Below are 57671 nucleotides of genomic sequence, written 5' to 3'. Positions count from 1 at the left end.
GGCCGGGCGCATAGGTGCCGGTGACCGTGCCCGTGATCTGGGGCGTCGCGTCGCCGTAGGTCTTGGTGGCGTCGGTCACCGCGACGGCGAGGCGGCGGCGCGCGATGGTCATCGCGCCGTCGATGACGGTCACGTCGTAGTTGTCATCGGGCGTGTAGGTCGGGCGGATCACATAGGTGCCGGCGTCCTGGGACGATGACGGAGAAGAGCCTGTGACGTCCATGCGAGTGGCCATCGGGGCAAGCGCGGCCGTCGCGGCCGCGGCGACCTCATCCGTCGGCGCGGCGACGGAGACCGTGAACGCGGGGTCGGTCGAGGCCGTGCCGTCGTAGGTCTTGCCCGTGGTAGAGCCGGAGATGCTCAGGGTCACGGGGACCGCGCTGATCGTGAACGCGCGCGACACCTGGCCCGTGAAGTTGCCCGTGCCCGTCGCGGTCACGCTCGCCTGCCCGGCGTTGACGTTGTCGCTCCAGGTCAGGTCGTAGTCGCGGCCCTCGTTGACCTGGTCGAAAACGAGGTCGCCCGTGTAGTCGACGAGAAGGGCGGGAGCGGGACGCTGCTCTTCTCCCGTGAAGCTCAATGGGGCGACCTCGGCGAGGCTGCCGCCCGAGATGTCGAAGGGCGCGACGCGGAAGGTGACGACGACGGGATCGCGCGAGCCGTCGTCCCACTCGTGGTTGTCGTCGAGCGTGGCCGTGACCTGGTAGGTGCCGGCCGTGGTCGCGTAGGCGGAACCGATCTCGGAGCCGTCGAGCCAGTACACGCCGCATCCCGTGGCGCCGTCGGGGGCCGCGGTGAGCGCGAGGTCGAAGCCCGTGGAGGCGGCGACGCCAACCTGCTCGGCGCCGTTGTAGACGAGCGTGCGCGCCTCGGGTCGCGCGATCTTGGCGCGGCCGATCTCGAAGTCGACGGACACCTCGCCGGCATAGCTGCCCTTGCCCCTCACGATGGCCCGCGCGACGCCGACGTTGACGTTGTCCGCGAAGCTGACCTCGTAGTCGGAGCCGAGCGCCAGCGTCGCGCCGGCATTCGTCACGACGACCGGCGGCGTGACGGGCTGGCCCGTGAAGCCCTGCTCGGCGATGGGCTGGACGTTGTCTGCGGTGAGCACGAGCTGCGTGACGGCGAAGGTCGCCGTGCCCTCGAGGCCCGCGTAGTCGTCGGTGCCCTCGAGCGTGGCGCGGACGCGATAGGTGCCCACCTCCGTCGGCGCGGCGTCGGACCAGTCGTCGCCCGTGAGCGGTGCGTAGGCGAAGCTGACGCTGGCGCCCGAGGAGGGCAGCGCGGGCGTGGCCTGGGGAGCGGGCGCGGTGCCGAAGCTCACAGAGGCGCACGAGGGCGGGGTCGCCCAGGAGTTGGATGCACGCTCGACGGTGGCGCGCACGATCTTCTCGGCCACCGAGCCGTCCTCCCACGTGACGTCATGGTCGGAGGCCGACAGGGAGGCCGTGACGTCGTAGGTGCCCGCATGGGTCGCGAGGGCGCCGCGGGAGGCATCCGTCGAGGCGCCGTCGGCCGAGCCCGTCACGGGAGCGATGGCAAGGTCGATGCCAGGGGCGGACGCGACGACGACCTGCGCGGACTCGTTGTAGGTGCGCGAGGTCGCGGTGGGGGTCGCCACGACCCAGGTCGCGACGGCCCGCGAGGCGGCGCTCCCCTGCACCACCACGTCTCCGGCGACGGAGGCTCCCGTGCCCTCGAGGCGCCAGCCCGCGAAGGTGTAGCCCGCGCGCTCGGGACGGCTGAGGGTCACGGACTCGCGGAAGGTGACGTCGGTGGCGCTCGCGTAGGTCCCGTCGCCGGCGGGGGCAAAGCCCGTCTGCGACCAGGTGCCGCCGTTGGGGTCGACCGTCATGGGGAACGCGCCGGCAGCGTAGGTCACCAGAAGCTCGTTGGCGCCGGTCGAGAGCGTGACGTTCGTGGCAGTCGTGCTCGCGTAGCCCGCGACGTCGGGAGGCGTCACCACGACGTCGGGCGAGCCGCTCGCCAGGCCGAGCGTGGCGCCAAAGGGCGCCGTGCCACCCGCGGGGTCGGCCACGGAGTTGCCGCTCGCGTCGACGAAGCGCGCCGTCCACGAGCAGGGCACGCGGTCGTAGTAGAGGTCGACGATGGTCGTGCCGTCCGCGCGGGCCGTGGACGTGTTCGCGTACGCCGGCGACTCCACGAACGACGAGACGAACGCAAGGCCCTCGGCGACAGGAGGAACGACGGAGATGGTGGAGCCCGCGTCGACCTCGCCGCTCTCGTAGCCGAGGCTGGGGTCCTCCACGTAGCTGGAGAGGTCGGTGCCGCCGGCCACGCTCTGGACGTATGCCTTGACCTTGAAGGTCGTGCGCTTGGGCGCGTACGTGAAGGACAGGGAGAGCGACATGTCGGAGACGCCGGGCGTCCCGAGGACGATCGTGCCCGCGTTGGCGTCGGAGGCGCTCGGGGTCCACGTGTAGGCATAGGTCGCGCCTCCGAGCTCGAAGCTCGAGGCAACGCGCGACAGCGTCGCGGTGTGGGCGGACTCGCCGGGCGCCGCGAGGTCGGTCGCCGTGACCGAGACGAGCTCGTAGCAGTCGTCGATGGGGGCGAAGGCGATGCGCTGCCCGCTCACGCTCGAGAGCCTCTCGGCCGAGGACGAGGGTGCGTCTGCCTTGGCCTCGGCACCGACGCCCACGAGGCCGTCGGTTGCCGTCGCGGACACGAACACGGTCTCGACCAGGCGCGCGGTGAAGGTGACGTCGCCGGTCACGCTCACGGAGGCGTAGTCGGCCGCCATGCCCGTGGACACGGAGCCGTCGGCGCACGTCATGCGATACGCCCAGCCAAGGAAGGTGTAGGCCCCGGTATCGACGGTGACGCCGGCAGGCACGGAACCCTCGAAGGCGACGCTCGCTCGACCGCCGGGGGCAGCCGTGCCGCCGTCGATGGTCGCGCCGTGGTCGGCCTCGAAGGTGGCCGCATAGGAGTTGCGCGTCCAACGGGCGAAGAGCCTGGCGCCCTCCGAGAGTCGACCGACGACGGTGGTGGCGTCGACCACGTTGCCCCACGGGGCGCCCTCGGCCTCGCCATAGGGATCCGAGGGCGTGGCGCCGTTGGCGTCGTAGTAGCCGGCGAAGGTGAAGCCCGCGAGCTCGGGCGCGGTGGCGGGAAGCGCCCACGCCTGGCCGAAGGCCTGGGTGACGGAGGTCGAGGAGGCGCCGCCGAAGCTGCCGCCGTTCGCGTCGAAGTCGACGTCATAGGCCTTGGCGACGACCGCGATCGTCGAGCGGGCCGTCCCCTCGTAGTTGCCCACGCCCGTGACGACGACGTCGTAGTTGCCCGTCGCCGTGACCTCGTCGAGCGAGGCGTTCCAGTCACGGCCCTGCTCCAGCACGCGCGGCGAGCCGCCGACGTCGAGCTGGACGCGGGCCACATTGACGCCCGAGCCCAGCGAAAGGGGCTGGCCCTCGAAATCGTAGCTCTTATCGGCGTGGTCAAGCTCCACGAGCGCGTCAGCGATGCTCATGGGAACGATCTTGAAGGCGCTCGAGGCGGCGCCGAGAAGATCGCCGTCCGCCGCGGTCGCGGTAACGCTCGCGGCGGCGACCACCTGGCCGGACGCGTCGCGCGTGACCTCGACGTTGTTTGCCCACGAGGCGGTGTAGGACGCCCGCGGTATCTCGTAGGTCCCGGCCTCGGTGACAAGCGAGAGCGAGGGGGCGGGCTCGGCCGCCGAACCACTGTAGGTCTGGTCGGGAATGGCCTGGAAGACGACGCTTGCGCCCTCTCCCGGGCTCGCGAGCGAGCGAGGCGCGATCTGGAAGGTGGCCTCCTGGGAGCCCGTGGTGTTGGCATAGGTGAAGTTTCCGCTCGGGATGGCCGTGACGCAGACCGTGGCCGTCCCCGCATGGACGTTGTCGCGCCACGTCAGCGAGTAGTCGGTTCCCTCGCGCAGCACGTAGAGCTGGCTCTCGGCATCGGTATAGGTGACCGAGGGGTGGGGGCGCTGCTCGAAGCCCGTGAAGGTGGCGCCATCCACGCTGATGTCGACGTCGTCGATGGAGAGTCGACGGACCTCGAACTCTATGACGCGGTCGGAGGTGGTGCCGTCGGCCCACATGGCACCCGTGGAGCGCGCGGCGTCCGAGAGCGTGGCGACGACGGCATAGGTGCCGGCGTCGGTCACGTAGGCCGCACCGGTGGCATCGACGCCATAGCCTGCCGTGGACGACGTCGATCCCGTGGGAGCGGGCGCACCGAGGGTGTAGCCAGGCGCGGCGGGGATGACCGTCTGCTGGTGGGAGCTGTAGGTGAGCTCAGCCGCCTGCGGGGCGGCCACGCGCCAGGTCGCCTTCACGCTCGCGTTGCCCGAGCCCATCGTGACCGTCGAGGAGCCCGAACCGTCCGCCACCGTCGTGGCGACGGCAGTGCCCTGGGCGTCCGTCACCTCCCACCCCGCGAACTCGTAGCCCTCGCGGGTGGGATCGGGAAGCGTCACGGTCGACCCAAAGTCGACGTCCGTGCGCGCGTAGGTTCCAGCCGTCGCACCTGGGACGAATCCCGCAGGAGCGGTCCAGGCGCCGTCGGCGCCGTTGAGGTCGACGTCGAGCTCATAGGCGTTGATACGCCACACGGCGTAGAGCGTGACCTCGTCCCCGTCGACGCGGGTGAGCCGGCTTACGGTGGCACCCGCCTCGAAGCCGGGATCCGGCTCCGTCTTGGTGTCCGAGAGCGACCAGCCCAGCAGCGTGTAGCCGTCACGATAGATGCCGTTCCTGCTCCACGTCGGAAGCTTGATCTCGGTCTTGAACTCATGCGACTCGGAGTTGTTGTAGCCGTACTCCTTCGAGTTGACCGAGCCTGCTCCCCCATTGTTGTTGAGCGTGAGGACGTAGGTGTTGGGCTTCCACTGCAGGTAGAGGTCGGTCGAGGAGCTTCCGGCCGGCTCGTTCGAGGCGGTGAGGGCCTGTCCGAACTCATAGGTCGTGCCCGACCCGTCTGGCTTGGTGTTCCAGGACAGCGCCTTGTAACCAGGGTTGTTCCAGAGCGGCGCCGAGATCGTGGCATACGACCCCGTCATCGCCTTGAGCGGCGAGCTCACAACAGAGGTGGCGTCGCCATCCTCCGAGTTGAGATGGTAGACGAAGTCGTAGGAGTTGTAGCGCGTGAGCGGACTCAGGTAGCCCTCGCGGCTGAGGGTCCTTGCCTTCGCATAGGTTCCGTTGACCTGGGCATTGCCCGCCTCGCCGGCATGCGAGGCAAAGGTCGAGGTGACCTGCGTTGATGGGCTGTAGTAGGTGCCCGTGAGGTTGGAGCAGCCCGTAAACGCATAGTAGCTACTGGAGCCGTATGCGATTGAGTTGGCGCACGCCGAGGCAGGAATCTGGGACGAGGTGTCGGAACAGAGAATCGTGCGCAGCTGCGAGCAGCCACCGAACATTCCCCTGGCATCAGTGATTGTCGAGAGGTCAAAGCCCGAGAGGTCGATCGTTTTGAGCTTTGAGGTACCCACGAACATGAGCCCAGCGTTCTCGACCGAACTGGCCACCACGCCGGTGAGGTTTAGCGAGGTGAGATTGGTGTTGGCCTCGAACATGCGATACATGTTGCGTACCGAGCTCATGTTGACGCCCGAGAGGTTGATGGAAGTGAGCGTCGGGTTGCTGCGGAACATGCACTCGGCCGTCGTGGCAGAGCTCATGTCGAGCGACGTGAGGTCGAGCGAATTCATGGCAGCCAGGGTGCCGAAGGCAAAGTCGAAGCTCTGCGTGTAGGAGGTGTTCAGGTAGGGCATGTTCTCGAACGTCGTGAGCTGTTGGAACTGGTTGAACCACAGTGCGATGCTGCGCGGCTGAACGTCCTTGAAAGTTGGGTCGAAGGTGATCTTCTTGACTCTGCCGATGATGGTTCTGGTATCGAAAAGCTTGTCGTTTCCCGATCCGCTCCCGGCCTGCTTCCACCAGGGAGCGGAGGTTGAGTTGCCGTTGTCCCAAGAGTCGATGCGCGAGGTGTTGCTGATGAAGTAGTCGACCTCCTGCCCGTTGTTCCGGACGCTGACGCCGCCGACGGTCGTCGCCTGGTCGCTCACGTAGCCGTCCCGCGCGATGATGTCGCGGTCGCTTGTGAGGCCCGCAAGCTTTGAGGCGTCGGCCGTGAAGGTCATGTGCGTGCACCAGCCATCCGCGTCCGGCTCGCTCAGGATGACGTAGTAGTCCTGGGCCCGCCCGTACTGGGCGTAGAGGGTCACGGGTCCGGCGCTCGAATTCAGGGTCGTGTCGGAAACGCGAATGCCGTCCACGGGCTTGGTATACCATCCCGCGAAGTAATAGTCGGAAGCGGGAGTGGGGTCGCTGGGAAGGATGTACTTGCTGCCGTAAGCCTCGCTACGCATGACCTGCGTGGACGACAGTGTCGTGAAGCCGCTGGTGGGCGTGATCGAGGCACCGCCATGCTCGACGTTGGCGTCGAATGTGATGTCGAAGCTCTTGGGACCCGCCCACACGGCATAGAGGGTAAGCTCGTCTCCGCTCACGTAGCTCAGCTGGCCGGCGCTCTCCCCCGGCAGCCATGTCGGCTCCGTCGCCGTAGGCGTGAGGGCCCAACCCGCAAGGTCATAGCCATCGCGCGAGAAGGCATTCCCCGGCATGGTCACCACGCCGTCCGCATAGGCAATCCCCGTCTGCGGGTCTGCCGAGCCGCGCCCCCCGTTTGCGTCGAAACGAACGTCGTAGGTGTTGGGCTCCCACATGAGATACAGGTCGAGGGTCGTGCTCGCAGCAGGCTCGTTGCCAGCCGTGAGCGACTCGTCGAAGGAGAGTGCGCTGCCAGAGCCATCTGGGGCCGTGTTCCAGCCAGTGGCGTGATAGCCCAGGCGCGACCAAAGCGCTCCCGCAACCGTTGCATAGCTTCCAACGGCAGACTTGAGCATGCATGACGTCGAAGTGCTCGTGTCAACCGCCGAGCCGTCGTTGATGTGATAGGTGATTTCGTAGGAGCAGTACTTGGTTGCCGGTGTGAGGTATCCGTCATTCTTGGTCGTGCACGCCTTGGAGTAGGTCTTTCCACGCTGGCTCGAGTCATAGGCGCGCTGGCCCACGACGGCGCCCGAGGCACTGTAGCATTTGCCCACGAGGCTCGTGCAGTTGTTGTACGTGTTGTCCGCACTCGTCGCCCCCCTCATGTCCGTGCCGTCGGCGCAGACGATCGTGGTGAGCTTCGTGCAGCCATTGAACATTGCCTTCGAGTTCTTTACGCCGGAGAGGTTGAAGCCCGAGAGGTCGAGGAAGGTGAGCCTCGGGCAGCTCTCGAACATCTCGCTCGTGTTCTCGGCCTTGGGGGCGACGACGCCACTCGTGTTGAGATGGGTCAGATTGGGACAATTGAAGAACATGAGGGAAAAGTCGATGACATTGGAGAGATTCCAGCCGGAGATGTCGATGCTCGTTGCCGCACTGTTCCAGAAGGCCCTCGTCATGACCCTGGCCGAAGACGTATCAAGGTTCGAGAAGTCGACGGTAGTCAAGGAGGGCGTGCGCGAGAATGCGAAGTCGAAGCGCTCGGCTCGTGATGAGTTGAGATACTCCACGTTCTCGAAGCCCGTGAGAGCATAGAACTGATTGAACCAGAGCCCAATGCTGCGTGGGGTGACATCCTTGAAGCTCGGGTCGAACGACACCGTGCGAATCTCGTTGCACATGGTAGTGGTGTAGTCAGTCGTCTTGCTACCCTGCTTCCACCATGGCGGCGAGGTGATGTTGCCATTGTCCCAGCTGTACAGGGCATCCGATCGACAGATGTAGTAGTCGACCTCTTGGACGTTCGCCTGGGTGACGGCTCCGTCACGACTGCGAATCTGCGCGTCGCTCACCAGTCCGGCCGTCATGGAGGCGTCGCCGCTGAAGACCATGCGGTCCTTGTGGCCGTCTCCGTCGGAGTCGTCGACGATGCAGTAGAAGTCCTGCGCCACGCCATACTGGGCATAGAGCGTCGTGTCCTCCGTGACGCGTACGACCGTCGATTCGCTCACGCGCTGGCCACCCTCGGGCTCGGTGTACCAGCCGCTGAAGTAGTGCGTGGAATCGGCAGCGGGCTGCTCTCCCGGAATGACATAGGTTGCGCCATAGGTCTGATTGACCTGACGAGACCATGCGCCGGCGCCGCCATGAGCCTGGTTGCCGTCGAACGTGACACGATAGGTGTTGACGTTCCACACGGCATAGAGCTTGACCTGGTCGCCGTCGATGAGCGAGATGTCACTCACCACCTGACCCGGCGTCCAGGCAGCCGTGGTCGCCGTCGGAGTGAGGGCCCATCCAGCCAGAGAGTATCCCGGGCGCGAGGTGGTGGAGGTGTCGGGCATCGTGAGCGAGTCGCCAAAGCCCGCATGGGCGGAGGCGGCCGTCGTGGTGCCACCGTTTCCGTCATAGCTCACGTCATAGGAGTTCTTCGACCACTGCTGATAGAGGTCGATGTTACCGGGAAGGTCAGCCTTGAGCCGCTCCCCCAGCGCATAGTCCTGCCCCGACCCGTCAGCGGCCGTGTTCCATTTGGTGACCGTATAGCCCGTCCGGGGCCAGATGGCGGAGGAGATCGTCGGATAGGACCCGCCGATGTCCTTGAGCAGGCAGCGCACCGTGCTCGTGAGATCCAGACCGTCGGCGTTGTAGTGGTAGGTGATCATGCGAGAACTGTTCTCGTCCGCTGCCGTGAGATAGCCTTCCTGAGACTTGGTGCGCACCTTGGCATAGGTCGCACCCGTATCACGCTTGGCGGCCCACGTCGTGGTAGAGCGGACGCCCGAGGCGTCCACGCCCAGGCCAACGAGCGCGCTCGTATTGTAGAAGGCGTTCGTGCAGTTGGCAGAGGCAAGCGTGGCCCCCTTGGGCGCAACGATGGTCTTAAGCTTGGAGCAGCCGTAGAACATGCTGTTGGCATTCGTGATCGTGGACATCTGCACGCTCGAGAGGTCGACGAACGAAAGGCTGGAGCAGCCGTAGAACATGCTTGAGGCGTCCCTCAACGAACGCATGGTCATGCCCGTCGTATTGAGCGAGCTCAGCGACGTGCATCCATAGAACATGCAGGTCGCGGTCGTGGCGGCACTCATGTTGACACCGCTCAGGTCAATGGAGGCGAGCTTGGGCGAGGCGCGGAACATGTGGCTCGTGTCGGTGGCGCCGCTCATGTCGAGCGGCGAGAGGTCGATGTTGGTCACGACCGGGAGGAACGAGAACGCAAACGAGAAGTTCTTGGTGTACGTCGTGTTCATGTACTCCATGTGCTCGAATGTCGTGAGCATCTTGAACTGGTCGAACCACAGGCCGATCGAGACCGGCTGCACGTTCTTGAAGCTCTGGTCGAAGCGGACGACCGTGATCTTGTTGATCATGGGCTTGGTGTCATCGTTTGTCTTGGAACCCTTCTGCTTCCACCAGGGCGGCGACGACAGGTTTCCGTTGTCCCACGAGTAGTTGTCCCCCGTGCTGCAGATGTAGTAGTCGATGTCCTGGACGTTGTCCGCCGTGATGGTGCCCACAGACTGGTTGGAGGTCCCCGTCGCCATCGCGGGGTCGGCCGTGAACGTCATGAGGTCACGCTCGCCATCTCCGTCCGTGTCCTCGACCACGACGTAGAAGGGCTCGATCTTGCCAAACTGCGCGTAGAGGGTCGCAGGCGGGTTCGCACCGACGACGTCACCCGCGTTGATGCGAACGCCGCCAGATTCCGCAGAGTACCAGCCGGCAAAGAAGTAGCCGGACTTGGTGGGGTCAGTCGTGGGCATCTTCCAGCCCGAACCCTCGGTCTGCGTGATGGTCGCGAAGGTGGCGGATCCGTTCTTGAAGGTGACGCTCTTGGTCGCAGCCTGCGGGCTCAACGTCGCGGCGGCACCCGAGCTCTGGACGACGGCGGCTCTGGCCACACACGGGACAAGGACGCCCGCGACGACGATGAGAATCACGGCTATCGCACGTGCAAGGCGATGGTGCGGCGCGCAGCTGTGCATGACGGTACTCCCCGGTTGCATGAAGCCACGTTGATGCATCGTTTGAGCTGCGTTGATGTCATTTACAGTTCATCAAGAACGTACCATAGAAAGAGCACGTCACGCAGGTCATATGTGGCAGGCGGCATGACAGACCATGCCAGTCGCACGCATGCCCGACCACGCGCCTCGCCCTCGCCATATGGGCGAGAAGAGCCTGCACCGCGACCCGAGACAGGGAGGGCCGGCACCCGAGGTGCCGGCCCTCCTTCATCGCATCGCCTGCGTTAGCTTTTCTGCGGCCGGTTACGCGGCTACCCCGCCGCCACCGCCATCCAGCCCACGCCCTCGAAGTGCCAGCCGTTCCTCACGAGCGCGTCGTTCTCGGCCTCGGAGGTCGTGAAGTTGTGGGTGCCGACGGTGGCGTAGGGGTTGTACTGCCGGAGCACCGGCACGTCGCCGCCGGAGTTCCAGCCCACGCCCTCGTAGTTCCAGCCCGCCGCCACGAGCGCGTCGCGCTCGCCGGGCGACGGCGTGTAGTGGTGGTCTCCGGCGTAGGGGTTGTAGAGGCGGTAGACGGGCTCTCCGCCCTCGATGGGCGCCCACCAGCCGACGCCCTCGTAGTTCCAGCCCACGCGGCTCAGGAACTCGCGCTCGCCGGGCGAGCTGGTGTAGAAGTGCTCGCCCGAGTAGGGGTTGTAGAGGCGGAACATCGGGATCGCGTCGGGCCTGTCGGGCACGACCTGGAAGGTGGCCTGCGCCGTGCCCGTCCAGTTGCCGATGCCGGAGATCGTGACCGTCGCCGTGCCTACGCCCACGTTGGACTCGTAGGCGGCCTCGTAGTCGACGCCGGCGGCGAGGGTGCGGCCGAGGGCCGTGACGTCGAGGGCGGGCTCGATCGGCTCGCCGGTCTCAACCTGGTCGGCGATGGGCGCGATGGTCGCCTGCGCGATGTCGGCCGGGGCGATGGCGTAGGTGACCTCGACGGGATCGGCCGGGTCGATCATGGGGTCCTCCCAGACGATGTTGCCGGGATCGAGGAGGCGGACGGTGGCCACGTGCTCGCCGGCGTCCGTGGCACGCTCGCCCTCGGCGACGCAGAGCGTGTCGTCGAGGACGACGCCGAGCTGCGCCTTGCCGTCGAAGGCGAGGCCCGCGAGGGCGGACGGGATGCGCGCCACGGCGGAGTCGATGGTCAGCGTGCCGTCCGCAAGCGTGACCTCGTAGCTGCCCTGGAGCCTCTCGCCGGTGGCGTGGATGACGTAGGTGCCCACGTCCTCGCCGGCGTCGCGCGTCAGCTCGTAGTCGACGGAGTCGGCACCGACGAGCCCGGTCACCGTGGCCGTAAGGACGGGGTCCTCCTGGCCAAAGACCTTCGACTTGTCGTCGGCGGCAACCGTGACGGCGGCACGATCGATGCGCACGGTCGCGTCCGTGGAGGTGCACGTCTTGTAGTTGGGGTTGGTGGCGCGGGCGCGGACGGCGACGTCGCCGTCGGTCGTCGCGGTGAAGGACGGGGCGTCCGTGGACCATGCACCCTCGCCCACCTGGTACTCGACCACGGTGAGGGCGGAGCTGCGGGCGTCGACACCGGTGACGTCGGCCGAGAGCGCGTGGGCGGCGCCGTCGTAGGTCCCCACGTAGCCGGCGAGGCCCACGGCCATGGAGTCGGCCTGGTCGACCGTGAACGGCTGGACGGACGTCGCCGTGCCGTCGTAGTTGCCGCGCCCGGTGGCCTGCACGTAGTAGGTGCCGGCGTCAACGACGTCGGTCGCGGGGTCGATCTTCTGGGCGCCGGCCGCGTCGGCGAAGAAGGCGAGCGTGTAGTCGGTGTCGGCCGAGAGCGGCGGCTGCGTGCCGATGCGCACGCTCACCTGGGGCTGGAGCGCCTCTCCCGTGTAGACAAGGGGCTCGACGGCCACCGTGGCCTCGTCGAAGGTGGCCGGCGCGATCGTGAAGGAGGCGACCTGTTGCCCCGCGTTCCAGTTCGCGCTGCCCGCGACGGTGCCGCGCACGTAGTAGGTGCCGACCGTGGTCGGGGGCGTTGCGCTCGTGCTCGTGGGCGAGAAGGTCGGGGTCGACGAGTAGACGAACGTCGCCTCTCCGAAGGAGGGCGTGCCCACCGCCGAGATGGGGTCGCCGTAGACGGGCCGCGCGGGGCTCACGCCGACCGGCGGGTCCCAGGTGATGTCCGCGGGCACCACGCGGAAGGCGGCCTGGGCGCCCGTGAAGCGGTAGTTGGGCGCGGAGAGGCCGTCGACCTGGGCGCTCACGGCGTAGTCGCCCGCAGGCGAGCCCGCCGTGCACGTGAAGGAGAACGTGGGCTCGCCGGACACGCCCGCGCTCGCGCGGTCCTCGCCCGCCACGAAGCCCTCGAGGTCGTAGCCCTCGCAGGCGGGCTCGGAGCCGTAGGGGGCGCTCGAGGCGTGCGGGCGCACGACGAGCTCTGCGGGGGCGATGGCGGCGGCCGTGGCAATCGTCGTGGCCGTGAGCTCGTAGTTGGCATTGACGGAATTCGCGGCATCGAGCGAGAGGCCCGAGACCGTGACGGGCACGCTCGACCCGGCACCTGGCGCCGAGAACTCCGCCGCAACCGAGCCGGCGTCGAGCGTCGGCGCCTCGCCGGCGACGGTGCCCTCGAAGGTGACGCTCGCAGGATCGGAGACGGCCGCGGTGGTGCCGTCGTAGGTCTTGTCGGCAACCGGGACCGACGTGACCGTGAGCTTCGCCCGGGCGATGTCGACGGGAAGCGTCGTCTCGGCGAAGGCGTAGTTGCGGTTGACGTTGGCCGCGGCCGCGTCGTCCGCGAGGGTAAGGCCGGAGACGGTCGCGACGCGGGCCGTGCCGGCGCCGACGTCCTCGAGCGCCGCGGAGAGCGGTGCCGTGGCGTCGATCGTGACGGGCTGGCCCGCGACGACGCCGGAGGCGATCTGCGGGGTGCCCGTGACCTCGACCACGGTCGTGCCGTCGTAGGCGCGCGGGACCGCGGTGATGCCCGAGACAGTGAGGAGCGCCGGCGTGACCGTGGCCGCGGCCGTGGCCTGGGCTCCGCCCTCCCCTGCCGCGATGCGGTAGTTGGCGTTGGAGGGGTTGCCTGCCGCTAGCGCGACGCCCGTGACGGTGGCCGTGCGCTCTCCGACGTTTGGCGAGTCGAGCGCGGCCTGGGCCGCGGCGGCGTCGAGCGTGGGCGTCTCGCCGGCGACCGCGCCCGAGAGCGCAAGCGTGGCACGATCGAGCTGGGCCGTGGCGTCGGTGGTTGCGTCGTAGGGGCGGGACGCGAGTGCCTGGGCCGAGAGCGTGAGCTCGGCGGGCATGATCTGGTAGGTGCCGGCCTTGTATGACTCGGGCGCCTCGCCCTCGGACTGCGTGGCGTAGTTGCCGACGCCGACCGCCTTCACCCAGTAGGTGCCGGCGGCGACCATGTCGGAGACCTCGACCTGGCGGGTGAGGGCCTCGTCGGCGTAGTACTCGAGGACGTAGTCGCGCCCGGCCACGAGGGTCTTGCCGCCACCGACCGTGACGGTCACGGAGGGCTCCTGCGAGAAGCCGTTGTAGGTGGCCGGAACGGAGGTGACCGACGCATTCTCGATCGTGGCGGGCAGGATGCGGAAGGCGGCCGTGGCCTCCGCGGCCTCCCAGTCGTCGCCCTCCGGGACGGTTGCGCGCACGTACCAGGTGCCCGCAGGTGTGGGCTTCGAGGCGCCGAAGGTGCCATCGGCCGTGCGGCCCCAGGCGTAGCTGATCGTGTCGGCTCCCCAGGTCGCGTTTGCCGTGCCCGAGAAGCTGTCGCCATAGACTGGGTCGACCGGGTCGGTCCCGAGGTCCGTGACCTGGTTGGATGCCCGTGCGATGGTGGCCGTGACCACGTGCGGCGCCGTGGAGCCGTCGGACCAGGAGAGGAGCGAATCGTCGACGCCGAGCACCGCAGCGGAGATCTCGGCCGTCACGGAGTAGTCGCCGGCGTGGGTTGCGACGGCGTTGCCGTACTCGTCGATGCGCTTGCCCTCGTTGTCGCTGCCGGCCGCGGCCGTGATGGAGGTGAGCCTCACGCCGTCGGAGGTCGCGACCACCTGCTGCTCGGAGGCGTTGTAGGCGAGGCCCGAGGCGGCGGCGGGCACGGAGATGCGCCACTTGGCGCTGATCTTGACGTCGGCCGTGCCGCCCGTGTAGGTCGTGGTGCCGGAGCCCGGCGTGAGGGTGCCGACGTCGCCCTCGTCGCCGACCCTCTTGACCGCCCAGCCGTCGAAGGCCCAGCCGCGAGCGCAGGTGGGATCGGGCAGGTCGAGGGTCGCGGCAAAGGCGAGGCTCTTCTCGGCCGCCTGGCCCGGGGCCAGCTCGCCGCCGTTGGCATCGATCGTGACCGCGTAAGTGCGCGGCGTTGCCGTGTACTCGGCGTGGTAGGTGACGGGCGACTTGACGGGCAGGTCAGGGTTGTCGTAGTCGTTTCCGGACTCGTCGGTCCAGCGCGCGAAGGTGTAGGTGTAGTCGCGGCCGGGCGCGCGCGTGGGCATGGCCGCGGGAGCCGCGGCGGTGGAGCCGAAGTAGGCGCGGGTCGTGGCGTGGGTCGCGTCGTCGTTCGTCCAGGTGACCTCGAAGCTGTCGAGCGTGTAGTAGAGGCTCACGACAGTGGAGCCGTCCTCGGCGACGTAGAGGGGATCTGCCTGGGCGGTCGCGTGCGCGGAGTCCGCGTAGGTGGTGAGGTTCGCGTCGAACGTGTGGCCCTCGACGGTGCGCTGGACGTAGGTCGCGTCGTCGCCGGCGAGGCCGGTCGAGTCGTCGGTCGCTGTGGGCGCGGCGGGCCAGACGGGCACGCCCGTGGCGTCGAGCTCCTGCACGTAGTGGTTGACGTGGTAGGCCTTCTTCTCACGGTCGGTCTCCCACTTGGCGTAGAGCGTCGTGTCGGCGATGCAGGGGCAGGCGGCGCCGGCGGCGACGGCCTCGCCCCAGTCGTTGGAGGCAGAGCCGTTCTTGGTCCACCAGCCGGCGAACGTGTAGGTGAAGGTCTGGCCGCCCTTGGTGTAGGTGCGCGTGGGCGCGGTGGGCAGCGACCAGGCGGCCGTGTACTCCTGCACGACGGCCTGGGTGGTGACGCCGCCGGCGAAGGTGCCGCCGTTGGCGTCGAAGGTGACCGTGGGGGTCACGTTGTCGACGCGCAGCGTGAGCTCGCGCGTGCCGGTGAGGCTCCCGACACCCGTGAGGCGCGCGGTGTAGGTGCCGGCGGCGGTGATGCCGTCGACGGCCGTGCCGCCGGAGTCGAGGATCTGGACCGTGAAGTCGGCGAACTCGCCCTCGTAGAGCTGCGGGCCCACCACGGTGCTGTCGATGGTCGCGGAGATGGCAGGCTGGATCTTCTCGCCCGAGAAGGTGTAGACGTAGGCGTCGCCCTGCTTGGTGCCGTCGGCGCTCGCGGAGATCTTGGCGTCGCTGATGGCGCGGGGGTTGATGGTGAGGGTGCCCGGCACGACCGTGACGTCATAGTTGTCGTCGGTCCAGGTGGCGACGAGCGCGCCCTCGTAGGTGCCCGCGTCCTCCTTTACGTCAGAGGCGTAGGCGAGGCCGATTGCGGAGGCGGAGTCGCCCGAGGCGTAGGCTCCCGTGACCGTGCCGGTGATGGTGGGCGTCGCGTCGCCGAAGGTCTTGGCGATGTCGTTCACCGTGACGGTGAGCGGGCGCTTGGAGATGGTGTAGGTGCCGTCCTCGGTCCGCACGTCGTAGTTGGCGTTGGGCGTGTAGCCGATCTTCATCACGTAGGTGCCGACCAGCTGCGACGTGGTGGGCGTGCCCGCGGCGTCCGTGCGGGTGACGGTGGGCGAAAGCGCGGTCCTCGCGATGTCGGACACAGCCTCGGAGCCGGCATCGACGTCGATGGCGAACGTGGGCTCGCCCGCGGCCTTGTCGTACACCTTGCCGGTGTTCTCCGAGGTGGCGCGAAGCGTCACGGGCAGCGGCTCGATCCTAAAGGTGCGGCTCGTGGTGCCGGTGAAGTTGCCGGTGCCCGTGGCCGTGACCGTAGCGTTTCCGGCGTCGGTGTTGTTTGCCCAGGAGAGGGAGTAGTCGCGGCCCTCGTTCACCTGGTCGTCCACGAGGTCGCCCGTGTAGTCGACGAGAAGGGCCGGCGCCGGCTGCTGCGCCTCGCCCGTGTAGGTGAGGGGCGCGACCTCGGCGAGGGCGCCGCCGGAGATGTCGAAGGGCGCGACCGTGACGGTGAGGGTGACGGGATCGGTGGAGCCGCCCTCCCAGCTGTGGTTGGCGTCGGGCGTGGCGACGACCGTGTAGGTGCCGGCGGTCGTGAAGTAGGCGCTGCCGATCTCGGTGCCGTCGAGCCAGTAGACGCCGTAGCCCGTGGCCGCGGCGGGGGCCTCGGTCACCTCGAGGGTGAAGCCCGTGGCGACCGCGACGCCGACCTGGGCGGAGCCGTTGTAGGCAAGGCTTGCGGCCTCGGGCTGGGCAACCTGCGCGCGGCCGATGGAGAAGGCCTTGCGCACGGTGCCGGCGTAGTTGCCGCGGCCCTCGACGACGGCGACGGCGGTGTTGGTTCCGACGTCGACGTTGGACTCGTAGGTGACCGTGTAGTCGGTCCCGTTGGCGAGCGTGCGGTCGCCGTCGCGCACGGTGACGGGCGGCGTGACGGCCGATCCCGTGTAGCCCTGCTCGGCGATGGCGTCGACGTTGGAGTCGGCGAGCGCGAGCTGGCCGATCGCGAAGGGCGCCGTGCCCGTGAGGCCCGCGTAGTCGTCGGTCTCCGCGACCGTGGCGTGAGCGACGTAGGTGCCGACCTCGGTGGGGGCGTCCGCCGAGAAGGGCCCGGCCGCCGTGGCGGCATAGTCCCAGGTGACGGTCGCGCCCTCGAGCGGGAAGCGCGGCGTGGCCGTGGGAGAGAGCGCGGTCCCGTAGGTGACGCTCGCGCAGGCGGGGGCGCTGGTCCAGCTGTTGGTGGCGCGCTCGACGGTGGCGGTGACGACCTTGGGCGCGGTGGTGCCGTCGGCCCAGGTGACGTTGCGGTCGCCGGTGCGCAGCGTGGCCGTCACGTCGTAGGAGCCGGCGTGGGTGGCGAGCGCGCCGGCGTCGGTCGCGGAGGCTCCGTCGGCCTTGGCGGTGGAGCCCGCGGCCGGGGCGATGGCGAGCTCGTAGCCCTCCCCCGCGGCCACGACGACCTGCGCCGTGCCGTCGTAGGTGCGCGTGGTGGCGGCCGGCGCCGCGACCGTCCAGGTGGCGGTCACGACCGAGGCCTCGGTGCCCTGCGTGAGGGTGCTGCTGGAGACGGCGGCGGAGGCGCCGGCGGCCTGCCAGCCCGCGAAGGCGTAGCCGTCGCGCGTGGGCGCGACGAGCGTCTGGGTGCCGCGGTAGGCCAGGTCGGCGTCGCGCTTGTAGGTGCCGTCGTCCTGCCTCGTGAAGCCGTCCTGGGTCCAGGTGCCGCCGTTGGGGTCGACCGTGACGGCGTATGCGGCCTCGCCGTAGGTGACGGAAAGGACGTTGCTCTTCTCGTCCACACCGATGGTGATCGGCGTGGCGGAGACGTCGTCGAAGCCCGCGACGTCGGGCGGCGTGACCGTGACGACGGGCGAGGCGTCCGCCAGGCCCACGGTCGCGCCGAAGGCCGCGGTCGCGGTCGTGGCGGGCGCGAGCGTGGCGCCGGAGCCGTCCTGGTAGGTGACCGTGTAGGCGTAGGTGTCGCGCGTGTAGTAGAGGTCAACGATCGTGCTGCCGTCGAAGCGTGCGGCGCCGGCATCGGTCGTGGCCGGGTTCTCGATCACGGCCTGGGAGAAGGTGAAGCCCTCGGAGGCGGCGGGCGTGACCTCGATCTTTGAGCCCGCGTCGACCACGCCGCTCGTGTAGGTCATCGACGCGTCGGCCTCGTAGGTGGAGAGGTCGGCGTCGAGTGTGACGTTCTGCTTGTAGACCATCACCTGGAACGTGGTGGTCTTGCGGCTGTAGGCGAAGCTCACCGTGAGGGACATGTTCGCCTCGCCCGGCGCGCCGAGCGTGAGGGCGCCGGCGTCGTCGCCCGCGGTGGCCCAGCTGCAGGCGTAGGCCTTGCCGCCGAGGTCGAACGACGTGGCGCCGGGCGTGACCGTGGCGGAGTGCGCCTGCTCGCCGGGCGCCGCGAGGTCGGTGACCGTGACGGAGGAGAGCTCGTAGTTCTCGTCCGCCGGCGCGTAGGCGATGCGCTGGCCCTCGACGGTCGCGAGGCTCTCGGCCGAGGCCGAGGCGGCCGTGGCCTTGGCCTCGGAGCCCACGCCCACCAGGCCGTCGGTGGCCGTGGCCGCGACGAAGGTCGTCTCGACGAGGCGTGCCGTGAAGGTGGCCGTGCCGGTGACCTTGACCGTGGTGTAGTCGGCGACGGTACCGGTGCGGACGGACCCGTCGGGCGCCTCCATGCGATAGGTCCAACCCAGGAAGGTGAGGCTGCCCGCGTTCACGCCGATGCCTGCGGGAACCGCGCCGTCATAGGCGACCTGCGCCGTTCCGCCCGCGTCGAGAATGCCCTCGGTGCCCGTGAGCGTGGCGCCGTGGTCCGCCGAGAAGGTCGCGGCAAAGCTGTCGCGGCTCCACCTGGCGTAGATGGTCGTCTTCCCGCCCGCGATCTTGGGAACGAGCGTCTCCGCGGTGACGCGCTCGCCCCAGTCGGCGCCGGCGGCCTCGCCCTGCGGGTCGGCGGCGCTGGCGCCGTCCTTCGTCCACCAGCCGGCGAAGGTGAAGCCGCCGAGGGTGGGGTCGGTCGCCGGAAGCGCATAGGCGGCGTTCCAGACCTGCTCGAGCTCCATCGAGGAGGCGCCCGCGAAGGAGCCGCCGTGGGCGTCGAAGGTTACCTGGTAGTGCTTGGGCACGACCGTGACGGGAGCGAGCGCCACGCCGGTGAAGTTGCCCGTGCCCGTGAGGGCCACGTTGTAGCTGCCAGGCGCGCTCACGGCCGAGATGGCCGAGCCATCCGCCGTGGCGAGCGCCGCCGTGAAGTCGCGGTCCCCCACGAGCGCCTCGGCCACGTTGTCGCCGTTGTAGTCGAGCGTGGCGGAGGCGACGGCAATGTTTGCGGGAAGCGTCAGGTCGTCGCCCTCGAAGTCGTAGGTAGCGCTTGCGCTGTTGAGCGTGACGGTGGCGCGCGAGATGTCGGCGGGCACGATCTTGAACGTGGTGGTGGCCGCGCCCGTGAAGTCGCCGGCGGCCGTCGCGGTGGCCGTGGCCTGCGCGGCATTGGTCACGTCCACGTTGGTCGACCAGGAGCTGTCAAAGTCTGCAGCCGGCAGCGTGTAGGTGCCGGCGCCGCTCACGAGCGAGACCGTGAGAGCGGGCTGAAGCGCGGCGCCCGTGTAGGTCTGGTCGGAAATCTCTGCGAACGTGACCTCGCAGCCCTCGCCGGGCTCGGCCAGGGAGCGCTTGGCGATCGAGAAGGTCGCGCTCTGCTCGCCCTGCGTGTTGCCATAGGCGACGTTGCTCGTGGGCAGGGCCGTCACCGTGACGGTGGGAGCGTCCGCGGCGGACTTGTCGGCCGCGTGGACGTTGTTGGACCAGGCGAGCGTGTAGTCGACGCCCTCCTGGAGCGTGACGGTCTCCCCCGCCACCTGGAAGGTCACGGTGGGCTTGGGGCGCTGCTCGAAGCCCGTGAACGTCACGTCGGAAACGCCGATCTGCGCCTCGCCGACGCTCAGGCGGTCGATGGTCGCGTCGATCACCTTGTCGGACGTGGTGCCGTCGTCCCAGGTGGCGCCCGCGGCCTTGGCCTCTTCGGAGAGGGCGACCGTGATCGCGTAGGTGCCCGCATCGGTGGCGTAGGCCTTGCCCGCGTCGACGCCGTCCTCATAGACGCCGTACCCCGACGTGGACGTGGTGGCGCCCGAAGGCGCGACCGAGACGATGGTGTGGCCGGGCGCGACCCCCATGATGGTCTGTCGCGTCGAGTTGTACGTGAGCGAGCCTATGGCCTCGGGCGGCGTCACGGTCCACGTCGCGCTCGCCGTCGCGGCACCCGAGCCCATCTTGAGCTCGCGCGGGTTGCCGGACGCGGCCACCGTCGTGCCCACGGCGGTGCCGGCGGCGTCTGCGACCTTCCAGCCGTTGAAGTTGTATCCCGTGCGCGTGGGGCTCGGCAGCGACACCGTGGAGTCGAACGGGATCGACGCCTTGCGCCAGACGCCCGCCGGCCCCGACACCTGTGTGAAGCCCTCGGGTGCCGTCCAGGCGCCGTCGGCCCCGTTGAGGTCGAGCGTGGCGGTGTAGGAGAGCTTGTTCCAGACCGCGTAGAGCGTGATCACGTCTCCGTCCACGCGCGTGAGGCGATTCACCGTGGCACCGGCGCCGAAGCCCGGGTCGGGCTGCGTCGCGTTCTTCATGACCGACCAGCCGAGAAGTTCGTAGCCATCGCGGTAGATGCCGTTCTTGCTCCAGACGGGCAGCACGATGTCGCTGGTGAAGCCATGCGACTCGGAGTTGTTGTAGCCGTACTCCTTAGCGTTGACCGAACCCGAGCCGCCGTTTGCGTCAAGCGTGAGGACGTAGGAGTTCGGCTTCCACTGCAGGTAGAGATCGAGCTTCTCGTCGGCCTTCGGCTCGTTGGTGGCCGAGAAGGACTGGCCGAAGTCGAACTTGGTGCCGGATCCGTCGGGCTTGGTGTTCCACGAGACCGGCTTGAAGCCCGGGTTCACCCACAGGGCGTTCGCCGTCATGGCGTAGGAGCCGGTCATCTCGTGGATCGGCGAGCTCACCGTGGAGGTGGCGTCGATGCCCTCCCCGTTGAGGTGGTAGATGACCTCGTAGGAGTTGTACCTCGAGAGGGGCGTGAGGTAGCCGTCCTGCTTGAGGGTCTTGGCCTTCGCGTAGGTCCTGTCAATGGTCCCATCGAACGCCTTGGTCGCGGTGGTCGAAGAGCTGAAGTACGTACCCTTGAGCTTGTTGCAGCCCTTGAACATCTGCGTCGAGGCAGACGCCGTCAGCCCACTGAAGCTGGACGACGTATCCGCACAGAGGATCGTTTGAAGCGCATTGCACGTGTCAAACATGTTCTCGGCACTGGTGACGTGAGAGAAGTCGAATCCCGAAAGGTCAAGCTGAGTGAGGTAGGCACACTCGCGGAACATGCCAGACGTGTTCTGAACCGCCGTACATTTGACGCCGGTCATGTTGATCGACTTGATGGTGGAGTAGCCGCTCGCACCCATGCTCGCGTTGCAGTACCCACGGAACATGTTGTTGGTATCGGTGACGTTCGTGAGGTTCCAGCCCGAGATGTTGATCGTCTCGACGCCCTGCGCAAGGAAGAATGTCGCCTTCATTCTTTCCGCCGAACTCGTATCAAGCATGGAGAGGTCAAGGTTCTTGAACTTGTTGAAGGCACCGAAGGTAAGGTCCCAGTTGACGGCGCGCGACGTGTCGAAGTAGTCAAGGTGCTCGAACTCCTCGAGGTTCCTGAACTGGTCGAAGTAGTAGGAGATGTCGCGAACCTGGACGTCCTTGAAGCTCACGTCGAAGACGACCTTCTTGCAGTTGCCCTGAAGCATCGTCCAGAGGTCCTTCGTGTTGTTGTCACTGGGGTCACGGTGTCCCTCGATCCAGGGTACGGTCAGGCTTGTATGACCCAGGTATCCGGAGTTCATCTCGACGTAATCGATGTCCTGGGCCTTCTTCCCGTCGCCGATCCAGCCCTTGTTCTTGCCCGCGACCATGGACGGGTCCTTGGTGAAGGTCATGACCTGCTTGCCACGATTGCCGTTTTCATCCGTGAAGACGACGTAGTAGTTCTCGTCCTTGCCGTACTGGGCATAGAGGGTGGTGTTCCCAGTCTGGGAGTTGGCGACGTTGGGCGACACGCGGATGCCGTCAACGGGCTTGGTGTACCAGCCCGAGAAGTAATACCCACTCTGGGGTGTGGGGGCGTTCGGGACCACATAGTTGTCACCGAACCGCTCGCTCTTCGAAAGCTGGGTATTGGAGAGCTTGGTGAATCCGTCGGTCGCCGTGATCGAGCTGCCTCCGTTTTCGGTATTCGCATCGAAGGTGATGGTGTAGCTCTTGGGACCCGACCACACGGCATACAGCGTGAGGGTGTCGTCGCTGACGTAGGAGAGCTTGGTGGCCTCGGCTCCCTTCGTCCAGGTCGGCGTCGTTGCCGTGGGCGTGAGCGCCCAGCCCGCAAGGTCGTAGCCATCGCGCTCGAAGCCCTCGCTCGGCATCGTGACCTTACCCGTCTCATAGGCAATATCCGTGACGTCCGGAGCGCTTCCGGTACCGCCGTTGGCGTCAAACTTCACGTTGTAGGTGTTCGATTCCCACTGCATGTACAGATCGAGCGTCGAGTTCGCTGCAGGCTCTGTCTCAGCGCTGAACGATTCGCCGAGTGCGAACGAGGCGCCCGAGCCGTCGGGGGCAGTGTTCCATCCGGTCGCATGGAAGCCCTCGCGCGCCCAGAGCGCGCCCGCGACGGATGCGTACTTGCCGATGGCAGACTGAACCATCGCCGTGGTCGTCGTGGTGGTGTCAATGGCCTCGCCATCATTGATGTGGTACGTCACGCCGTAGGAGCTGAACTTGGTGGCAGGCGTGAGGTAGCCGTCGTTCTTGGTGGTGCACGCCTTCGAGTAGGTGGTGGTGATCTGCGCGGAGTCGAAGGGGCGCCTGCCGGAGATGGCACCGGTCGAGCTGTAGCACTTGCCAACGAGGCTCGTGCATCCCTTGTACATGTCCGCACTTGACGCACCCTGCATGTTGGTCCCGTCGGCGCAGATGATGGTCTGGAGCTTCGAGCATCCGCTGAACATGCTTCCCGCGTCAGTCACGCCAGAAAGGTTGAAGCCCGAGAGGTCGACCATCGTAAGCTGCGTGCAGTTCATGAACATCTGGAACGTGTTTGTGACCTTGGAGGCCTTGACACCCGTCATGTTGAGATCAGTCATCTTGGAGCAGTCCCTGAACATGTCGGTGCAATCCGTCGCGCTCTCCAAATTCCAACCCGAGATGTTGATGCTCGTAGCGCTGTTGTTCCAGAACACGCGCTTCACATCCTTTGCCGCGCTTGTGTCGAAGCTCGAAAAGTCAATCGACTTGAGAGAGGTCATCACGGCAAAGGCGAACTCGAAGTTCTCGGTGCGCGAGGTGTTCAGGTACTCGGGGTTCTCGAAGGTTGTAACTGCCCTGAATTGGTCGAACCAGAGGCTCAAGCTCTTTGGCGTGACGTCCTTGAAGCTCTGGTCGAACGAGACCGTGCGAATGTTCTTGATCATCGTCTTGGTGTTATAGGTGCCAGTGTCCTGCGAGCCGTTCTCCTTCCACCAAGGCACCGTCTTGTTCCAGTTAGCGCCTTCGAGAACGTAGTCCACACCTGCATTGGCCACGAAGTAGTCAATCTCCTGAACGTTCGTATTGTTGATATGGCCATCGCGAGAGAGGATGAACGAATTGCTCTTGAGGCCCGCGACCATGGCTGGGTCGGCAGTGAAGGTCATCTTGTCGCGAAGGCCATCGCCATCGGTGTCGTCAACGAGGACATAGTAATCTTGCGCCTTGCCGTACTGCGCGTACATGGTGGTGTCCTGCGTGATCTGTACCGTGGTGGACGAGGACAGGCGCGTGCCGCCCACGGGAGCGGTGTACCAGCCGCTGAAGTAGTAGCCGCTCTGGGGCGTGGGGTTGCTCGACGGCAGCGTGTAGGTGCCGTCATAGGTCGCATTGTTCGTCTGCGACCACGACGCGGGACCGCCGTTTGCATGGTTGCCGTCGAAGGTGACCTGGTAGGTGTTGGCGCGCCACACGGCATAGGCGTGAAGCTCGTCTCCGTCGATGTCCGTAAGCTTCGTGCAGACCTGGCCCGGGGTCCACGTCTGGGTCGAGACAGAGGGCGAGAGGGCCCAGCCGAGCAGCGTGTAGCCGTCGCGGTGGATGACGTCCTCGCCGGGCATGGTGACGGTGCCGCCGTCGTAGGCGACGCCGGTCTGCGCGGGGGCCTCGCCCGTGCCGCCGTTCGCGTCGAAGGTGATGCTGTAGGCATTGGGCTTCCACTGCAGGTACAGCTCGAGGTTCTCGGTGAGGTCCGCGGTCATCTGCTGGCCGAACTCGTAGCTCGTGCCCGTTCCGTCGGCCCTGGTGTTCCAGGAGGTCGCCTTGAAGCCGGTGCGGGGCCAGAGGGGGTTGGCGATAGTGGGATACGTGCGCGAGAGCGCGTGGATGGCCGTGGTCGCGCTCGACGAGAGCTCGAGGCCGTCGGCGTTGTAGTGGTAGGTGATGGTGTGCGAGGTGTTCTCGTCGGCGGGCGTGAAGTAGCCTTCCTGCGAGGTCGTGCGCGTCTTGGCGTAGGTCTTGCCCGTATCGTTCTTGTTCTTGAAGTACGTGGTATAGCGCGTGCCGTTGGAGGCAATGGCGAGGCCGTAGAGGTTGTTGCATCCCTTGAAGGTGTTGGTGCAGTTAGCGCTTGCAAGCGACGCGCCCTTCGCGGTGATGATGGTCTCGAGCGAGGAGCAGCCATTGAACATGCTCGTGGCGTCGGTGACCTTGCTGAAGTCGAAGCCGGAGAGGTCGATCACCTTGATCTTGTCGCAGCACCAGAACATCTGGCGCAGGTTGGTGGCGGCGGTGCACTTGACGCCCGACATGTTGATGGACTCGATGGGCGGGTGGACCGCGTCGTAGCCGCGGAACATGTCGGCCGCGTTGGTGACGCCCGTCATGTTCCAGCCGGAGATGTTGATGGACTTGGTACCCGACTGGATGAAGAAGGTCGCGTACATGGTCTCGGCAGCGGACGTGTCGAGCATGGAGAGGTCGAGGTCGGTGTACTTGTTGAACGCACCGAAGGTAAGCGAGAAGTCACGTGAGCGAGAGGTGTCGAAGTACTCGAGGTTCTCGAAGCGCTCGAGGTTGATGAACTGGTCGAACCAGAGCGCGACGCTGACCGGCTGTGCGCTCTTGAAGCTCACGTCAAAACGCACGGTAGAGGCCTTGTTGACCTCGCTCCAGCCCGTCTTGATCCAAGGCGGGTACATGGACGAGTTGGAGCTGTAGGCGGTCCCGGTGTTGCCGACCCAGTAGTCGATGTCAGACGCGGAGAGGCCCGAGACGGCGGCCTCGCTCTTGTTGTAGTACTTGCCGTCGTTCTTGACGTGGATGTTCAGGCCGGCAAGCGCGGTCCTGTCGGTGGTAAAGGTGAGAAGCTCGCGGGTTCCGTCGCCGTCCTCGTCGGAGGGAATCAGGTAGAACTCCTGGCCGGTTCCGTACTGGGCATAGAGCGTCGTGGGCGAGGTGGCCTCGACGGTCTGTGGCGCGTTCACGCGCACGCCTCCCTCGGCGGCGGTGTACCAGCCGCTGAAGTACTTGCCGCTGGCAGGCGTGGGGTTGGACGGGAAGCGCCAGGTGGAACCCACGGTCTCGCTGATCGTCTGGATCGTGGAACCGTTGGAGTTCTTGAACGTGACGCTGATGGTCGACGCCTGCGGGTCGAGCGCACGCGAGAGGTCGCCGGCGTCACAGGCGACGCCCAGCGACTCGACGCTCCCCTGCCCCGAGTACGCCTCGTCAAGGGGCTCTAAGGGGGCGCCGCCCGCCAAAGGGTCGTCATAGGCATAGGGCGCGGTGAAGGCGCCAAGCGCGAACGCGGTGCCCGCAACGAGAACGGCCGCAAAGACGCCCATGGCGAGAAGAGCCAGGAGCTTCCTGCTGAGGCGAGGCCTGATGGTCTTACCCATGCTGCCCTCCACTGTCGTAACCAACCAAGCGCACCCGCGCGGGCGAATGCACATAATTACCCGTATTTTCTAAATATTACGTGCTAGGGGGTGTTATCGGGGCCTGCAGGCAGGGGCTTGTCAGTTGACGGGTCTCATTTTCTCGGCGGCTGACGGAGCGGACGAGAGAAACAGAAAGAATGCAAGCGAAATGCCCGCACAACCTCGGTAATTCCGTGGTTGCGCGGGCAGCGTCATGCAATGTGAGAAGCAAGTGTCGAGCGCGGGAGCGGAGAGGCCTAGCCTCCGAGATAGGCCTTCCTGACGTCGTCGTCGTGGAGGAGCTCTTTGCCCGAGCCGCTCTTGACGGTGCGGCCGACCTCGAGGACGTAGCCGCGGTCGGCGATCGAGAGCGCCATCGAGGCGTTCTGCTCGACGAGCAGGATCGTGGTCCCCTGCCGGTTGAGCTCCTTGATGATGTCGAAGATCTCCTGGACGAGGATCGGCGCGAGGCCCATGGACGGCTCGTCGAGCATGAGCAGGTCAGGCTTGCTCATGAGCGCGCGGCCCATGGCCAGCATCTGCTGCTCGCCTCCGCTCATGGTTCCGGCGAACTGGCCGACGCGCTCCCTCAGGCGCGGGAAGCGCTCGTAGACGACCTTGATCGTCTCGGCGTTCTCCGCATCGGTGCGGGTGTAGCCGCCCATGTCGAGGTTCTCGGCGACGCTCATGCGCGTGAAGACGCGGCGCCCCTCGGGGCAGAGCGCCAGGCCCTTCTCGACGATCTTATGGGGACGGACGCCGACGATGCTCTCGCCCGAGAGCTCGATCGAACCGCTGTCGGGCTTGATGAGACCCGCGATGGTGTTGAGGGTCGTGGACTTGCCGGCGCCGTTCGCGCCGATGAGCGTGACGATCTCGCCGCGCTCGATGTCGAACGAGATGCCGCGGACGGCCTTGATCGCGCCGTAGGAGACGTGCAGGTCGCGGACGGAGAGGAGCGCCACTTAGATCACCTCCTGCTTGCCCAGGTAGGCCTCGATGACCTGAGGGTCGTTCTGGATCTGGTCGGGCGTGCCCTTCGCGATGATGCGGCCGTAGTCGAGCACGCCGACGACCTCGCAGATGCCCATGACGAGGCCCATGTCGTGCTCGATGAGCAGGATCGCGATCTGGAACTCGTCGCGGATCTTCTGGATGTTCTCCATCAGCTCCTCGGTCTCGTTCGGGTTCATGCCCGCTGCGGGCTCGTCGAGCAGGAGCACCTTGGGCTCGGTCGCGAGCGCACGCAGGATCTCGAGGCGGCGCTGGGCGCCGTAGGGCAGGTTGCCGGCCTCGGTGTTGGCGAAGCGCTGCATGTCGAAGATGCCGAGGAGGTCCATCGCGCGGTCGCGGAACTCCCTCTCGCGGCGCCAGTGCGCAGGCAGGCGCAGCAGGTCGGTCGCAAGCGAGGTGCCCATCTGGTTGCCGAAGCCGACGAGGATGTTGTCGACGACCGACATCTTGTCGAAGAGGCGGATGTTCTGGAAGGTGCGGGCGATGCCCATCTTGTTGACCTGGACCATGCTCATGCCCGCGGTGTCGTAGCCGTCGACGAGGATGGTGCCGCGCGTGGGCTTGTAGACGTTGGTCAGCAGGTTGAAGATCGTGGTCTTGCCGGCGCCGTTGGGGCCGATCAGGCCGGAGATCTCGGTCTTGCCCATGGCGATGTTGAAGTCGTCCACGGCGGTGAGGCCGCCGAAGTCGATGCCGAGGTGCTTGGCCTCGAGCACGGGGATCTGGCCGAGGTCGCGCTCGGGGATCAGGTTGGGGGTCTCCATCTGGACGAGGACGGACCTCTCGTGCTTATTAGGCATTGGCATCGGCCTCCTTGTCCGCCTTCTTGCGGGCCCAGGGGAGCTCGCCGTTCATGAGGTGCTCGATCACGTTGCCGAGCGAGAAGTCGTAGCGTCCCATGAGGCCCTGCGGGCGGAAGATCATGGTGAGGATGAGCACGACGGCGTAGGCGATCATGCGGTAGTCGGCGAAGGCGCGCAGGGCCTCGGGCAGGATCGTGAGGACCGTGGCCGAGACGACCGAGCCGAGCATGGAGCCCATGCCGCCGAGGACGACCATGACCAGGATCTCGATCGACTTCATGAAGCCGAAGCGCGCGGGCGCCATGACGCCGATGCAGCCCGCGTAGAGGGCCCCTGCGACGCCGGCGAAGAACGCCGAGACGACGAAGGCGAAGGTCTTGTAGTAGGTGGTGTTGACGCCCGTGGCCTCGGCGGCGATCTCGTTGTCGCGGATGGCCAGGATCGCGCGGCCGTGGCGCGACTTCATCATCGTGTGGATGAGGAAGAGCGAGATGGCGACAACGGCGAAGACGTTGAGGAACGACGTGTAGGGCGGGATGCCGATGAGGCCCTTGGCGCCGCCGGTGAGCTCGAAGCCCACGACCGTGTCGATGTTGAGCATGACGACGCGGATGATCTCGGCGAAGCCGAGCGTGATGATGGCGAGGTAGTCGCCCTTGAGGCGCAGCGCCGGGATGCCGATCACGAGGCCCGAGAGCGCCGCGCAGAGGCCGCCGAAGACGACGCCGACCACGAACAGCAGGCCGCAGACGGGCGTGCCGTTGATGAAGTCCTGCGACGTCACGCCGATCGCCTCGGAGACGCGGATGATGAAGATCGCGCAGGAGTAGCCGCCGATCGACATGAAGCCGGCGTGGCCGAGCGGGAGCTGGCCGAGGTAGCCGGTCGCGATGTTGAGCGAGACGGCCATGATGATGTAGATGCCGACCTGCTGCAGGACGAAGCCCTGGTAGCGCGAGATCGCGCCACCGGAGACCATGAGGTCGCCGATCACGAGGAACGCGACGACCAGGATCGTGTTGATGACGTAGCGCGCGGGCGTCGAAAGGGTGCGCCTGGCGCGCGTGGCGGTGGCACCCTCCGGTCGGGCGCCGGCCACGTTCGTGCTCTTCTCGTTAGCCATGGTCGCCTCCTAGACCTTCTCGTTCATGGTGCGGCCGAGGATGCCCGTGGGCCTCACGATGAGGACGATGATGAGCAGGGCGAAGACGACGGCGTCCTTCCAGACGGAGAGGCCGATCGCCGAGACGAGGACCTCGGCGAAGCCCACGAGCAGGCCGCCGATGACCGCGCCGGGGATCGAGCCGATGCCGCCGAGGACCGCGGCCACGAAGGCCTTGGTGCCGAGCATGATGCCCATGGTGGGCGTGGCCTGGGCGTACGCCATGCTGTAGAGGATCGCGCCGATGCCGGCGAGCGCGGAGCCGACGGCGAAGGTGAACGAGATCGTCGTGTTGACGTTGATGCCCATCAGGCGGGCGGCGCCCATGTCCTCGGAGACGGCGCGCATGGCGCGGCCGAGCTTGGTCCTCTGGACGAGGAAGGTGAGGACGGCCGTGGAGACGGCAGTCACGACGATGGTGATGACGGCGATGACCGAGACGTGCGCGTCGCCGACGACGATGTTGGGCGCGTCGACGAAGGCCGGCACGACCTTGGCGTCGGCGCCGAAGACGAGCTGGGCGCCGTTCTCGAGGAAGTACGAGACGCCGATCGCCGTGATGAGGATCGAGAGCCTGGGGGCGTTGCGCAGGGGCGCGTAGGCCACCTTGTCGATCAGCACGCCGAGCAGCGCGCAGCCGCCGATGGAGAGGACGACGGCAATCGCCGGGTGAAGCCCCAGGCTCGCCATCGCGACCCAGGAGATGTACGCGCCGACCATGATGATGTCGCCGTGCGCGAAGTTGAGCAGCAGGATGATGCCGTAGACCATCGTGTAGCCCAAAGCGACGAGCGCGTAGATGCTGCCCAGCTGCAAACCGTTGAGCACCTGCGTCAGAAACGTCAAGGCAAACACTTCCCTTCGGGTTCGAAGGCTGACAATGCGGCCCGGCCGAGGCGGCCGGGCGGTGCGGGCGTAGCGCCCGCGCGGACGAGGGGCTAGGAGGAGATCGTGTCGAAGATCTTCTCGACGCCGTTCTCGAAGGTGATGATGAGGGTGGACTTGACCGGGTCGCCCGTGCCCTCGAAGGAGATGGCGCCCGTGACGCCCTCGACGTGGCCGGTCGCGATCGCGTCGATGATGCCGGCGCGGTAGGCCTCGGTCTCGCTGGGCCTGGCACCGCCCTCCTCCACCCTGCGGATGGCGTCGAACATGATCATCGCGGCGTCGTAGCCGAGCGCGCAGAAGTTGGTGGGCTGCTCGTGGAACTCGTCGTTGAAGGCGCGGATGAAGTCCTGGACGTTGGCCGCGTCGTTTGCCGAGACGAAGGAGGAGTCGTAGAAGCAGCCCTCGAGGTCGGCCGCGCTCGCGTACTCCTGCTCGCCGCCGACGATGTTGGCCCAGCCGTCGGCGCCGAGGAAGGCACCCTTGAAGCCGAGCTCGCGGGCCTGGGTGACGATCTTGCCGTCGTCCTGGTAGTAGTTGGGCGATAGGATCGCGTCGGGCTTGGTCGCGATGATGGAGGTGAGCTGGGCCTTGAAGTCGACGTCGCCGGCCGCGTAGCCCTCCTGGCGCGAGATCTGGATGCCCTTCTCCTGCGCGCGGCGGACGAAGGCGTCGTTGACGCCGACCTCGTAGTCGCCACCGGAGTTGTAGATGGTGCCTACGACCTTGTAGCCCTGCTTGGCCGCGAAGTCGGCCATGACGCGGCCCTGGAAGGGGTCGGTGATGCAGGTGCGGAAGGTGTTGTGCCCGTACTTGATGAGGTCGGGCGCCGTCGCGGAGCCCGAGACGAGCGGCATGTTGTCGCGCAGCGACGCCTGGGCGACCGCGATCGAGGGCGTGGAGGTGACGTCGCCGATGATGGCAACGACGCCGTCCTCCATCATCTTGTAGTAGACGTTGACGGCCTCGGTCGCGTCGCCCTTCTCGTCCTGTATGTCGAGCTCGATGCGCTTGCCGTTGATGCCGCCGGCCGCGTTGAGCTGCTTGACGAAGAGCTCGACGCCGCTGCGGACGGCCAGGCCGTACTGGGCGACCTCGCCGGAGTACGGGCCCATGACGCCGACCTTGATCACGTTTTCGTCCACCTTGGGGCGTGCGCAGCCCGCGAGGATGGAGGGGGCGAGGGCCGCCGCGCACGAGGCGCCGGAGAGCCTGAGGAAGTCTCGCCTTGAGATGGTATGTGCCATTGCTTCCGCCTTTTGAGTGAGGTGCGCGGGCCGTGCCCGCCGTGGTGTGAACACTGTAGGCGGACGCGGCCCCGCAGGCGGGGCTGCCGGGGCAAGGTTATTGGTTCTGTAACGTGGGGGCGCCCTGGGGCCGCGCGGCCGCTAGCGCGCGGGGCTGCGGCGGGCGGAGGCGGCGCGGGCGACGGCGAGCGCGACGAGGGTGCCGAGAAGGACGCCCGAGAGGTCGATGAGGACGTCGGTGGGCTGGCCGGATCGGCCGGGCACGAAGCGCTGGATGCACTCGTCGACGACGGGCGCGAGGACGGGCCAGAGGACGCTTGCGACGACCGCCGCGCGAGGCGCCGCCACGTGGTTGAGGCGAGCGCGGAGAAGGCCCGTGAGCAGGCCGAGGAGAGCGTACTCGCTGAAGTGCGCGAGCTTGCGGACGACATGGCCCATGAGGTTGACGTCGCGGACGCCGAGCGCCTCGAAGAGCGGGCGCGCGAGGCTGACGACGAAGGAGCTCTCTGCACCCGAGACGGGGCCACTCATGAGCGAGTGGCCCCAGATGACGGCCGTCCATGCGATGGAGAGGACGAGCAGGAGCGTGAGCCGGGAGTCGCGGCCGGCCTTGTCCTGCACGCCTAGGCCTCCTTAGCGGACAGCGGCATTGCCATGTGGCGCGGGCGATACTCGACGGTCGCCTTGTCGGAGGCGTGACGGTTGGCGCCGCGACGCCTGAGGGGCGAGGTGCCGGTGAGGGCCTGCGAGCCGCCCTCGATGACGCGCAGGTAGTCACGGGAGGACTTGCGCGCTGCCTTGGACTGGTTCTGGGCGAACTCGTCGCCGATGAGGTAGTCGACGTAGGTCGAGGTGTCGACGACCTCGGGGTGGCCGGCGGGGGTCCTGAAGGGGATGAAGCCGGTCGGGCCCTCGAGGGTGTCGGGGTCGTCGATCGTGTCTGCCCCGCCGACGACGTCGGCGAAGACGGGCGCGGAGCCGTACTGCGCGATCTTCTCGCCCATGGCCTTGAGGGCGGTCTCCCAGTCGTCGGAGGCGTCGAGGTCGTCGATCGTGCGGTGCTCGGGATAGGAGCACTGGTCGACCGTGGCGACCGCGTGGGCGATGCTGATGGAGCGGTCGTTGGCGGCGCGGCGGGCGGCCTCGGCCTCGCGCTCGGCCTGGATGGCGGCGGCGTCCGGGGTCGCAGCGGCGTCCTGCGAGATGTCGTCCATCCAGCCGGGGACCGTGAGGTCGGAGAGGTCCGCCGAGACGTCGCTCTTCTGGTCGCTCAGGTCGCCGACGAGGCGGACGGAGTCGCCCAGGCGGGCGTTCCACCAGCTGGTTCCCACGTCGCCGACCGTGCCGTCGGCGCGCTCGATGATGGGCAGGCCCTCGAAGCGGTCTCCGCCGAGGCGGTCGGCGAGGATGTCGGCCACGCCGCGGGCGCGGGCGGCCATGCGCTCCTTGAGGGTCTGGCGACGGACGTAGTTCTCGGCGACCTGCGTGTAGTCGGTGGCGACGTGCGCGGGGCCGGAGCTTGCGGGGCGCGCGGGCGCGGCCTCGGGGGCCGGCGCGGCGGTTGCGGCGGGCGCGGCCTCGGGGGCCGGTTCGGGCTGCTGCGAGGCGACCGGAAGGACGTCGATGGCGCCGGTGTTGCGCCAGTCGTCGGCGGCGCGCCGGGCGGCTGCGGCTGCGGCGACGGAGGGCGCCGCCTTGCCGTGGCGCGGCTCGGGGGAAGGCGCCGCGCTCTTCTCGGCATGGGAGGGCGCGACGTGAGACGGTGCGGGAAGGCCGGCCGCGGAGGTTTCGACAGGCTCGTCGTCGAGGGTCAGCGGGGCCTCGGCCGCGGGGGCCATGACCTCGGGGAAGTCGAAGTAGGCCTCGGTGTCGCGCTCGCGGGAGCGAACGGCGTGCGCGATGATCGCGACGGTGCCCGTGAGGGCGGCTCCCGTGACGGCGCCGAGGGCGAAGGGAACGAGGGGCGTGTCGAGCAGCGAGGAATCCTGGGCCCTCTCGCCGGCGGCGAGAGCGATGGCGGGCGTGCAGGCGACGACTGCGCCGAGCAGGCCAGCGACGATTGCCGGGTTGTTCTTGTGCTGTGTCATGCGGCCTCTCCTCCGTATGCGTCCCACGCGCTGGGCGACGGAAGACAGGAATGGTGCATCAGATATGCCCGAGGGGGCGATCATGAGTACAACGGCCTGCTTCGTGTTAGGTGTGTTTACCGTCGTCTGGCGCTTGAGACTTGGCCTCAAACTGAAACTGATGGTACTAGTTTTTGTGTCCCGTGCAAGTGGTATTGGGTAAAAGGTTCACCCTTTGCCGCCGCATTTACGCCGCCCGCCGCAAAATGGCGCCCGGGACCGCGAAATGGTGCAAGCGGTCCCGGGCGAAGAGTCAGCCGGAATGTGTGCGTGGTGAGGATTGCTAGGCACCGAAGTACTCGCTCTGCTGGGCCTTCTTGGCGCTGCGGATGAGGAACTCCTCGTTGCTCTTGGTGGCCTTGAGACCCTTGACCAGGGCGCTGGCGGAGCGCTCGGTGTTGTTCATGTTGGCGAGGATGCGGCGTATGCCCCAGACGAAGGGCTGGAGCTCGGCGTCGATGAGCAGGTCCTCGTTGCGCGTGCCCGAGGCGACCGGGTCGATGGCCGGGAAGATGCGGCGGTCGGCGAGGTCGCGGTCGAGCTTGAGCTCCATGTTGCCGGTGCCCTTGAACTCCTCGAAGATGACCTCGTCCATCTTGGAGCCCGTGTCGACGAGCGCGGAGGCGAGGATCGTGAGCGAGCCGCCGCCCTCGATGTTGCGCGCGGCGCCGAGGAACTTCTTGGGCGGGTAGAGCGCCGCGGAGTCGACGCCGCCGGAGAGGACGCGGCCGCTCGCGGGCTGCGCGAGGTTGTAGGCGCGGGCGAGGCGCGTGATGGAGTCGAGCACGACAACGACGTCCTCCCCCATCTCGACCAGGCGCTTGGCGTGCTCGATCACGAGCTCGGAGACGGCCGTGTGGTTGCTCGCGGGCATGTCGAAGGTCGAGGCGACGACCTGGCCGCGGATGGAGCGCTCCATGTCGGTGACCTCCTCGGGACGCTCGTCCACGAGCAGGCAGAAGAGGTGGACCTCGGGGTTGTTGGCGGCGATCGACTGGCAGATGCGCTTGAGGACCGTGGTCTTGCCGGCCTTGGGCGGCGAGACGATCAGGCCACGCTGGCCCTTGCCGATCGGGGCGACGAGGTCGATGGCGCGGCCGGTGACGGAGTCCTTACCGTGCTCCATGACGAGGCGCTCGTTGGGGTAGATGGGCGTGAGGTCGCGGAAGCGCGGACGGACCTTCATCTCCTCGGGGGTGCGCCCGTTGATCGTCTCGACCTTCTGCAGCGGCGGGAACTTGTTGTTGCCCGACTTGGCAGGGGCGAGCGAGCCGGTGACGTAGTCGCCCGGGCGCAGGCCAAACTGGCGGATGACCTGCTGGTGGACGAAGGCGTCGGAGTCGCCCTTCATGTAGTTGCCGGTGCGCAGGAACGCGTAGCCCTCGTTCTGGAAGTCGAGAACGCCCTCGACCGCGCGGAAGCCCTCAGCCTCGGCCGCGGCGACGTAGATGGCCTCGACGAGGTCCTTCTTGCGCACGCCCGCATGCTCGACGCCGAGCTCGGCGGCCTTGACGCGCAGCTCGGCGACCTTCATGCCCTCGAGCTCCTCCCGCGTGAGCGAGGGCTCGACGACGTGGTTCTGCTGGTTCTTGCGGTTGCGGCGACGGCCGTTGCGACCCTGTCGCTGGGAGTTGTTGTTCTGGGAGCCGGGCTGGTCGAAGGCGTCGCCCTTGCGACGACGACGGCGACGGCCCTCCCCCTCCTGGCGAGAGGAGCGCTGGCCCTGCTGGCCGCCCTTTTCGCCATCGGCCTCGGCGAGCGTGGTCGCCGGCGCGCCCATGGGGACGGACGACGCCTGCGTGGCCTCCTGGATGGTGCGATTGAGGTCGTCGACGCCCTTCTCGGCAGCGGCCTCGGCCTTGGCTGCCTTGGAGCGCTTGGAGCGACCCTTGCGGGCGGGCTTGGCCTTGTCCGCAGCGGCGCCGTCCTCGGCAGCGGAGTCGCCCTCTGCCTTGGCCGTGCTCTTCTCGGCCGCCTTTACCTCGGCCGCCTCGTCGGACGCCTTCGCCTTGGAGCGCCTCGTACGACGGGGCTTAGCGGGCTTGGGCTCGTCGAGCGGGAGCTGGGCCTGGGCCTCGACGTCGGAACCTGCGTTCTCTTCCGCCATGTGGGAACCTTTCTGGATGTGTGGTAGGGACACGGCCGCACGGCCTCACGCAGATCCGGCACGCGGCGCGTGCGGGCGGTCTGCGGTCTCTTGTGGTGAGGTGGGCGGCATCATGCCGAATGACTCATTGCGCCTCGCGCAATTCGAAAGAAACGATACCACATTTGCGCCATGGTTCAACTGCATTGTTGCGGGCGGGCGCAAACGGCGCTGGGGTTAGGCGCCGGAGACGCCGACGCAAGCAATGCGAGCGCGACGGCCTGCGAGGCGCGGTCGCGCAGCGCAAGGCAGCCCCTCGGGGCGGCTGGATCAAGGGACGCAGGGACGAGCTAGGCCTGCTGGGCAGCCGCCTTCTTGCGGGCGCCGCGCCTGACGATGACCTCGGAGATCCTGTCGGCGAGCTCCTTGGCGGCGTGCGTTCCGGCGTCGGTCAGCATGACGCCCTGGGAGCGACGGCCCTCCATCGGGACGCGGACGACGAGGCCGTCGGCCTCGAGCGACGAGATCGACATGGAGACCGTCGGCTGGAGGAAGCCGAGGCCGTCGACGACGCGCGAGACGGAGACGGGAGACTCGTCGATGAGCAGCAGGCCGAGCAGGATGAGCTCGCCGGCGTCACACTCGACGCAGCCCATGGCGTCGACGTAGCGGCAGATGCGCTCAGGCGTGGTGCGCGCAAGCGAGTGGCCGACGCCAATGCGCTTGCAGATGCGCTCGGAGACCTCCCTGACGTAGGCGGTGCCCTCGTCGCTCACGAAGCAGACGACGTTGCGACGGTCGGAGCCGCCGCGCTCGCGGCCGATGAGGCCGAGCTGCTCGAGGTGCTTGGTGCGGTGCGTCATCGTAGGCCTGAGGCACCCCTGATAGGCCGCGATGTCGGAGGTCTTGAGGCCCGACTTGGAGTTGTAGAGTCGACAGAGGGCGGCAAGCTCCTGGAACGTGAGTCGACGCGACGAGTCCAGGTCCTGACGGACCAGGTTGTACGAGCGTCGGATCGAAATGTACTCGCGGTGTTCCACTAGAGCTCCTCGTCTAAAAAAATCGAGCGCCCCGCTGAAGAGTCAACGGGGCGCAGTGGTTTTACGTGGTCTAAAACACAGGCCAGCCCAGTCTATCTAACGTCACGAATACTTATAGCACGCATCAGGCCGAAATTTTATGACATTCTATGACGTTTAGGTAATCCTGAAAGAATTATCGGGGCTCGAACAGAACGGCGACCTACATCACGTCGGGCGCAGTGACGCCAATGAGCGTGAGCGCGACCTCGAGGTTGATGCGGACGGCGTCGCACGCGGCGAGGCGGGCGCGCGAGAGCTCGGGGTCGACCGGACGGCCCTCGTTCGGGAGCACCTGGCAGGCGGCGTAGAAGCCGTGGTAGGCGCTCGCGAGCTCCTCGCAGAAGTGCGTGAGGCGGAACGGCGCGCGGTCACGGGCGGCACCGGCGATGAGGTCCGGGAACTCCGAGATCTTGCGGGCCAGGGCGGCCTCGGTCGGATCGGTGAGAAGAGCGAGGTCGTAGTTGTCGCCGATGGCCTTGGCCGCGACGGCGTCCATGCCCATCTCCTTCGCCTCGTCCTCGGTGACGCCGGCGGCGCGGCGCAGGATCGAGCAGATGCGCGCGTGGGCGTACTGCACGTAGTAGACGGGGTTGGCGTTGGAGCGCTGCTTGACGGCCTCGATGTCGAAGTCGATGGTCTGGTTGGAGGAGCGGCTGATCAGCGTGTAGCGGGTCGCGTCGGTGCCGACCTCGTCGAGCAGCTCCTGGAAGGAGATCATCGTGCCCTTGCGCTTGGACATGCGGACCGGCTCGCCGTTCCTGAGCAGGTTGACGAACTGGCCGAGCAGGATCTCGTACTTGCCGGGGTAGCCGAAGGCCTCGGCGACGGACTGGACGCGCTTGATGTAGCCGTGGTGGTCGGCGCCCCAGATGTTGATCTCGTAGTCGACGCGGTCGAACTTGTCGAGGCAGTAGGCGACATCGGAGGCGAAGTAGGTGTACTCGCCGTTGTGCTTCACGAGGACGCGGTCCTTGTCGTCGCCGAAGGCGGTCGACTTGAACCACACGACGCCCTCGTCGTCATCGTAGACGTAGCCGTCCTTGCGCAGCGTGTCGAAGGCGCGGTCGACCATGCTGGTGCCGGAGGCGTCCTTCTCGTAGAAGGAGCGCTCGCTCCTCCACTCGTCGAACTCGCAGCGGGCCTGGTCGCAGGTCTTCTTGATGCGGGCGAGCATGTAGCGGTAGGAGCGCTCGCGGAACTCGTCGTCGCGGGCCTGCTCGTCGGCCTCCATCCACTTGTCGCCGTCGTGGGCCCAGAACTCCTTGGCGATGTCGATGATGTAGTCGCCGCCGTAGGAGTTGCCGCCGAGCGCCTCGTTGAAGGCGTCCATGTAGGGGTGGGTCTCGGGGTGCTCGTCGTTGTCGTCCTCGACGAAGTTGCCACGGTCCTCGATCAGGATCTCGGCCGCGGCGTCGACGTCCACGCTCTTCTCGGCGCAGATCTGGCCGATCTGGAGGTAGCGCATCGCCACGGAGCGACCGAAGACGTCCATCTGGGAGCCGTGGTCGTTGATGTAGTACTCGCGCTGGATCTTGAAGTTGGCGAACTCGAGCACGTTGCAGAGGGAGTCGCCGAGGGCTGCCCAGCGGCCGTGGCCGACGTGCAGGGGCCCGGTGGGGTTAGCGGAGATGAACTCGACCTGGGTGCTGAGGCCGTTGCCGACGTTCACGCGGCCCCAGTCGGCGCCCTTCTCGCGCACGGCGCGGAAGACGTCGTTGTTGGCCGAGGTGGACATGTAGAAGTTGATGAAGCCGGGGCCAGCGACCTCGACCTTGGCGACCGAGGGGTTGGCGGGCATGTTGTCGACGATGGCCTGGGCGATCTTGGCGGGGGCCATGTGCGCGAGACGTGCCGAACGCATCGCGACGGTGGACGACCAGTCGCCGTTGGAGGTGTCGGCGGGTCGCTCGACGCCGCAGTCCTCGATCTCGAACTCGGGCAGGGTCCCTGCGGACTGCGCGGCGGCAATGGCTTGCTTTACAAGCTCTTCAATGGTCTCGGGCATGCTAACTACTCCTTCTTGTTCTAACCGGCCGTGCCGGACACTTCGATGAGTCTATCAGAGCGGGGGCATCAGACATCAGACGCGTGGCTGCTTCGTGAATCGGTCGAAACGAACGCCTACAGGCTGCGCCCCGACCCTCGTCGCTCGCGGCGCGCGAGCTCTCCCCTGAGGCGCGCGAGGCCCGGCTCGAGGCCCACGGGGTAGATCTGCGGGTTGAGGAAGCGTCGGTGCGCCGGGTCGAGCCTCATCAGCGCCTCGCGGCAGCGCGCCTTGGCGGCCTCGAGCGGCTCGTTCTCGCACGCGCGCTCGCCCGCGTCGACGAGCTGGACGAGAAGCTCGCGCGGCTCCGCCCCGGACACGTCGTAGGTCGTGAGGTCGTCGAGCACGTCGACGATGGTGCCGGAGCGCGTCTCGTCCGCGCAGGAGTCGTCGACCACCATGTCGCCGACGGGGCAGCCCGACGCGTCGTAGTAGCGAAGGACGTGCTGGATGCCGGGGATCGTGCGCTTGTAGGCCATCTCGGAGAGCTTGATGACCGGCTCCCACGCCTCACCGGCGGCCGCACGCGTGGCGGAGAGCTTGTAGACGCCGCCGAGCGAGGGCTGCGGGTCGCAGGTCGCGAGCTTGGTGCCCACGCCGAACGAGTCGATGGGCGCGCCCTGGGCGAGAAGAGACTGGATCGTGTACTCGTCAAGGTCGTTGGAGACCGAGATCCTCACGTAGTCGAGGCCGGCCTCGTCGAAGGCCGCGCGCGTCTCCTTGGAGAGGCGCGCGAGGTCGCCGGAGTCGATGCGGATGGCGGCGAGGCGCTCGCCCGCGGCCTCCATCTCCTTGGCGACGACGATGGCGTTCTGGATGCCCTGGTGCACGTCATAGGTGTCGAGCAGCAGCACGCAGTTCTTGGGGCTCGTGCGAGCGAAGGCGCGGAACGCCTCGAGCTCGGTGGGGAACGCCATGACCCATGAGTGGGCGTGGGTGCCGAACACGGGGATGCCGTAGGTCTTGCCGGCCAGCACGTTGGAGGTCGAGCTCGCGCCGCCGACGTAGGAGGCGCGCGCCACGGCGAGGCCGCCGTCGGGCCCCTGGGCGCGGCGCAGGCCGAAGTCGGACACGGCATGCCCCTCGGCCGCATGCACGACGCGCGCGGTCTTGGTGGCCACGAGCGTCTGGAAGTTCACGAGGTTGAGCAGGGCGGTCTCGATGAGCTGGCAGTCGATGAGGGGTCCCTCGACGCGCACCATCGGCTCGCGCGGGAACACGAGCTCGCCCTCGGGGACGGCCCAGATGGAGACGCGGAGCTTGAAGCCCGCGAGGTAGTCGAGGAACCCGCGCTTGAAGAGGGGGCCGCCACCGGGCGCCTGCACCGAGGCAAGGTAGGAGATCGCGTCGTCATCGAACGAGAAGTTCTCGACGAGGTCGGCGATCTGGCCCATGCCGCAGGCGACGGCGTAGCCGCCACCGAAGGGGTTCTCGCGGAAGAAGACGTTGAAGCAGCCCTCGGCGTCGGCCATGCCCGACTCCCAGAAGCCCTGGGCCATCGTCAGCTCGTAGAGGTCAGTGTTGAGCGCGACGTCGGTGGGCTTGGTTTGGTCTGTCAGTGCCATGGGACATTCCCTTCGGGTGCAAAAACGACACGAGTTTTATGCGAGGAGCGCTGCAGCATAGGGTAGCACTTGCGCAGCTCTCCCCCTTGCGAGACGCGAGCGAGGCGAGGCTCTTCTCCCCCACTCCACATGCGCGACGCTTGGTCCTAGTGCGTGAAGAGCATCACGCAGACGATCGCGACGACGGCGACGAAGACCACGGCGAGCACGACCTTCTGGCCGACGGGCATGCGCAGGTCGTCGTCGGGCTCCATGAGCTTGGCGTTGCGCTCGCGCAGCTCGCGGGCGTGCGCGTCCTTCTCGGCCTCGGCGCGCTTGCGGTCGCGCTCGGCCTTGAGACGCTCGAGCTCGGCGCGCTCGGCGCGGTCGCGGGCGGCCTGCTCGCGCGCGGCCTTCTCGGCGCGCAGCTGCTCGAGCTCGGCGCGCTCCTCGGCGCTCAGCCCCTGCGTGTTCTCGGACATGGTTCCTCCTCGCCGGGGACGAGCCCCGATCCTGGTTGCTAGCTGTTCTTGATGGCGTCAAGCTCGGGGCCCTCGACGCCGGTCGTGTCGAATGCGGGAACGAAGCTCTCGGAGACGGTCCCGCCCTGCTGCCACCACATGCGCTCGAAGCCGAGCTCGTCGGCGTGGTCGAGCACGGCCTCGTACTCCTCGTCGCTCACCGCGCGCGCCAGGTCGCCGCCGAGCTCGCGGCAGCGGTCGTTGGGCGTGTACTGGTTCATGACCGACAGGTCGACGTCGTTTCCGCACAGCTCCCACACGCGGTCGAGCACCGCGATGGAGTCGTCGACGTGGCCGGGGAGCACGAGGTGGCGCACGATGATGCCGCGGCGCATGGAGCCGTCCTCTGCCTCGGCGCGCCCGCCCGCGCGCCTGAGCGAGGCCAACATCTCGCGAAGCGCCGCCGCGGCGACCTCGGGGTAGTCCGCCGCGCGCGACAGGCTCGCGGCATGCTCGGGCGAGGCGTACTTGAAGTCGGTGAGCCACACGTCGACGACCTCGGAGAGCTCGCGCACGGCCTCGACGGACTCGTAGCCGCTCGTGTTGCAGACGATGGGCACGGAAAGGCCCGCCTCGCGGGCGAGAAGAGCCGCCTCCTTGACGTGGGGCGCGAAGTGGGACGGCGTGACGAGGTTGATGTTGAGGGCGCCCTGGCCCTCGAGCTCGAGCATCATCTGGGCGATGCGCGCCGAGGTGACCTCGACGCCGAACGCACCCTGGCTGATCTGGTGGTTCTGGCAGAAGACGCAACGCAGCGAGCAGCCGGAGAAGAAGATGGCGCCCGATCCGGCCTCGCCGGAGATGGGAGGCTCCTCCCAGAAGTGCAGCGCCGCGCGGGCGACCATCGGCGTCGCGCCGACGCCGCAGACGCCCACGGAACCCTTGCTCCTGTTGGCGCCGCAGTGGCGCGGGCACAGCTCGCAGCTATCGTATTGCCAATGACGCACGAGACACCACCGATATGAAAAAGCCCGGATGCGAAGCACCCGGGCGTACGTCCAAGATGGTGGAGATGAAGGGATTCGAACCCTCGGCCTCTGCCTTGCGAAGGCAGCGCTCTCCCAGCTGAGCTACATCCCCAAGGAATTGCGCAAGAGGCATTGTCGCAATTCGTCCAATCGAAGTCAACAGAGAATTTGAAATGAAGTCCCAAGGACGGGGGCACGCTCTTCTCGCCCGCGCGGCGCCCCACAGACAACGTGCGCCTCACCAGCGAAACTCACTCGCGAGGCGCACGGCGTGGCGCACAAAAAAAGTCGCCCCCTGCGGTTGCGAAATGAACCCACCTCCATAAGGTGGGTGCCCGCGTCGCCTGTTCCAGCTTCCCCGACAACGGAGGATACCTGTAATAGGGACGATATATGGGCTCCCTCAAAACGCTTGTCGGTTCACCCAGTTGTGACCGCAGGGGGACGACACCTCAAACTATAGAGACTCCTGTGGGCGATACCAGTCTTGACTTTAGGTTTTGGCCTATAGGACTATTAGAAAGTGGGTGCTCCCGAGAGGGGGCATTTTTCATGCACATGGCTCACGCCGCGCGTCGCGCACACCCAATCGAGTATCATTTTCGGGATTGAAACTGCGAGCACCAGAAGGGAGCGGACGTACAGGCATGGCAAGACCGTGGGTTCCATATCTCACCCTGTTCCTTACCGCGCTGATCACCGCCCTCGTCACGACCCCGCTCGCACGCAAGATCGCCACGCGGGTCGGCGCCGTCGACAAGCCCGGGAAGCGCCGCATCAACAAGGTCCCCATCCCCCGCATGGGCGGCATCGCGGTCTTCCTCGGCATCATCTGCGCCTTCGTCGCAGAGGCCATCGGCACCACCTACTTCGGCTGGCCCACGGTCCTCACGCCGGCCCCCCACTTCGAGACGCTCGACTACCACCTGATGGTCATCGGCTTCGTCGCGATCTTCGCAACCGGCGTCCTGGACGACATCTTCCAGCTCAAGCCCCTTCAGAAGTTCGCCGGCCAGGTCATCGCCGCCGTCATCGCGGTCGCCAGCGGCGTCGTCATCGGCGTCATCGTCAACCCGCTCACCGGCGACGCCCTCGACCTCGGCATCCTCGCCTACCCCATCACGGTCCTCTACCTCGTGGCCTACGTGAACATCTTCAACCTCATCGACGGCCTCGACGGGCTCGCCTCCGGCCTCGCCTGCATCTCGAGCTTCACCATGTTCGTGCTGGCCGTCATGGCGGGCCGCGCCGACGCAGCCACCCTCGCCATCGCGCTGACGGGCGCCACCCTGGGGTTCCTGCGCTACAACTTCCACCCCGCGTCGATCTTCCTGGGTGACTCTGGGTCGCTTTTGCTCGGCTTCACGCTCGGCATCGTCTCGTTGCTTTCGGTCACCAGGACCGCGGGCCTCACGACGATCATCGTCCCCCTCGTCATCGCAGGCATCCCCATCATCGACACCTTCTCCGCGATCGTGAGGCGCAAGCGCGCCCACGTCAGCATCGGCCAGGCCGACCGCGGACACATCCACCACCGACTCATCGACGAGGGCTTCGACCAGAAGCAGGCCGTGCTGATCATGTACGCGTGGACGTTCCTGCTCTGCCTGGGCACCTTCGGCATGACGCAGGTCGAGGTCATCCCCCGCATCGCGATCTTCGTCGCGCTGCTTGTGATCTCCGCGCTCATCGCCGGCAAGCTGCACCTCTTCAGGCCGGTCCTCCTCCACCACCTCAATCCCAAGACCGGTGACGACGAGCTCGTCACGCCGCAGGACCCCGCCTTCGACGAGGAGGCCAAGCGCCTGCACGAGGAGGAGGCCGCACGCGGTCCCCACCTCCACCACAAGGACCAGTAGCCCCTCCACACGACTGCGACTCGGACCCCGTCAAAGGCGATAATGCATGGCGTAGGTGGTCGCCGTGACATGACCCTCAACATGAAATGACCCCACGGGCGTGAGCTCAGTCTCACCCGTGGGGCCGCTTTCATGTCTCGTCACGACCACGAGGGCCGCCTGCGCCACGCGCCTCCGAAGCCTCACGCCCCGGATGCCCGCTTGCGCTCATGCCTCCCGGACCACTCGCACCCCCGATCCATTATCGAGCCGCAAAAGGCGCCACAGGGGCCCATGCGCGCCCACGGACGCGCCCAAGACCAGACAACCCCTCGACAACCACTCCCAAACTCTGACAGCCAAAAGAAAAGGACCCGACGGCGAATGCCATCGGGTCCGTCAACCTCAAAGCGAGGAAGCTCTTCTACTCAGCGAGCGCCTTCTTGGCGACCTCGGCGAGGTCGGCGAAAGCCGCGGAGTCCTCGTAGGCAATCTGAGCGAGGACCTTGCGGTCGAGCTCGACGCCGGCGAGCTTCAGGCCGTGCATGAACTTGCTGTAGGACAGATCGTTCAGGCGGGCGGCGGCGTTGATGCGCTGGATCCAGAGAGCGCGGAAGTCACGCTTCTTGGTGCGACGATCACGGTACTGGTACTGGCCGGAGTGCTGGGCCTGCTCCTTCATGCCGCGGAAGGTGCGGGAGGACGTTCCGTAGTAGCCCTTGGTGCGCTCGACGAGAGTCTTACGCTTCTTGCGGCCGGCGACTGCGCGCTTAACACGTGCCATTATCAATCAACTCCTTGAAAATGCTTCTTATGGACGCTAGCGCGCCTACTTACCCATGCGCTGAGAGACGACCTGAGCGTCGCACTTCTCCAGCACTGCCTCCTTGCGGAAGCCACGGATGCGCTTCGGGGACTTCTTGGTGAGGATGTGGCTCTTGAAAGCCTTGGCACGCATGATCTTGCCGGTGCCGGTACGGCGGAAGCGCTTTGCCGAACCCTTGTGAGTCTTCATCTTGGGCATGCTAGTTCTCCTTCTCGATCTCGACGTCGCCCTCTTCGTCCTTCTCATCGAAGGCACCCTTGATCGGGGCGACAAGCATGTGCATGTTACGGCCTTCCATCTTGGGCTGCGACTCGACCGTGGCATAGGGCTTCAGGTCCTCAGCAAGCCTCTCGAGGACGTTAAGGCCCTGCTCCGGGTGAGCCATCTCGCGGCCGCGGAACATGATTGTGACCTTGACGCGAGCGCCCTTCTTCAGGAAGCGCAGGACGTGGTTCTTCTTGGTGGTGTAGTCGCCCACATCGATCTTCGGGCGGAACTTCATCTCCTTGACCTCGACCCTGACCTGCTTCTTGCGGGCAGCCTTGGCCTTGCGGTCCTGCTCGTACTTGTACTTGCGGTAGTCCATGACCTTGCAGACGGGAGGCTCCGCGTTGGGAGCGATCTCCACGAGGTCAAGACCCTGCTCGTCGGCGATGCGCTGGGCATCCGCCACGCCGAACAGACCAAGCTGCGAGCCGTCGACGCCAATCAGGCGGCACGTACGAGCTGTGATCTCGTCATTGATGCGAGAACCCTCGTTCTTGGCTATCTTCGACACCTTCCCTTCGTCACATGCGACGCGAGCCGCATAAAAAAACTCCCGGCGCGACAGCATCCAGGAGACAAGTGCCGACGAGGTCGGCGAGAAGAGCTTGTTGTCTGACCAGACAGCTGCCATGAGGCGCCGTGTAGGTGGGGGCTCGAGGCCCCGCTTCTAAAAACACCGTGACTATCCTAACCCCGAGACGCCGCCCGCACAAGGAGAAATTTCCCCGCCAGCCATCTCGAGAGCTTCTCCACATCTCGCGCGCCCACGCACGAACGGGCGGCCCGCCAGCAAAACGGGGAGGCCGCAGCCTCCCCGATCGCTTCTCATGGTGCCCGAGGTGGGACTCGAACCCACACGCTGTTGCCAACGGCAGATTTTGAGTCTGCTGCGTCTGCCAATTCCGCCACTCGGGCGCGAGTGCGTGAAAAACTATACCAGATACGGGTTGTTCCTCAGCTCGTCCTCCATGGTGGTGATCTCGCCGTGGCCGCACATCAGGTTGGTCTCGGGCGGCACCTCGCGCTTGATGCGCGCGAGCGTCGCCTTGAGCTGCTCGCTGTCGCCGCCCGCGAGGTCGGTGCGGCCGCACGAGCCCTGGAAGAGCGTGTCACCCACGAAGCACATGTGCTCGGCGGTCCCGCCGCCGAGAAGGACGATGCCTCCTGGCGTGTGACCTGGTGCCTCCATCACGGTGAACGTGGCGGAGCCCACCTCGATCACGTCGCCCTCGGCGAGTGTGAGGTCGGGGTCGGGGGCATTGTCGTCATAGGAGCGGCCCTGCTCGCTCGGCTCGCCGGCGTGGCGCGCCAGCTCGGCGTCGGCCGCGTGGATCGCGTACTTCGCGCCCGTGGCCTCGCGCAGCGCCTTGACGCCGCCCACGTGGTCGCCATGGCCGTGCGTCGCGACGATGTACTTGACGCTCACGCCCTCGGGAAGGTGCTCGAAGATCGCCTGGCCGGAGTTGCCGGGGTCGACGACGAGGCACTCCCCCTCCGATATGTACACGTAGCAGTTCGTCTCGATGGGGCCGACCACGAAGATGCCCACCTGGTCGCCGCCGCCATGGCAGCCGCCGCCTCCGCAGCAGCCGCCCTCGCCGTGGCCATGGCCATGTCCGCCACAGCAGCCGTCGCCGTGGCCGTGCTTGTCGTCGTGTCCGTGGCCGCCGCAGCAACCATCGCCGTGGCCATGCCCGTGGCCGTGCCCGTGGCCGTGGCCCTCGCCGTGGCCGCCGCAGCAGCCGTCGCCGTGGCCGTGCCCGTGGTCATGTTCGTGTCCGTGTCCGCCGCAGCAGCCGTCGCCGTGGCCGTGCCCGTGGTCATGTCCGCCGCAACAGCAGTTGTCGTGCTCGCTCATGAAACCTAAGCCCTCCGCTTCATCTGGCTTGCGCCCTCGCCCGGCAGGATCCTTCGCGCGTCATAGACCGCAGGCACGCGGTTGACGCTTGCGAGAAGGGCCCCCAGCAGGGACGCGTCGGAAATTGCAACGAGGAAGCGCAGGCGCGCCCGCCCCGTCGATGATGTCTGGGTCGCCGCCGAGAGGATGTTGGCGCCCGCGTCGCCGATGGCGATCGTGACGTCCTTGAGCAGGCCCATCCTGTCGGTCGCATCGACGACGATCTCCACCTGGAACTCCGTCGCCTTGCTGGTGTCCCACTCGACGTCGATAAGACGCTCGGGGTGCTCCATGAGGCTCTTGCAGTTCGGGCAGGTCGCACGGTGAACCGAGACGCCGCGGCCGCGCGTGATGAATCCCACGATCTGGTCGCCGGCCACGGGGTTGCAGCAGTGCGCGAGGTGGACGAGAAGATCGGGGTCGCCCTTGACGACCACGCCGCAGTTGTGGCGCCTCTTCTTGTCGGAGGCCTGCTTCTTCGCCTGGTTGATGAGGGGCTTGTCCTCGTCCATGGCGCGCTTCTGCTCGGCGGCCTTCGCGGCAGCGGCCTCGCGCTCGGCGACCTTCTCGGGCGAGTTCTTCTCGAGCACGCCCTCGATGCGGTTGACGGCCGCCTTGATCGAGATCTTGCCGGTGCCGACCGCCGCGAAGAAGTCCTCGGTGCGCACGAAGTCGAGCTGCTCCACGACCTCGTCGATCGCCTTGGTGGTGCGCTGGTTGGAGATGCCGTAGCCGCGCTTGCGCAGCTCGTGGGCGATGTCGCTCCTCCCCTGCTCGGCGTCGTCGGTCTTGCTCGCCGTGGCGAAGTACTTGCGGATCTTGGCCTTGGCCGAGGGCGTCGCCACGAGGTTGAGCCAGTCGCGGCTCGGCTTGGCGTTCTTGTTCGTGAGGATCTCGACGCGGTCGCCGCTCTCGAGGCGGTGCGCCAGCGGGACGACCACGCCGTTGACCTTGGCGCCCACGCAGTGGTTGCCGATCTCGGTGTGGACGGCGTAGGCGAAGTCGAGCGGCGTCGAGTCGCGCCTGAGGCTCATGACCTCGCCCTTCGGCGTGAAGACGAAGATCTCGTCCTCGAAGAGGTCGACGCGCAGGCTGTTCAGGAACTCGGTGGCGTCGCCCATCTCGTCGTCGGTGGTCCAGTCGAGGCTGCGGCGGATCCAGCTGATCTGCGAGTCGATGCTCTTGTCATCGGACGACATGTTGCCCTTGGAGTTGCCGGCGCGCTTGTAGAGCCAGTGCGCGGCGATGCCGTACTCGGCCTGGTCGTGCATGTCGAAGGTGCGGATCTGGATCTCGATGGGGCGCGCGTCCGAGCCGATCACGGTGGTGTGCAGCGACTGGTAGCCGTTGGGCTTGGGCATGGCGACGTAGTCCTTGAAGCGCCCGGGCAGCGGGTGCCAGAGCGAGTGGACGGCGCCGAGCGTGGAGTAGCAGTCGCCCACCGAGACCGTGAGGACGCGCAGCGCGATCAGGTCGTAGATGTCGGCGAAGTCCTTGCGCTTGCGCGTCATCTTCTGGTAGATGGACCAGAGGTGCTTAGGTCGGCCCGTGATCTGGTAGTCCGACAGTCCTACGCGCTTGAGCTCGCTGTCGAGGGTCTTGATGGCGCTCGACGTGTGCTCTTCTCGCTGTGCGCGCGAGTCCTGCACCATGCGGGCGATGCGCTCGTACTCCTCGGGCTCGAGGTAGAAGAAGGCCAGGTCCTCGAGCTCCCACTTGATCGACGAGATGCCGAGGCGGTCGGCCAGGGGCGCGTAGACGTCCATGGTCTCGCGTGCCTTGAACGTGCGGCGGTCGGCCGGAAGCGCCGCCAGCGTGCGCATGTTGTGCAGGCGGTCGGCGAGCTTGATGATGACGACGCGGATGTCCTTCGACATCGCGAGGAACATCTTGCGCAGGTTGAGCGCCTGCTTCTCGTCCATCGAGCTGACCTCGATCGACGTCAGCTTCGTGACGCCGTCGACGAGCTCGGAGACCGTGGCGCCGAAGCGCTCGGTGAGGTCGTCGAGGGTCGCCGACGTGTCCTCCACGGTGTCGTGGAGGAGGGCCGCGCAGATCGGGTCGGCATCCATGTGGAGGTCCTTGGCGAGAATGAACGCCACCTCGACGGGATGGTTGATGTAGGCCTCGCCCGAGCGACGGCGCTGGTCCTTGTGGAACGAAGCCGCGAACTCGTACGCGGACACCACCTTGGCCATCGCCTCGTCGTCAAGGTACTCGCTGCAGGTCTGCTGCAGGACGCGCCAGTTGTCTGCCTGGGGGACGCTGTTTCGTCGGTCCCTCCCGGCCCTCTTGGAAGTCTCAGCCATGGACCCCCCCTTAGCTCACCCTCACGCCGAAGGCCGGGGTGATCGGCTTGTTGATTCGATCGAGGAGCTGCTGCTCCGTACAAGAGAGTACCCAATCCCTGAAGGATTCGAACTCGCTGCGGGACTTGAGCCCCTCTAGGTATCGTATCGAATCCTCGAGCCGCATGCGCTCGGGAGAGGGCGTCATCGTGATGCGGCGGGCGGTGCCGTAGCCTGACGTGCGCAGGAACCCGAGCTCCGCAAAGACGGAGATGCCGCAGGACACCGAGTGCTCGTCGAGGTGGCAGCGCACGTCCCTCTCGGCGGCCATCGCCGCGATGTCGGCGTTGGTCATCTGGAAGGAGGCGTCCGAGCCGCCCTCCGCGGCGGACTCCTCTCGGGCGCGCGCGGCAAGCTCGCCAAGCGTACGGTAGAGCGCCACGAGGTCGGCGCGCTCGGGGGCGCCCGACGCGATGATGCGCTCGTTGATGCGCGAGTCGGCGGCGCCGAACAGCAGGTAGACGTTCGCGTCCTGGCCGTCGCGGCCCGCGCGCCCGCTCATCTGGTTGAACTCGACCGAGCCGAAGGGCATGTGGTAGAGCACGACGCTTCTGATGTCGGGCAGGTTCACGCCCTCGCCGAAGGCGCTCGTCGAGACGATGCACGAAAGCTCGCCGGCGCGAAACGCCTGCTCGACGCGGGTGCGGTCCTCGCGCGAGAGGCCGGCGTTGTAGAACGCGATGCGCTGCCCCAGCTCGCGGATGTTGCGCCTGAGCATGCGCGCCAGCGCGACGGACTGCTCGCGCGAGTTGACGTAGACCACGGTCTTCATGCCCGAGGCGACGATCGAGACGAGCGCGTCCTCGCGGTCGCGCAGCCCGCGGTAGTCGCGCACGAACAGGTTCTCGCGGACGCTCGCGTCAACCACGACGTCGGCCTCGTCTATCGAGAAGAGCCTGCAGATCTCGGTCGAGACCGCGTCGCTGGCAGTGGCCGAGACCGCGAGCGCGACCGGGTTCCCGAGCTCGGAGAGCACCTGCGGCATCGAGAGGTAGGAGCTGCGCTTGCCGCTCTTGGCCTCGCCGGCGTGGTGGGCCTCGTCGAACACGACGAACGAGATGCGCTGTGCCGCGGCAAAGCGCGCGACATGGATCTGCAGGAACTCCGGCGTGGTGAGCAGCACGTCGACCGTGCCGTCGGCGAGCGCGGCGAACACCTCGTCGCGCTCGGCCGAGGACGTCTCGCCCGTCAGCACGGCGACGCTCATGCCGAGCGCGCCGAACGACTCGGCCAGGTGGAACGACTGGTCGCTCACGAGCGCGCGCAGCGGGTAGACGAAGACGCTCGCGCGGCCGAGCAGGATGGCCTCGCGCGCGGCGTGGATGTGGAAGATGAGCGACTTGCCGCGGCCGGTCGCCATGACGCAGAGCGTGGAGCGCCCCTCGGCCAGGCGGTCGACGGCGGCCTGCTGCGCCGGCAGGAGGCTGTGCTCGCCGATCATGGAGCGGCGCAGCTCGTCGGTGAGCTCGGCCACGCCCAGGCGGGCGAGACGAGCGCGCTCCCTCGACGAGGCGTCGTCCTCGACCTCGGCGTCCTGCCTGTCGAGGCGGCGGACCTCGATGTTGAGGCCGAGCGACTCACGGCCGTCGGAGCCGCCCGTGACCTCGGCCACGGTCGCGCCGTAGCGGGCGCCGTCGTCCATGAGCGGAGCCAGTACCTGCGCAATCTGACGCCTGAGGAAGCCAACCTGACGCCCACCGGTCGCCATGACCGCGACGGCGGAGGGGTCGACCTCGTTGTCGGCGTCGCGCACGACCTCGAGCGCGTCGCCGGCGGAGAGGGTCGCCACGACCTGCTGGCGCCCCTCGAAGCTCACGCCCACGACCTTGGTCATGAACGAGTCGGCCTCGCCGATAGTGGCGTAGGCGTCGCGCGAGAGCGACTGCTCGGCGCGCGAGAAGAGCTCGTCGACGAGGCTTGCGGAACCCTCGGAAGCCGCAGGCCCGGCGTCGGTCGCGGCGGGAGCGGCAGAGGCGCCCGCGCCTTCGGGCGCAGCGGGTGCCGCGGTTGCATCGGAGGCGTCCGCCCGCGCGTCGTCCTCGCCGGAGGGGTAGATGATGTCGCGCACCATGAGCTTGGAGCGGGTCCTGCCCTGCCAGGTCTCGTTGACGGCCTCGAAGACGAGGTCGACCGGGCCCTCCCAGTCGACCGCGCGCTCGATCTGGGGCGCACGGAACATGATGGCGGACGCGCCGCCGAAGCCGTCGGTCGCGAAGAAGCGGAGGTGGTTGGCGCCCTGCCCCACGCGGAAGCGGTTGCGCATGGCGACGCCGCGCGCCGCGAAGAGCGGTCGCTTGTTGCCCTGTCCGAAGGGCTGGAGCGCCTCGAGGGAGGCGATGTCCTCGACGTTCATCTCGTCGAGGGTGACGAGCGCGGTCACCTCTCCCCTGTCCTGGAAGTCGTCGGCGTCGAGAGGCGCGAGGGCCCGCTCGAGGGCCTCGGCGAAGGCGGGAAGGCTCTTCTCGTCACAGGTGACGCCCACCGCACCCGAGTGGCCCCCGAAGCGCACGAGCAGGTCGGAGCACTGCTCGACCGCGCGGAAGAGGTCGACCGAGCCGACGGAGCGGCCCGAGCCGCGCGCGATGCCGTCGCTGACGGAGAAGACGATCGCGGGGACGTGGTAGCGGTTGGTGAGGCGGCTCGCGACGATGCCCTTGACGCCCTCGTGCCAGCCCTCGCCCCAGACCACGATGGAGCGGCCGCCGCTGAAGCGGCGCTCGGCCTCGGCGACGGCCTCCTCGGTGAGGGAGGCCTCGATCTCGCGGCGCTCGGTGTTGGTCTGCTCGAGGGCGCCGGCGAGGCGCGCGGCCTCGGCGGCATCGTCCGTGATGAGAAGGTCGAAGGCGACGTCCACCGAGCCCATGCGGCCCGCGGCGTTGAGCCTGGGGATGATCGAGAACGGAAGCGAGTCGGACGTGACCTGCGAGAGGTCGACGCCGGCCGTGGCCGCGAGGGCGACGATGCCCGGGCGTCGGGTGTTGCGCAGGCAGCTCACGCCGTCGGCGACGAGCGCGCGGTTCTCGGCGTTGAGGAGCATCATGTCGGAGATCGTGCCGAGGCAGGCGACCTCGGTGTAGGCGCGCCACACGTCGGGCGAGCCGAGGCGGCGGCCGAGCTCCTGCACGAGCTTGAGCGCGACGCCGGCGCCCGCGAGCTCGCGCGAGGGGCAGTCGCGCTCGAGCTTGGGGTCGGTCACGGGCACGCCCTCGGGGACGAGCTCGGCAGGCTCGTGGTGGTCGGTGATCGCGACGTCGACGCCCTGCGAGAGGAGCCAGGCCACCTCGTCGCGCGCGGCGATGCCGTTGTCGACCGTCACGACGAGGTCGGGGTGGCAGTCATCCATCACGCGCGAGAGGGCCTCCTCGGAGAGGCCGTAGCCCTCGCCGAAGCGGTTGGGGATGTAGGGCCACACGGAGGCGCCCAGGTCGCGAAGGCCCAGCGTGAGCAGGCAGGTCGCGCTCATGCCGTCGACGTCGAAGTCGCCGAAGACCGCGATGCGCTCGCCGCCGGTGACGGCGCGCTCGACGCGGTCGGCGACCTCGGCCATGCCGGGGATCGTGAGCGGGTCGGCCCAGTCGCGCGCAAGCGACGGCGAGAGCAGGGCCCGCGCGGCGTCAGGCGAGTCGATGCCGCGCGCGGCCATGGTGCGCGCAACGAGGCGCGACACGCCGAGCTCGCGCGACAGCATCCGCTCGCAGCGCGGGTCCTGCGCCAGAAGCTCCCAGCGCCGGCTGTCGAGAATGCCGGACACCCCTATTCAGCGCCCTTCTCGGCAGCTTCGGGGGCAACCTCCTCGACGGAGGCGGCCTGTGCGGCCTCGCCGTACTTCTGCTCGAGGCGAGCCCACTTCTTCTCGCGGGTCTTCCAGATCGCGAGCAGCGGCGACGCGACGGCGAAGGACGAGTAGGTGCCGAGCAGCTCGCCGACGAGCATGGCGAAGGCGAAGTCCTTGAGGGTGGCGCCGCCGAGCAGCAGCATGCAGATGACCGGCACGATCGTGGTGATCGTCGTGTTGATGGTCCTGACGATGACCTCGTTGATCGAGTAGTTGCAGATCTGGAAGTAGGTGCGGTGGATGCCGTCCTTGAGGGTCTTGGCGTTTTCGTCGGTGCGGTTGAACTCGACGACGGTGTCGTAGAGCGAGTAGCCCATGATCGTGAGGAGGGCCGCCACCACGTTGGGGGTGATGGCCGTCTGGGTCCAGGCGTAGACGCCGAGCGTGACCACGAGGTCGTGCAGGAGCGCCGCGATGGCCGTGATCGACATCTTGAACTCGTAGCGGATGGAGACGTACGCGATGATGAGCACGATCGCGACACCGAAGGCCATCACGGAGGCGCGCGTCACGTCGCCGCCCCAGTCGGGGCCGATGGTCGTGACCGTGTAGTGGTCCTCGGAGAGGTTGAGCGAAGACGCCGCGGCGGCCGCGTGCTGGTTGGCCGTCTTGGGGTCGGTCGTGGTGGTGCGTACCATGAAGCCGTTGGTGCCGTCGTTGACCGACGTCTGGATCGTGGGGTCGGACTCGCCGGTCTTGACGAGGGCGTCACGCATCTGCTCGATGGTGATGGAGCCGGTGTCGGTGAAGTCGACCTCGGTTCCGCCCTGGAACTCGATGCCGAACACGAGGCCGCGGGCGATGAGGCCCACGATGGAGAGGACGACGAGCGTCGCGGAGATGCCCAGGAGGATCCTCCTGTGCTTCATGAAGGGGATCTCGCGGGAGAAGTGGCTAAGCATTCGCGACACCTCCCTTCTCGGCCTTCGCGTCCGCGGCGTGGCCCGCCTCCGCGAGGTCCTGGTCGACGCCCCAGAACTTGGGGTGCTTCGGAATGGTCTTGAGCGCGAGCAGGCGCAGCGCGGGCGCCTTGAAGCAGAACATGGTCACGATGTCGCAGATGATGCCGAGGGCCAGCGTGAGGCCGAAGCCCTTGACCGAGCCGACCGCGACGAAGAAGAGCGCGAGGGCGGCGACCATCTGGACGGCGTCGGCGTCGAGCGACGTCATGATGCCGTGCTTGGCGCCGGAGACGGCCGCGTTCTTGACGGAGCGACCCATGCGGATCTCCTCGCGGAAGCGCTCGAGCACGAGGATCGACGAGTCGGCGGCAGAGCCCGTGGTGAGGACGATGCCCGCAAGTCCCGGAAGCGTGAGCGCGAAGGCCCCGAAGTGGGAGAGAAGAGCGAGGATGCCGAGGTAGAGAACGGCGAACACGCCGAGGGAGCCCATGGTGAGGAAGCCCAGGCCACGGTAGAAGAAGAACAGGTACGCGACGACGATGATCACGCCGATGCCGATCGCGAAGACGCCCTGGTTGAGGGAGTCCTGGCCGAGGGTCGGGCCGACGACGCGGCTCTCGGAGTAGGTCAGCGTGACCGGCAGCGAGCCGGAGTCGAGCACGGTCTTGAGGCTCTTGGCGCTCTCGAGCGTGAAGTTACCGGTGATGGACACCTCGCCGCCCGTGATCTCGTTCTGGACGGCGGGAGCGGACTTGACCGTACCGTCGAGCACGATGGCGATCCTGCCCTTGGTGGGCGCGAGCTCCTTGGTCACGTCGGCGAAGGTCTGGGTGCCCTCGCCGTCGAGCTTGACGTTGACGGCGTAGGAGCCGGTGGCGGAGTTGCTCGCCTGCGCGACGTTGACGTTCGTGAGGTGCGAGCCGTCCATGAAGGCGGTGTAGGTGCCCTCCTTCAGCTTGACGTCCTCGGTGCCGGCGTTGAGCTTGGCCAGCGCGTCGGCGTCACCGATCTCGTCGAGGCGAACGAACTCGAGCATGCCGGTCTGGCCGACCGTCTGGATCGCCTGCTCGGCGTTGGTGGCGCCCGGGATCTGGATCAGGATCGAGTCGGTGCCCTGCTGCTGGACGGAGGTCTCGGACGCGCCGAGGGCGTTCACGCGGTTCTGCACGATGGCAGTCGCCGTGGCCATGTCCTCGGCCGTCGGCGCGGTGCCGTCGGTCTTGGAGGCCTTCATGATGACGGACACGCCGCCCTGGATGTCGAGTCCCTGGGTGATCCTCTCGCCCACCGGCGTGAAGCCGATCACGCACACGACGAGCACGACGCAGAGAATCACGAGGGTGGAGGCCCAACGACGCACGGTCGGGTTCATCTTGCGCTTGCGCGTCTTCTTGGCGCGCACCTTGGACTTGCCGCGACGCCCTCCCTTGGGAGAGGCGCCCTCGGAGGACTTCCACCGGTCGAGGCCGGCCTCCTCCGATTTGCTCTTCTTGTCAGCCATGTGTCGATACCTTCTGTACGGGGGACATGCCCCGGCTCATAAACGGGTGAAATTATAGACCACTTGCGGGACGCAAATTTCTTGCCCCGCTCGTCGATTACCAGTCCTGTGCCGCTGGACAGGAGAGCCAATCGCTCTCGAAGGCGGCGTAGCGGCCCTCGATGATCGCCTCGCGCGCGCGGCGCATGAGGTCGAGAAGGAAGTACACGTTGTGCATCGAGAGCAGGACCGAGCCCACCATCTCCTTCTGTCGCACGAGATGATGCAGGTAGGCGCGGCTGTAGCCGCCGCAGCAGACGGGGCAGGTGCACTTCTCGTCGATCGGGCGGTCGTCGTGGGTGAAGCGCGCGTGCCTGAAGTTGAGCCTACCCTCGCTCGAGAAGGCCGAGCCCATGCGCGCGGTGCGCGTGGGCAGCACGCAGTCGAACATGTCGATGCCGCAGGAGACGCCGCGCACGAGCGTCGTGGGGTTGCCGACGCCCATGAGGTAGCGGGGCTTGCCCTTCGGCATGTGCTCGCTCGCCAGGGGCGCGAGCGTCTCGAACATGGTGTCGTGGTCCTCCCCCACCGAGTAGCCGCCGATGCCGTAGCCCGGGAAGTCGCCGCACTCCTCGAGGTGCGCGAGCGAGCGCAGGCGCAGGTCGAGGTGCATGCCGCCCTGGACGATGCCGAACAACGCCTGGTCCTCGCGGTCGTGCGCCTTGAAGCAGCGCTCGGCCCACATGCTCGAGAGCTCGACGGCGCGCTCCACGAACGAGCGCGAGGCCGGGTACGGCGGGCACTGGTCGAGCTGCATCACGATGTCGGCCCCCAGCTTCTGGGCGATCTCCATGTTGCGCTCGGGCGTCCAGTGGAAGTACGAGCCGTCGTAGTCGACGCAGCGGAACGTCACCCCGTCGTCGGTGAGCTTGGTGAAGTCACCGTGGCTGAAGACCTGGAAGCCGCCCGAGTCGGTCAGGATCGGCCCATGCCACTGCATGAAGTCGTGCAGGCCGCCCATCTCCTCGACGAGGTCCTCGCCGGGTCGGTTCGCCAGGTGGTACGTGTTCGCCAGGATGATCTTGGCGCCCAGGCTCTCGAGCCGGTCGGGCAAGAGGCCCTTGACCGTGGCCTTGGTGCCCACCGGCATGAAGATTGGGGTCGGCACGTCGCCGTGCGGCGTGTGCAGCACGCCCGCGCGCGCGTGCGTCGTGGGGTCCTCCGCGACGATGTCGTAGGTGAACCAGGTCTCCCTGGGGTTCTTGTACTCGCTCATGAATGCCTTCGCTCTCTTGGAACCGGGCCCTGCCCGGGTTTTGCACGTGCCGCAGCGCACGGGGCGCCCGCGCCGCGGCCCTAGCCCACGTGGGCGTCAAGCCACTGGGCAACGCCGTCCTCGTCGATCGTGGGACAGACCTCGGACGCGACGGCCTTGACCTCGTCGTCGGCGTTGCCCATGGCGACAAAGCGCCCGACTGCGCCCACGAGCGGCAGGTCGTTGGCACCGTCGCCGAAGCCCACGGTCGCCTCGCGCGAAACGCCCAGGCGATCGGCGAGCCAGGAGGCGCCCGTGCCCTTGTCGACGCCGGCGGCCGTTATCTCGAGCTCGAGCGGCGTCATGCGCACGACCTCGGACGACGACTCCGCCGAGAGGAGCGCGCATGCCTCGTCGGCGGCCCACTCGGAGGCAAACGAGCATCCCATCTTGTCGACCTGGTCCGCGCGGCGCACGACGCCGCGGACGGACAGTCGCTCGTGAAAGCCGGGCCCGGCGACGATGGCCAGCGCGAACCGCGCGACGGACGAGACCGCGCGCAGCGCGCCCGCTCCCCCACCGGCACCCGCGGCGCCGTCGGAGCCCGCGGCGCCCGCAGCGCCCGCGGCGCCCGTGGCGCCGCCGATCATGTAGGTGTGGTTGCGAACCTCGGCATAGCCCTCGTCGCTCACGAAGACGTTCCAGCCCGGCCTCAGGTGCTCGAGCATGCCCATGATCCGCGTCGCCGAGGCAGGGTCGAAGCCGTGGGAGAAGATCCTCTCGCCCGCCCGGTCGTTCACGACCGAACCGTTCGTGCAGACGTAGTAGTCCATCACGCCCAGCTCGCGGATCGAGCGCGGCACCATGTGGTACGGCCTGCCGCTCGAGACGGCAAGCGTGACGCCCCTCTCGTGCGCGCGGACCAGCGAGTGCCGGACCCGCTCCGAGACGTGCGTGCCGCCGCTCACGATCGTGCCGTCGAGGTCCAGCAAAACAAGCCCGATGCCGCTGGGGCACCGGGCTTGCTCGTTTGGATCCTTTGGTAGGACCGACAAGGCCTACTCGGAGAAGAGGCTGGCGTCGCCGTCCTTGATGGCGAGAAGCGCGTTGAGGGCGTCCTGCTCGTCGGGGCCGTCGCAAGCGATCTCGACCTTGGTGCCGGTGCCGAGGCCGGCAGCGAGGATCATCATGATGGACTTGGCGTTGACGGCAGCGGTGCCCTTGTCGATGTCCTGGATGGTGACGGCGCTCTGGTACTCCTTCGCGACCTGGACGAACTGGGACGCGGGACGGGCGTGAAGGCCGGTGGCGGAAACGATAGTCACTTGCTTGGAAACCATTGCGCACTCCTTTTTAAAGGTGGGGCTCATCGACCCACTCTGTTATCGATGCGACGCTATTCTAACAAAACAATGCCCGAAGCTGCACTAAACCGCATAAATGTTTGGCAAAGGGTTTTGGCGGCGCAAAATCTGCCCCTTCCAATCGCTGGTAGAGGCCCCATTCAGTTATCCGAGAAGAGCCGCGGCCCTCCCCCGCCGCACCACCGTGCTCGGGAGAGGGCCGCGCTTGCGCCCTGAGGTGCCACGCGCAATGCCGCTAGGCGACGATCGCGGAGAGCTCCCTGGCGTCCTTGAAGGCCTTGCTGGAGACGGGCTGGCGCGCGCCGGGGATCACGGTGTCGACGGTGCCCTCCCACACGCGCACCCCCTCGGTGCTGGCGTCGTCGCCCTCCTCGAAGCGGTCGGTGGTCACGACGTAGCGGCACTCGAACTCGCCGCGATCGGGAAGCGGCTTCTTGCTGTAGTCGTAGCTTACGCTGTCGAGCATCCTGCGCATCGTCGCGGGGCGCTGCGAGGGGTCGGGGCACGCGACGACGCCGGTGCTGCTGCTGTAGAGCGACGTG

29 protein-coding genes and 2 tRNA genes (1 of these 31 running past the window's edge) are annotated in these 57671 nt (G+C 67.3%); 2 read left to right on the top strand and 29 right to left on the bottom strand.

From position 1 onward, the window contains the following. The 16 genes from M5D76_RS05450 to M5D76_RS05375 all read right to left on the bottom strand — a co-directional run. Window positions 1-9886: the 5' portion of an InlB B-repeat-containing protein gene (locus tag M5D76_RS05450; RefSeq protein ID WP_248922390.1), read on the bottom strand. Its footprint begins 5261 nt before the window's first position; 9886 of the gene's 15147 nt are visible here — the first part of the coding sequence; the start codon lies at window positions 9884-9886; its stop codon lies beyond the left edge, outside the window. A gap of 377 nt (window positions 9887-10263) precedes the next feature. Continuing rightward, the gene (locus tag M5D76_RS05445; RefSeq protein WP_283102109.1) at window positions 10264-25614 is read right to left on the bottom strand and encodes an InlB B-repeat-containing protein; all 15351 of its coding nucleotides are present in this window, start codon (window positions 25612-25614) and stop codon (window positions 10264-10266) included. A 278-nt stretch (window positions 25615-25892) separates the two neighbouring features. Further along, window positions 25893-26600, bottom strand: coding sequence for an ABC transporter ATP-binding protein (locus M5D76_RS05440; RefSeq protein ID WP_248922389.1), 708 nt, complete (start codon window positions 26598-26600; stop codon window positions 25893-25895). Next, a complete protein-coding gene (locus tag M5D76_RS05435) occupies window positions 26601-27449 on the bottom strand; it encodes an ABC transporter ATP-binding protein (protein ID WP_248922388.1) in 849 nt (282 codons plus the stop codon). Then, window positions 27442-28575 (bottom strand): branched-chain amino acid ABC transporter permease, encoded by a 1134-nt coding sequence (locus M5D76_RS05430; protein WP_248922387.1) that lies wholly within the window; start codon window positions 28573-28575, stop codon window positions 27442-27444. The genes M5D76_RS05435 and M5D76_RS05430 overlap by 8 nt, the downstream gene beginning before the upstream one ends. A gap of 9 nt (window positions 28576-28584) precedes the next feature. Continuing rightward, window positions 28585-29460, bottom strand: coding sequence for a branched-chain amino acid ABC transporter permease (locus M5D76_RS05425; RefSeq protein WP_248922386.1), 876 nt, complete (start codon window positions 29458-29460; stop codon window positions 28585-28587). 92 nt (window positions 29461-29552) lie between these two features. Then, a complete protein-coding gene (locus M5D76_RS05420; RefSeq protein WP_248922385.1) occupies window positions 29553-30746 on the bottom strand; it encodes an ABC transporter substrate-binding protein in 1194 nt (397 codons plus the stop codon). 141 nt (window positions 30747-30887) lie between these two features. After that, window positions 30888-31367: a VanZ family protein gene (locus tag M5D76_RS05415; RefSeq protein ID WP_248922384.1), complete on the bottom strand. Its 480-nt coding sequence runs from the start codon at window positions 31365-31367 to the stop codon at window positions 30888-30890. A gap of 2 nt (window positions 31368-31369) precedes the next feature. Further along, the gene (locus M5D76_RS05410; protein ID WP_248922383.1) at window positions 31370-32833 is read right to left on the bottom strand and encodes a hypothetical protein; all 1464 of its coding nucleotides are present in this window, start codon (window positions 32831-32833) and stop codon (window positions 31370-31372) included. Between the two features lie 322 nt (window positions 32834-33155). Further along, the gene (rho, locus tag M5D76_RS05405) at window positions 33156-34979 is read right to left on the bottom strand and encodes a transcription termination factor Rho (protein ID WP_248922382.1); all 1824 of its coding nucleotides are present in this window, start codon (window positions 34977-34979) and stop codon (window positions 33156-33158) included. A 329-nt stretch (window positions 34980-35308) separates the two neighbouring features. Further along, window positions 35309-35998, bottom strand: a complete 690-nt coding sequence (locus M5D76_RS05400; RefSeq protein WP_248922381.1) for a MarR family transcriptional regulator — start codon at window positions 35996-35998, stop codon at window positions 35309-35311. A 202-nt stretch (window positions 35999-36200) separates the two neighbouring features. Continuing rightward, window positions 36201-38045, bottom strand: a complete 1845-nt coding sequence (argS, locus tag M5D76_RS05395) for an arginine--tRNA ligase (RefSeq protein WP_248922380.1) — start codon at window positions 38043-38045, stop codon at window positions 36201-36203. Window positions 38046-38161: 116 nt separating this feature from the next. After that, the gene (locus M5D76_RS05390; RefSeq protein ID WP_248922379.1) at window positions 38162-39649 is read right to left on the bottom strand and encodes a nicotinate phosphoribosyltransferase; all 1488 of its coding nucleotides are present in this window, start codon (window positions 39647-39649) and stop codon (window positions 38162-38164) included. 146 nt (window positions 39650-39795) lie between these two features. Next, entirely contained in the window at window positions 39796-40110 is a 315-nt protein-coding gene (locus M5D76_RS05385) for a hypothetical protein (RefSeq protein ID WP_248922378.1), read from the bottom strand. A gap of 38 nt (window positions 40111-40148) precedes the next feature. Further along, window positions 40149-41096 (bottom strand): radical SAM protein, encoded by a 948-nt coding sequence (locus M5D76_RS05380; RefSeq protein ID WP_248922377.1) that lies wholly within the window; start codon window positions 41094-41096, stop codon window positions 40149-40151. Window positions 41097-41153: 57 nt separating this feature from the next. After that, window positions 41154-41229 (bottom strand) — tRNA-Ala (locus M5D76_RS05375). 535 nt (window positions 41230-41764) lie between these two features. Between M5D76_RS05375 and M5D76_RS05370 the strand changes: the two genes are divergently transcribed. Continuing rightward, the gene (locus M5D76_RS05370) at window positions 41765-42976 is read left to right on the top strand and encodes a glycosyltransferase family 4 protein (protein ID WP_248922376.1); all 1212 of its coding nucleotides are present in this window, start codon (window positions 41765-41767) and stop codon (window positions 42974-42976) included. Window positions 42977-43379: 403 nt separating this feature from the next. On the opposite strand, the gene rplT is transcribed toward M5D76_RS05370, so the two are convergent. From rplT to M5D76_RS05345, 5 genes are all read right to left on the bottom strand, one after another. Continuing rightward, on the bottom strand, window positions 43380-43739 hold the full coding sequence (gene rplT, locus M5D76_RS05365; protein ID WP_248922375.1) for a 50S ribosomal protein L20: 360 nt from the start codon (window positions 43737-43739) through the stop codon (window positions 43380-43382). A 45-nt stretch (window positions 43740-43784) separates the two neighbouring features. Then, on the bottom strand, window positions 43785-43979 hold the full coding sequence (gene rpmI, locus M5D76_RS05360; RefSeq protein WP_248922374.1) for a 50S ribosomal protein L35: 195 nt from the start codon (window positions 43977-43979) through the stop codon (window positions 43785-43787). 1 nt (window position 43980) lies between these two features. Then, window positions 43981-44550: a translation initiation factor IF-3 gene (infC, locus tag M5D76_RS05355; RefSeq protein ID WP_248923057.1), complete on the bottom strand. Its 570-nt coding sequence runs from the start codon at window positions 44548-44550 to the stop codon at window positions 43981-43983. Between the two features lie 326 nt (window positions 44551-44876). Next, window positions 44877-44963, bottom strand: a tRNA-Leu gene (locus M5D76_RS05350). A gap of 16 nt (window positions 44964-44979) precedes the next feature. Then, entirely contained in the window at window positions 44980-45597 is a 618-nt protein-coding gene (locus M5D76_RS05345) for an MBL fold metallo-hydrolase (RefSeq protein WP_248922373.1), read from the bottom strand. 15 nt (window positions 45598-45612) lie between these two features. Between M5D76_RS05345 and M5D76_RS05340 the strand changes: the two genes are divergently transcribed. After that, window positions 45613-45915 carry a hypothetical protein gene (locus M5D76_RS05340; protein WP_248922372.1) on the top strand — a complete coding sequence of 101 codons (303 nt, stop codon included), beginning with the start codon at window positions 45613-45615 and terminating at the stop codon, window positions 45913-45915. Here M5D76_RS05340 and M5D76_RS05335 read toward each other — a convergent pair. From M5D76_RS05335 to M5D76_RS05300, 8 genes are all read right to left on the bottom strand, one after another. After that, the gene (locus tag M5D76_RS05335) at window positions 45912-48254 is read right to left on the bottom strand and encodes a RelA/SpoT family protein (protein WP_248922371.1); all 2343 of its coding nucleotides are present in this window, start codon (window positions 48252-48254) and stop codon (window positions 45912-45914) included. The two genes, M5D76_RS05340 and M5D76_RS05335, sit on opposite strands and share 4 nt — an antisense overlap. 10 nt (window positions 48255-48264) lie before the next feature. Further along, window positions 48265-52044, bottom strand: a complete 3780-nt coding sequence (recJ, locus tag M5D76_RS05330) for a single-stranded-DNA-specific exonuclease RecJ (protein ID WP_248922370.1) — start codon at window positions 52042-52044, stop codon at window positions 48265-48267. A 2-nt stretch (window positions 52045-52046) separates the two neighbouring features. Next, window positions 52047-53030, bottom strand: coding sequence for a protein translocase subunit SecF (gene secF, locus M5D76_RS05325; RefSeq protein ID WP_248922369.1), 984 nt, complete (start codon window positions 53028-53030; stop codon window positions 52047-52049). Then, a complete protein-coding gene (gene secD, locus M5D76_RS05320) occupies window positions 53023-54531 on the bottom strand; it encodes a protein translocase subunit SecD (RefSeq protein WP_248922368.1) in 1509 nt (502 codons plus the stop codon). Before secD ends, secF begins: the two co-directional genes overlap by 8 nt. 97 nt (window positions 54532-54628) lie before the next feature. Then, window positions 54629-55786: a tRNA guanosine(34) transglycosylase Tgt gene (gene tgt / locus M5D76_RS05315; protein ID WP_248922367.1), complete on the bottom strand. Its 1158-nt coding sequence runs from the start codon at window positions 55784-55786 to the stop codon at window positions 54629-54631. A gap of 80 nt (window positions 55787-55866) precedes the next feature. Then, window positions 55867-56757, bottom strand: coding sequence for an HAD family hydrolase (locus M5D76_RS05310; protein WP_248922366.1), 891 nt, complete (start codon window positions 56755-56757; stop codon window positions 55867-55869). Between the two features lie 66 nt (window positions 56758-56823). Further along, a complete protein-coding gene (locus tag M5D76_RS05305; RefSeq protein ID WP_248922365.1) occupies window positions 56824-57105 on the bottom strand; it encodes an HPr family phosphocarrier protein in 282 nt (93 codons plus the stop codon). 259 nt (window positions 57106-57364) lie between these two features. Beyond that, window positions 57365-57671 (bottom strand): hypothetical protein (locus M5D76_RS05300; protein ID WP_248922364.1); only part of this gene is annotated, 307 nt, incomplete at its 5' end.

The sequence above is a fragment of the Olsenella intestinalis genome (assembly GCF_023276655.1).
GTDB lineage: Bacteria > Actinomycetota > Coriobacteriia > Coriobacteriales > Atopobiaceae > Olsenella_J > Olsenella_J intestinalis.
The sequence above is the reverse complement of the archived record's forward strand: the minus strand, read 5'-3'. Positions and strand labels throughout refer to the sequence as shown.

Bases quoted from the DNA above. Each gene is read 5' to 3' on its own strand.
- M5D76_RS05445 (WP_283102109.1), bottom strand. From the start codon at position 25,614: ATGGGTAAGACCATCAGGCCTCGCCTCAGCAGGAAGCTCCTGGCTCTT.
- M5D76_RS05435 (WP_248922388.1), bottom strand. From the start codon at position 27,449: ATGCCTAATAAGCACGAGAGGTCCGTCCTCGTCCAGATGGAGACCCCC.
- M5D76_RS05430 (WP_248922387.1), bottom strand. From the start codon at position 28,575: ATGGCTAACGAGAAGAGCACGAACGTGGCCGGCGCCCGACCGGAGGGT.
- M5D76_RS05420 (WP_248922385.1), bottom strand. From the start codon at position 30,746: ATGGCACATACCATCTCAAGGCGAGACTTCCTCAGGCTCTCCGGCGCC.
- M5D76_RS05410 (WP_248922383.1), bottom strand. From the start codon at position 32,833: ATGACACAGCACAAGAACAACCCGGCAATCGTCGCTGGCCTGCTCGGC.
- rho (WP_248922382.1), bottom strand. From the start codon at position 34,979: ATGGCGGAAGAGAACGCAGGTTCCGACGTCGAGGCCCAGGCCCAGCTC.
- argS (WP_248922380.1), bottom strand. From the start codon at position 38,045: ATGCCCGAGACCATTGAAGAGCTTGTAAAGCAAGCCATTGCCGCCGCG.
- M5D76_RS05390 (WP_248922379.1), bottom strand. From the start codon at position 39,649: ATGGCACTGACAGACCAAACCAAGCCCACCGACGTCGCGCTCAACACT.
- M5D76_RS05385 (WP_248922378.1), bottom strand. From the start codon at position 40,110: ATGTCCGAGAACACGCAGGGGCTGAGCGCCGAGGAGCGCGCCGAGCTC.
- M5D76_RS05370 (WP_248922376.1), top strand. From the start codon at position 41,765: ATGGCAAGACCGTGGGTTCCATATCTCACCCTGTTCCTTACCGCGCTG.
- rplT (WP_248922375.1), bottom strand. From the start codon at position 43,739: ATGGCACGTGTTAAGCGCGCAGTCGCCGGCCGCAAGAAGCGTAAGACT.
- rpmI (WP_248922374.1), bottom strand. From the start codon at position 43,979: ATGCCCAAGATGAAGACTCACAAGGGTTCGGCAAAGCGCTTCCGCCGT.
- M5D76_RS05340 (WP_248922372.1), top strand. From the start codon at position 45,613: ATGGCAGCCGCCGCCTCCGCAGCAGCCGCCCTCGCCGTGGCCATGGCC.
- M5D76_RS05335 (WP_248922371.1), bottom strand. From the start codon at position 48,254: ATGGCTGAGACTTCCAAGAGGGCCGGGAGGGACCGACGAAACAGCGTC.
- secF (WP_248922369.1), bottom strand. From the start codon at position 53,030: ATGCTTAGCCACTTCTCCCGCGAGATCCCCTTCATGAAGCACAGGAGG.
- secD (WP_248922368.1), bottom strand. From the start codon at position 54,531: ATGGCTGACAAGAAGAGCAAATCGGAGGAGGCCGGCCTCGACCGGTGG.
- tgt (WP_248922367.1), bottom strand. From the start codon at position 55,786: ATGAGCGAGTACAAGAACCCCAGGGAGACCTGGTTCACCTACGACATC.
- M5D76_RS05305 (WP_248922365.1), bottom strand. From the start codon at position 57,105: ATGGTTTCCAAGCAAGTGACTATCGTTTCCGCCACCGGCCTTCACGCC.